At 34.9% G+C, this 57,671-nt stretch carries 55 protein-coding genes, 7 tRNA genes, 5 pseudogenes and 2 riboswitches (1 of these 69 running past the window's edge); of the genes and pseudogenes, 52 read left to right on the plus strand and 15 right to left on the minus strand.

Annotated features, from left to right (window positions below):
- Positions 1–791: 791 nt before the first annotated feature.
- From ACQKM9_RS11495 to ACQKM9_RS11585, 19 genes and pseudogenes are all read left to right on the plus strand, one after another.
- Positions 792–866, plus strand: a tRNA-Asn gene (locus ACQKM9_RS11495).
- Positions 867–879: 13 nt separating this feature from the next.
- Positions 880–952 (plus strand) — tRNA-Thr (locus ACQKM9_RS11500).
- A gap of 143 nt (positions 953–1,095) precedes the next feature.
- Positions 1,096–1,170: transfer RNA gene (locus tag ACQKM9_RS11505), tRNA-Glu, on the plus strand.
- Positions 1,171–1,197: 27 nt separating this feature from the next.
- Positions 1,198–1,273, plus strand: a tRNA-Val gene (locus ACQKM9_RS11510).
- 12 nt (positions 1,274–1,285) lie between these two features.
- Positions 1,286–1,369, plus strand: a tRNA-Tyr gene (locus tag ACQKM9_RS11515).
- Positions 1,370–1,399: 30 nt separating this feature from the next.
- Positions 1,400–1,474: transfer RNA gene (locus tag ACQKM9_RS11520), tRNA-Gln, on the plus strand.
- 13 nt (positions 1,475–1,487) lie between these two features.
- Positions 1,488–1,560 (plus strand) — tRNA-Lys (locus tag ACQKM9_RS11525).
- A gap of 251 nt (positions 1,561–1,811) precedes the next feature.
- Positions 1,812–2,717 (plus strand): arginase, encoded by a 906-nt coding sequence (gene rocF / locus ACQKM9_RS11530; protein ID WP_427734491.1) that lies wholly within the window; start codon positions 1,812–1,814, stop codon positions 2,715–2,717.
- Between the two features lie 256 nt (positions 2,718–2,973).
- On the plus strand, positions 2,974–3,537 hold the full coding sequence (sigW, locus tag ACQKM9_RS11535; protein WP_038186582.1) for an RNA polymerase sigma factor SigW: 564 nt from the start codon (positions 2,974–2,976) through the stop codon (positions 3,535–3,537).
- 13 nt (positions 3,538–3,550) lie between these two features.
- The gene (locus ACQKM9_RS11540) at positions 3,551–4,171 is read left to right on the plus strand and encodes a zf-HC2 domain-containing protein (protein ID WP_427734493.1); all 621 of its coding nucleotides are present in this window, start codon (positions 3,551–3,553) and stop codon (positions 4,169–4,171) included.
- Positions 4,172–4,287: 116 nt separating this feature from the next.
- A complete protein-coding gene (gene cdaA / locus ACQKM9_RS11545; RefSeq protein ID WP_427734494.1) occupies positions 4,288–5,130 on the plus strand; it encodes a diadenylate cyclase CdaA in 843 nt (280 codons plus the stop codon).
- Positions 5,127–6,428, plus strand: coding sequence for a CdaR family protein (locus tag ACQKM9_RS11550; protein ID WP_427734495.1), 1,302 nt, complete (start codon positions 5,127–5,129; stop codon positions 6,426–6,428). Before cdaA ends, ACQKM9_RS11550 begins: the two co-directional genes overlap by 4 nt.
- Before the next feature lie 47 nt (positions 6,429–6,475).
- Positions 6,476–7,828 carry a phosphoglucosamine mutase gene (gene glmM / locus ACQKM9_RS11555; RefSeq protein WP_427734497.1) on the plus strand — a complete coding sequence of 451 codons (1,353 nt, stop codon included), beginning with the start codon at positions 6,476–6,478 and terminating at the stop codon, positions 7,826–7,828.
- Positions 7,829–8,396: 568 nt separating this feature from the next.
- Complete coding sequence (glmS, locus tag ACQKM9_RS11560) at positions 8,397–10,199, plus strand: glutamine--fructose-6-phosphate transaminase (isomerizing) (protein WP_427734498.1); 1,803 nt, start codon at positions 8,397–8,399, stop codon at positions 10,197–10,199.
- Between the two features lie 416 nt (positions 10,200–10,615).
- Positions 10,616–10,837, plus strand: a complete 222-nt coding sequence (locus tag ACQKM9_RS11565) for a DUF3923 family protein (protein ID WP_427734499.1) — start codon at positions 10,616–10,618, stop codon at positions 10,835–10,837.
- 211 nt (positions 10,838–11,048) lie between these two features.
- Positions 11,049–11,384 (plus strand): annotated as a pseudogene (locus tag ACQKM9_RS11570) (cupin domain-containing protein).
- Positions 11,385–11,950: 566 nt separating this feature from the next.
- The gene (locus tag ACQKM9_RS11575; protein ID WP_427734500.1) at positions 11,951–13,069 is read left to right on the plus strand and encodes an ABC transporter; all 1,119 of its coding nucleotides are present in this window, start codon (positions 11,951–11,953) and stop codon (positions 13,067–13,069) included.
- An 11-nt stretch (positions 13,070–13,080) separates the two neighbouring features.
- Complete coding sequence (locus ACQKM9_RS11580) at positions 13,081–14,274, plus strand: ABC transporter permease (RefSeq protein WP_427734501.1); 1,194 nt, start codon at positions 13,081–13,083, stop codon at positions 14,272–14,274.
- A 23-nt stretch (positions 14,275–14,297) separates the two neighbouring features.
- Positions 14,298–15,203 (plus strand): ATP-binding cassette domain-containing protein, encoded by a 906-nt coding sequence (locus ACQKM9_RS11585; RefSeq protein WP_427734502.1) that lies wholly within the window; start codon positions 14,298–14,300, stop codon positions 15,201–15,203.
- 374 nt (positions 15,204–15,577) lie between these two features.
- Here the strand turns inward: ACQKM9_RS11585 and ACQKM9_RS11590 are convergent, their stop codons facing one another.
- The 5 genes from ACQKM9_RS11590 to guaD all read right to left on the minus strand — a co-directional run bounded on the left by ACQKM9_RS11590 (position 15,578) and on the right by guaD (position 21,978).
- Entirely contained in the window at positions 15,578–16,744 is a 1,167-nt protein-coding gene (locus ACQKM9_RS11590) for an MFS transporter (protein ID WP_427734503.1), read from the minus strand.
- 193 nt (positions 16,745–16,937) lie between these two features.
- Positions 16,938–17,037: riboswitch (purine riboswitch) on the minus strand.
- Positions 17,038–17,256: 219 nt separating this feature from the next.
- A complete protein-coding gene (locus ACQKM9_RS11595) occupies positions 17,257–18,432 on the minus strand; it encodes an MFS transporter (RefSeq protein ID WP_427734504.1) in 1,176 nt (391 codons plus the stop codon).
- Positions 18,433–18,511: 79 nt separating this feature from the next.
- Positions 18,512–18,823, minus strand: coding sequence for an ArsR/SmtB family transcription factor (locus ACQKM9_RS11600; protein ID WP_427734505.1), 312 nt, complete (start codon positions 18,821–18,823; stop codon positions 18,512–18,514).
- Between the two features lie 367 nt (positions 18,824–19,190).
- Positions 19,191–20,543 carry a uracil-xanthine permease family protein gene (locus ACQKM9_RS11605; protein ID WP_427734506.1) on the minus strand — a complete coding sequence of 451 codons (1,353 nt, stop codon included), beginning with the start codon at positions 20,541–20,543 and terminating at the stop codon, positions 19,191–19,193.
- Between the two features lie 64 nt (positions 20,544–20,607).
- Complete coding sequence (guaD, locus tag ACQKM9_RS11610) at positions 20,608–21,978, minus strand: guanine deaminase (RefSeq protein WP_427734507.1); 1,371 nt, start codon at positions 21,976–21,978, stop codon at positions 20,608–20,610.
- 531 nt (positions 21,979–22,509) lie between these two features.
- Here guaD and ACQKM9_RS11615 point away from each other — a divergent pair.
- Positions 22,510–22,983 carry a DinB family protein gene (locus ACQKM9_RS11615; RefSeq protein ID WP_427734508.1) on the plus strand — a complete coding sequence of 158 codons (474 nt, stop codon included), beginning with the start codon at positions 22,510–22,512 and terminating at the stop codon, positions 22,981–22,983.
- Positions 22,984–23,119: 136 nt separating this feature from the next.
- Here the strand turns inward: ACQKM9_RS11615 and ACQKM9_RS11620 are convergent, their stop codons facing one another.
- Positions 23,120–23,365 carry a hypothetical protein gene (locus ACQKM9_RS11620; protein WP_427734509.1) on the minus strand — a complete coding sequence of 82 codons (246 nt, stop codon included), beginning with the start codon at positions 23,363–23,365 and terminating at the stop codon, positions 23,120–23,122.
- A gap of 276 nt (positions 23,366–23,641) precedes the next feature.
- Between ACQKM9_RS11620 and ACQKM9_RS11625 the strand changes: the two genes are divergently transcribed.
- The 8 genes and pseudogenes from ACQKM9_RS11625 to ACQKM9_RS11660 all read left to right on the plus strand — a co-directional run bounded on the left by ACQKM9_RS11625 (position 23,642) and on the right by ACQKM9_RS11660 (position 30,112).
- Entirely contained in the window at positions 23,642–24,199 is a 558-nt protein-coding gene (locus ACQKM9_RS11625) for a cysteine hydrolase family protein (RefSeq protein ID WP_427734632.1), read from the plus strand.
- Between the two features lie 58 nt (positions 24,200–24,257).
- Positions 24,258–24,890, plus strand: a pseudogene (locus ACQKM9_RS11630) (LysE family translocator).
- Positions 24,891–25,093: 203 nt separating this feature from the next.
- Positions 25,094–25,666 carry a sigma-70 family RNA polymerase sigma factor gene (locus tag ACQKM9_RS11635; protein WP_427734510.1) on the plus strand — a complete coding sequence of 191 codons (573 nt, stop codon included), beginning with the start codon at positions 25,094–25,096 and terminating at the stop codon, positions 25,664–25,666.
- The gene (locus ACQKM9_RS11640) at positions 25,663–26,688 is read left to right on the plus strand and encodes a DUF4179 domain-containing protein (protein ID WP_427734511.1); all 1,026 of its coding nucleotides are present in this window, start codon (positions 25,663–25,665) and stop codon (positions 26,686–26,688) included. The genes ACQKM9_RS11635 and ACQKM9_RS11640 overlap by 4 nt, the downstream gene beginning before the upstream one ends.
- 178 nt (positions 26,689–26,866) lie before the next feature.
- Positions 26,867–27,571, plus strand: a complete 705-nt coding sequence (locus tag ACQKM9_RS11645; protein WP_427734633.1) for an MBL fold metallo-hydrolase — start codon at positions 26,867–26,869, stop codon at positions 27,569–27,571.
- Positions 27,568–28,197: a WHG domain-containing protein gene (locus ACQKM9_RS11650; protein WP_427734512.1), complete on the plus strand. Its 630-nt coding sequence runs from the start codon at positions 27,568–27,570 to the stop codon at positions 28,195–28,197. The genes ACQKM9_RS11645 and ACQKM9_RS11650 overlap by 4 nt, the downstream gene beginning before the upstream one ends.
- Positions 28,198–28,218: 21 nt before the next feature.
- Positions 28,219–28,720, plus strand: a pseudogene (locus tag ACQKM9_RS11655) (O-methyltransferase); the annotation flags it as partial.
- Between the two features lie 294 nt (positions 28,721–29,014).
- Positions 29,015–30,112: a DUF418 domain-containing protein gene (locus ACQKM9_RS11660; RefSeq protein ID WP_427734513.1), complete on the plus strand. Its 1,098-nt coding sequence runs from the start codon at positions 29,015–29,017 to the stop codon at positions 30,110–30,112.
- A 77-nt stretch (positions 30,113–30,189) separates the two neighbouring features.
- Here the strand turns inward: ACQKM9_RS11660 and ACQKM9_RS11665 are convergent, their stop codons facing one another.
- Positions 30,190–31,929 (minus strand): methyl-accepting chemotaxis protein, encoded by a 1,740-nt coding sequence (locus ACQKM9_RS11665; RefSeq protein ID WP_427734514.1) that lies wholly within the window; start codon positions 31,927–31,929, stop codon positions 30,190–30,192.
- A gap of 277 nt (positions 31,930–32,206) precedes the next feature.
- Here ACQKM9_RS11665 and ACQKM9_RS11670 point away from each other — a divergent pair, with 277 nt between their 5' ends.
- The 12 genes and pseudogenes from ACQKM9_RS11670 to ACQKM9_RS11725 all read left to right on the plus strand — a co-directional run bounded on the left by ACQKM9_RS11670 (position 32,207) and on the right by ACQKM9_RS11725 (position 41,055).
- The gene (locus ACQKM9_RS11670; RefSeq protein ID WP_427734515.1) at positions 32,207–32,722 is read left to right on the plus strand and encodes a YhcN/YlaJ family sporulation lipoprotein; all 516 of its coding nucleotides are present in this window, start codon (positions 32,207–32,209) and stop codon (positions 32,720–32,722) included.
- Between the two features lie 263 nt (positions 32,723–32,985).
- A complete protein-coding gene (locus tag ACQKM9_RS11675) occupies positions 32,986–33,420 on the plus strand; it encodes a MarR family winged helix-turn-helix transcriptional regulator (RefSeq protein ID WP_427734516.1) in 435 nt (144 codons plus the stop codon).
- Between the two features lie 75 nt (positions 33,421–33,495).
- Entirely contained in the window at positions 33,496–34,473 is a 978-nt protein-coding gene (locus ACQKM9_RS11680) for a ring-cleaving dioxygenase (RefSeq protein WP_427734517.1), read from the plus strand.
- Between the two features lie 36 nt (positions 34,474–34,509).
- On the plus strand, positions 34,510–35,118 hold the full coding sequence (locus ACQKM9_RS11685) for an NADPH-dependent FMN reductase (RefSeq protein ID WP_427734518.1): 609 nt from the start codon (positions 34,510–34,512) through the stop codon (positions 35,116–35,118).
- Positions 35,115–35,258 (plus strand): annotated as a pseudogene (locus tag ACQKM9_RS11690) (FMN reductase); the annotation flags it as partial. The gene ACQKM9_RS11685 and the pseudogene ACQKM9_RS11690, both read left to right, overlap by 4 nt.
- A gap of 336 nt (positions 35,259–35,594) precedes the next feature.
- Positions 35,595–36,758, plus strand: coding sequence for an iron-containing alcohol dehydrogenase (locus ACQKM9_RS11695; RefSeq protein WP_427734519.1), 1,164 nt, complete (start codon positions 35,595–35,597; stop codon positions 36,756–36,758).
- A gap of 226 nt (positions 36,759–36,984) precedes the next feature.
- Complete coding sequence (locus tag ACQKM9_RS11700) at positions 36,985–37,896, plus strand: DMT family transporter (protein WP_427734520.1); 912 nt, start codon at positions 36,985–36,987, stop codon at positions 37,894–37,896.
- Positions 37,897–38,063: 167 nt separating this feature from the next.
- Positions 38,064–38,489 (plus strand): DMT family transporter, encoded by a 426-nt coding sequence (locus tag ACQKM9_RS11705; protein ID WP_427734521.1) that lies wholly within the window; start codon positions 38,064–38,066, stop codon positions 38,487–38,489.
- 49 nt (positions 38,490–38,538) lie between these two features.
- Positions 38,539–39,237: a Crp/Fnr family transcriptional regulator gene (locus tag ACQKM9_RS11710; RefSeq protein WP_427734522.1), complete on the plus strand. Its 699-nt coding sequence runs from the start codon at positions 38,539–38,541 to the stop codon at positions 39,235–39,237.
- Between the two features lie 26 nt (positions 39,238–39,263).
- Positions 39,264–39,725, plus strand: coding sequence for a DMT family transporter (locus ACQKM9_RS11715; protein ID WP_427734523.1), 462 nt, complete (start codon positions 39,264–39,266; stop codon positions 39,723–39,725).
- The gene (locus ACQKM9_RS11720) at positions 39,722–40,414 is read left to right on the plus strand and encodes a YjjG family noncanonical pyrimidine nucleotidase (protein ID WP_427734524.1); all 693 of its coding nucleotides are present in this window, start codon (positions 39,722–39,724) and stop codon (positions 40,412–40,414) included. The genes ACQKM9_RS11715 and ACQKM9_RS11720 overlap by 4 nt, the downstream gene beginning before the upstream one ends.
- 305 nt (positions 40,415–40,719) lie before the next feature.
- Complete coding sequence (locus ACQKM9_RS11725; RefSeq protein ID WP_076034731.1) at positions 40,720–41,055, plus strand: zinc ribbon domain-containing protein YjdM; 336 nt, start codon at positions 40,720–40,722, stop codon at positions 41,053–41,055.
- A gap of 358 nt (positions 41,056–41,413) precedes the next feature.
- Here ACQKM9_RS11725 and ACQKM9_RS11730 read toward each other — a convergent pair whose 3' ends face one another.
- The 4 genes from ACQKM9_RS11730 to ACQKM9_RS11745 form a co-directional block, all read right to left on the minus strand.
- Positions 41,414–41,632, minus strand: coding sequence for a helix-turn-helix domain-containing protein (locus tag ACQKM9_RS11730; RefSeq protein ID WP_427734525.1), 219 nt, complete (start codon positions 41,630–41,632; stop codon positions 41,414–41,416).
- Positions 41,633–41,686: 54 nt separating this feature from the next.
- Positions 41,687–42,280 (minus strand): sigma factor-like helix-turn-helix DNA-binding protein, encoded by a 594-nt coding sequence (locus ACQKM9_RS11735; protein WP_427734526.1) that lies wholly within the window; start codon positions 42,278–42,280, stop codon positions 41,687–41,689.
- A gap of 450 nt (positions 42,281–42,730) precedes the next feature.
- Positions 42,731–42,889, minus strand: a complete 159-nt coding sequence (locus tag ACQKM9_RS11740; protein ID WP_038186458.1) for a YvrJ family protein — start codon at positions 42,887–42,889, stop codon at positions 42,731–42,733.
- Positions 42,890–42,900: 11 nt separating this feature from the next.
- Complete coding sequence (locus tag ACQKM9_RS11745) at positions 42,901–43,818, minus strand: S8 family peptidase (protein ID WP_427734527.1); 918 nt, start codon at positions 43,816–43,818, stop codon at positions 42,901–42,903.
- 442 nt (positions 43,819–44,260) lie between these two features.
- Here ACQKM9_RS11745 and ACQKM9_RS11750 point away from each other — a divergent pair, with 442 nt between their 5' ends.
- The 12 genes and pseudogenes from ACQKM9_RS11750 (at position 44,261) to ACQKM9_RS11805 (ending at position 53,995) form a co-directional block, all read left to right on the plus strand.
- Positions 44,261–44,878, plus strand: coding sequence for an NUDIX hydrolase (locus tag ACQKM9_RS11750; RefSeq protein ID WP_427734528.1), 618 nt, complete (start codon positions 44,261–44,263; stop codon positions 44,876–44,878).
- A gap of 94 nt (positions 44,879–44,972) precedes the next feature.
- A complete protein-coding gene (locus ACQKM9_RS11755) occupies positions 44,973–45,440 on the plus strand; it encodes a GNAT family N-acetyltransferase (protein WP_427734529.1) in 468 nt (155 codons plus the stop codon).
- A gap of 75 nt (positions 45,441–45,515) precedes the next feature.
- Positions 45,516–45,875 (plus strand): MmcQ/YjbR family DNA-binding protein, encoded by a 360-nt coding sequence (locus ACQKM9_RS11760; protein WP_427734530.1) that lies wholly within the window; start codon positions 45,516–45,518, stop codon positions 45,873–45,875.
- A 255-nt stretch (positions 45,876–46,130) separates the two neighbouring features.
- Positions 46,131–47,318 (plus strand): MFS transporter, encoded by a 1,188-nt coding sequence (locus ACQKM9_RS11765; protein WP_427734634.1) that lies wholly within the window; start codon positions 46,131–46,133, stop codon positions 47,316–47,318.
- Between the two features lie 215 nt (positions 47,319–47,533).
- A riboswitch (cyclic di-AMP (ydaO/yuaA leader) is annotated at positions 47,534–47,677 on the plus strand.
- 109 nt (positions 47,678–47,786) lie between these two features.
- Positions 47,787–49,613, plus strand: coding sequence for an APC family permease (locus ACQKM9_RS11770; protein ID WP_427734531.1), 1,827 nt, complete (start codon positions 47,787–47,789; stop codon positions 49,611–49,613).
- Positions 49,614–49,760: 147 nt separating this feature from the next.
- Positions 49,761–50,285 carry an AAA family ATPase gene (locus ACQKM9_RS11775; protein ID WP_427734532.1) on the plus strand — a complete coding sequence of 175 codons (525 nt, stop codon included), beginning with the start codon at positions 49,761–49,763 and terminating at the stop codon, positions 50,283–50,285.
- Between the two features lie 39 nt (positions 50,286–50,324).
- Positions 50,325–50,762 (plus strand): FosM family fosfomycin resistance protein, encoded by a 438-nt coding sequence (gene fosM, locus ACQKM9_RS11780; RefSeq protein WP_427734635.1) that lies wholly within the window; start codon positions 50,325–50,327, stop codon positions 50,760–50,762.
- A 17-nt stretch (positions 50,763–50,779) separates the two neighbouring features.
- Positions 50,780–51,331 (plus strand): histidine phosphatase family protein, encoded by a 552-nt coding sequence (locus ACQKM9_RS11785; protein ID WP_427734533.1) that lies wholly within the window; start codon positions 50,780–50,782, stop codon positions 51,329–51,331.
- A 39-nt stretch (positions 51,332–51,370) separates the two neighbouring features.
- Positions 51,371–51,511: a hypothetical protein gene (locus ACQKM9_RS11790; RefSeq protein ID WP_427734534.1), complete on the plus strand. Its 141-nt coding sequence runs from the start codon at positions 51,371–51,373 to the stop codon at positions 51,509–51,511.
- A 28-nt stretch (positions 51,512–51,539) separates the two neighbouring features.
- Positions 51,540–52,391, plus strand: a complete 852-nt coding sequence (locus ACQKM9_RS11795; RefSeq protein ID WP_427734535.1) for a DUF2785 domain-containing protein — start codon at positions 51,540–51,542, stop codon at positions 52,389–52,391.
- A gap of 216 nt (positions 52,392–52,607) precedes the next feature.
- Positions 52,608–53,045 (plus strand): annotated as a pseudogene (locus ACQKM9_RS11800) (YdhK family protein); the annotation flags it as partial.
- Positions 53,046–53,344: 299 nt separating this feature from the next.
- Positions 53,345–53,995: a hypothetical protein gene (locus tag ACQKM9_RS11805; RefSeq protein ID WP_427734536.1), complete on the plus strand. Its 651-nt coding sequence runs from the start codon at positions 53,345–53,347 to the stop codon at positions 53,993–53,995.
- A gap of 50 nt (positions 53,996–54,045) precedes the next feature.
- Here ACQKM9_RS11805 and ACQKM9_RS11810 read toward each other — a convergent pair whose 3' ends face one another.
- The 4 genes from ACQKM9_RS11810 to ACQKM9_RS11825 all read right to left on the minus strand — a co-directional run.
- Positions 54,046–54,723 carry an ABC transporter ATP-binding protein gene (locus ACQKM9_RS11810; RefSeq protein WP_427734636.1) on the minus strand — a complete coding sequence of 226 codons (678 nt, stop codon included), beginning with the start codon at positions 54,721–54,723 and terminating at the stop codon, positions 54,046–54,048.
- A gap of 8 nt (positions 54,724–54,731) precedes the next feature.
- On the minus strand, positions 54,732–55,823 hold the full coding sequence (locus tag ACQKM9_RS11815; RefSeq protein ID WP_427734537.1) for an ABC transporter permease: 1,092 nt from the start codon (positions 55,821–55,823) through the stop codon (positions 54,732–54,734).
- A 132-nt stretch (positions 55,824–55,955) separates the two neighbouring features.
- Positions 55,956–57,335: a HAMP domain-containing sensor histidine kinase gene (locus tag ACQKM9_RS11820; RefSeq protein ID WP_427734538.1), complete on the minus strand. Its 1,380-nt coding sequence runs from the start codon at positions 57,333–57,335 to the stop codon at positions 55,956–55,958.
- Positions 57,332–57,671: the end of a response regulator transcription factor gene (locus tag ACQKM9_RS11825; protein WP_427734539.1), read on the minus strand. The gene runs 341 nt beyond the window's last position; 340 of the gene's 681 nt are visible here — the last part of the coding sequence; its start codon lies beyond the right edge, outside the window; the stop codon is at positions 57,332–57,334. Before ACQKM9_RS11825 ends, ACQKM9_RS11820 begins: the two co-directional genes overlap by 4 nt.

Below are 57,671 nucleotides of genomic sequence, written 5' to 3' on the forward strand. Positions count from 1 at the left end.
TTTAGCGCCGATGGTAGTTGGGGGTTTCCCCCTGTGAGAGTAGGACGTTGCTAGGCACACTAAAGCACAGCTGATTTAATCAGTTGTGCTTTTTTATTGATTTTGAAAAATATAATACATCAAATATACTTTATACAATAGTCTTAGCGACCTTAGACTTTTATTAGAACTCGCCATTAGCTACCCTTGAACTGTATAAAATAGATATAGATAGGCATCTAGTTATTGAGTTTTATAATGTAGAGTATGTGAGCTTATTTTATTTACATAATAACTTGAGTGTGAAGCCATACTAAAATAATTCCAATGCAATTTTCTTACGCTCATTTTCAATGATTATCGACATTTTTGAAAAGGATATACGATAAGTATACTATCTCAATGACCAATATATTAAAGCACAATTTTCTTATACTAATGAAATGGTTTTAGCGGTTAATGGTAAAAATATAGTACTGAGAATATACAAAAAACGGCATTTGCGGATAAAGGTAAAATAATTCAAAGTAAATATGATATACAAAATGTTATGATATTATCATTGTATTAGCCTCTATGAGCATAAGCGATATGTATGGGTAATCTAACGGTAGATTCCCGCTTAAAACGCCTTAAAACGCTTAAATAGGGCTTTTATGATAGTTAGAATTACTGCAATAAAATATAGGTATATTTAAGTGTAAAATAATTGAAACTTTTTTCCTTAAATAGCTTGAAATGTTTTAATATGCTGTTATAATAATATTTGTGTTAGACAAATGTAACGTCTAAAGAAGCGATAATATTATTGTTCCGAAGTAGCTCAGTGGTAGAGCAATCGGCTGTTAACCGATCGGTCGTAGGTTCGAGTCCTACCTTCGGAGCCATTTTTTTGTCTATGCTTCCATAGCTCAGCAGGTAGAGTGCTTCCATGGTAAGGAAGAGGTCACCGGTTCGAGCCCGGTTGGAAGCTTTCAATTATTTATCAAGAAGTAGAAATATATTGAATTTTGTTTAGTAAGATGTAATTTTTAATATTTTTTAAATAAAGTATTGCATTTTTGTTAAAAGGATGTTAATATAATTCTTGTCCTGTTTAAGCAGTACAACATTAATGGCCCCTTGGTCAAGCGGTTAAGACACCGCCCTTTCACGGCGGTAACACGGGTTCGAATCCCGTAGGGGTCACCATTTTTAAAATTTTTTTTACATATCCATGGAGGATTAGCTCAGCTGGGAGAGCACCTGCCTTACAAGCAGGGGGTCGGCGGTTCGATCCCGTCATCCTCCACCATATTTTTTTGTCGGAGGGGTAGCGAAGAGGCTAAACGCGGCGGACTGTAAATCCGCTCCTTCGGGTTCGGCGGTTCGAATCCGTCCCCCTCCACCATTTTTATATAAAATATTCATTATTCATTGTTGGGGTATAGCCAAGCGGTAAGGCAACGGATTTTGATTCCGTCATGCCCTGGTTCGAATCCAGGTACCCCAGCCATTTTTAATTTTATGAGCCATTAGCTCAGTTGGTAGAGCATCTGACTTTTAATCAGAGGGTCGTAGGTTCGAATCCTACATGGCTCACTTTCATATAATATTTCAACCTCTTTCTACACTTTGTAGAAAGAGGTTTTTTTGTGATTATTAGAGTGCGTAACTTTGTACAACTACTGATAAATTCAATTTAAAGGATAGTGTAGTACTTACTTTAGTTGAAACTGGATTCTCTATTTAAGCGTTTAATTGTTTGTATAAATATTCAGAATTTTGTGGGGTTGAGTCAACAGGATTGTAGCATTTACAATATAGGTAATTCACAAAGGGGGAATAAAATAATGTATAAATTAAATATCTCATTAATAGGTGTACCAATGGATCTTGGTCAAACGCGCCGTGGGGTTGATATGGGACCAAGTGCGATTCGATATGCGGGCGCTGTAGAAAGATTAGAAGCAATAGGCTATGAAGTGATAGATGAGGGTGATATTCAGATTGGGGTATCTGAGCGTGAGGTGTCAGAGGATACAAACTTACGAAATTTATCAGCTGTAACTGATGCCAGTACAAAACTTGCAAATAAAGTTCATGATGTCGTTTCACAAAACCACTTTCCACTTGTACTAGGTGGGGATCATAGTATTGCAATAGGTACACTTGCAGGTTTATCAGATCATTATGAGAATCTAGGAGTTATTTGGTATGACGCGCATGCCGATTTGAATACAGGTGATACTTCACCGTCGGGTAATATTCATGGTATGCCACTAGCTGTAAGTATTGGACTTGGCCATGAAAAACTTATAAACATTCGTAATTATGCTCCAAAAGTGAAACCTGAGAATATTGTTATTATCGGTGCTCGTTCGGTGGATCCAGGGGAACGCGAATTAATAAAAGAAAAAGGTATCAAAGTGTACACAATGCATGAAATTGACAGAGAGGGTATGACTAAAGTTATTCAAGATGCAATTATTTACTTGAGAGAAAAAAATGTAGATGGATTGCATTTGTCACTGGATCTAGATGGAATCGACCCGCTTTATACGCCGGGTGTTGGGACGCCTGTTCCAGGAGGCATTACATATCGTGAGAGCCATTTAGCGATGGAGATGTTATATGAATCAGAAATGATTACTTCGGCTGAGTTTGTAGAAGTAAATCCAATCCTAGATGAAAAAAATAAAACAGCAGATGTAGCAGTTGCCTTAATGGGATCGTTATTCGGTGAAAAATTAATGTAATGTAAAAGGACGGGCATGCCCGTCCTTTTATAATTGCCGAAAAGTTGAGGTTTTTTGGAAATGGGAACTTATTGATAAGTAATTAAGTCATGAAAAGAGGAGTTTCTTATGAATTTGAATCATTTTTACTTACATATTTGTTATAATTATGGAAGAAAGTTTTTTTGTAGCTTAAAAAACTTTTTAAAAAAATGAAACTTACATTATAGGCGACTCGTATATAGAATAACAGCCGCATGGGCGGAGGGAAATCACAATGGACGCATTAATCAACAAGAGAATAAAACAAGTGCTGAAAGGCGATCAAAGTGCGTATTCTGATATTGTGAGCCTCTACCAGCAAAAGCTGTACCAAGTTTGTTATCGCATGCTTGGCAATCAACATGAAGCGGAAGATATAGCGCAGGAGGCATTTGTTCGTGCGTATATTAATCTTCACACTTTTGATTTGAATCGAAAATTTTCGACTTGGCTGTACCGTATAGCGACAAATTTATGTATAGACCGTATAAGGAAGAAGAAACCGGACTATTACTTAGATGCGCAAGTTGCTGGAACGGACGGTCTAGATATGTATTCTCAAATTTCCTCATCAGATAGGCTGCCTGAGGAAGAAGTAGAAAGAATGGAGCTGCAGGAGCGAATTCAGTATGAAATTAGCCAGTTGCCAGATAAATATCGAACAGTCATTGTCTTAAAGTATATAGAGGAATTGCCATTGCAGGAGATTAGTGAGATTTTGGATATGCCACTTGGGACAGTCAAAACTCGAATTCACAGAGGTCGTGAAGCTCTGAGAAAGCAATTAGGCAATCTGTAGGAGGGATTTCACTATGAATGCGTGTCCAAAACATATTGGTGAATACATGCATGAATATTTAGATGGTGATATTAGTCGTGAACACGAAATCGAGCTAAAAGCACATTTGCAAAGCTGTGATAACTGTCGACAACATATGCAGGAGCTAAATAGCACAATTGCCTTTGTCAAAAGTGCTGCCGTCGTTTCAGTACCTCTGGATTTCAAGCAAAACGTTATGATTCGTTTACCTAAAGGAAAATCAGGAGTCGGTGTCCAAAGATGGCTACGTCGTCATCCTATATTCGTTGCAGCAGCAATGTTTTGTATTTTAATGAGCACCTCACTTCTTACGGGCTTTAATGATAATAAGGAATTTTCAGTGACCAAACAGCCAAACTTAGTTGTAGATGGGCAAACAGTCATCGTACCTGCAGGGAAGACTGTGACAGGTGATATCGTAGTGAAGAATGGAGATATCCTTGTAGAAGGTTCGGTAGATGGTAATATCACAGTGATTAATGGTCAATATATGGCTTCAACAGCAAATGTCACAGGTCAAATAGATGAGATTAACCAAGCATTTGAATGGCTTTGGTATAAAATTAAAAATGGCGGAAAAGAAATACTTTCATTTTTAGGGAAAAACGAATAAAACAAATGAAAAAGTCTACTGTTTGAGGTAGACTTTTCTGTTTCATCTAAGCAAGTAAAGTAAGAGTTGTGCTATACTGAACACATATGCACTCGCTAGAAAAGTGGGGGATCCACATGTCTTTTATTAATGAAATTACACAATTTACCGACAATGTATGGATTAGGATGTTGATGAACATTCTTGACATTCTTTTTGTATGGTTTGTTATTTATAAAATTTTAACCTTAATAAGAGGAACAAAAGCTGTCCAATTATTAAAGGGAATATTCGTCATCATTATTATTCGTATTATTACTGTATATGCAGGCCTTAATACACTGGGATGGATGATGCAACAGGTTATCAATTTTGGTTTCCTCGCAATTATCATCATATTCCAACCAGAGTTACGTCGAGCACTTGAACAACTTGGTCGTGGTAAGCTATTTGCCCGTAGTAATTTACAAGAGGATGAAGAGCGTACACGCTTAGTAAGCGCGATGTCAAAATCTGTTAGTTATATGGCGAAGCGACGTATTGGAGCGCTTGTTTCAATCGAACGCGAAACAGGCTTGAATGATTATATAGAAACAGGGATTCCGATGTTCTCTGAAATTTCGTCTGAATTACTGATTAATATCTTCATACCTAATACACCATTACATGATGGAGCAGTAATCGTTCAAAAGAACAAAATTGCTGCAGCAGCTTGTTATTTACCATTATCAGAAAGTCCGTTTATCTCGAAAGAATTAGGTACACGACATAGGGCCGCTATCGGTATCAGTGAAGTGACTGATGCAATCACAATTATTGTATCAGAAGAAACAGGAGCAATTAGTTTAACGGTTAATGGAGATTTACACCGTGACCTTTCAATCGAAGAATTTGAAGCACGTTTACGTAAAGCGTGGTTTGGTCCCGAGCAAGAAGCAACAAATACCTCTAAGTGGAGCTGGAGGGGGATTAAAAAATGATGGATAAATGGATTGACAGCCCATGGTTTTTAAGAATTACAGCCCTGATATTAGCGATTCTCCTATTCTTTACGGTTCAGCCAAAAGAAAAAGATAGTTCTGATGGCTTCTCATCAGGGACACAGGTAGATGTGCTTCATAATGTACCCGTACAGGTTTACTATGATGATGAGAGTTTAATCGTTACAGGAGTTCCAAAAACCGTAGATGTTACGATTAAGGGTCCAATGGCCATCGTCTTACAAACGAAAGCAGTGAGCGATTATACTGTATTCGTAGATTTACGTAAACAAACAATTGGGGAACATAAAGTAACGATTCAACATGAAAATTTTTCTGATAAACTATCGGTACAAATGGACCCATCAACAATTGATATTTCAATTGAAGAAAGAGTAACAAGGACATTTAAAATCGATCCGGAAATTAATGAAAGACTACTGGCAGAAGACTATTACGTGAAAAGTATGACAGCGAATCCTAATACGGTATCAGTTACTGGCGCTAAAAGTGTAGTAGATAGCATAAGCTATGTAAAAGCGACAGTTACTGGTGAGCAAGGACTAAGGAATTCCTTTGAACAAGAAGCGAATGTCAAAATACTAGATCGTGATATGAACAAATTAAATGTCCAAGTGAAGCCAGAAAAGATTAAAGTGAATGTTGACATTGGAGAGTATACTAAGGAAGTACCTGTCGTCTTAAATCAAAAAGGGACGCCAGGTAAAGATATCACGATAAAGTCATTGACGCCTATAACGAGCAAGATGACTTTATTCGGATCAAAAGCTGCTCTTGAAAATACAAAAGAACTTAATGTGGATGTGGATGTATCTAAAATCAAAAACTCTGGTATCTTTAAAATAGATATTGATAAGCCAGAGGGCATTTCACGGTTGTCCGAAGACAGCATTAAAGTCCAAGTTGTAGTTGAGAAAAACGAATCAAATACTAATGAAGAAGTAATTAAAGACGAAGAACAAGAGACTGATCAAGAAGAGACTTCATCAATTGTAAGTTCAAAGGAATTTAAGAATGTAGCTGTTGACGTTCGAAACCTAGATGAGGGCTATAGAAGTAATTTTATTACACCAAAGAACGGTTTAGTTACATTAACCGTTAAAGGTGATGAAAAAGAGTTAGCAAATCTAGATATCAATGATTTCGATTTATATATTGAAGCAGCAGATAAGCACGATGGAAATCATAAGCTACCTATTCAAGTTGATGGACCAAGAAAGTTAAACTGGTCACTTTCTAATAACATCGCCAATCTTCGAATAGAACAAATATCTTAAACGAAATTGATTGAAGGATCGTAGATAGTTTTGAAGGAGAGAACAAAATGGGTAAATATTTCGGTACAGACGGCGTCCGCGGAGTCGCCAATAGTGAGCTGACGCCTGAGTTAGCATTTAAACTTGGTCGCTTCGGTGGATACGTTTTAACGAAAAAAGCCACAGGACGTCCAAAAGTATTAATTGGTAGTGATACACGTATATCTGGACAAATGCTTGAAGGAGCGCTTGTAGCCGGCTTGCTGTCAGTAGGAGCAGAAGTAATGCGCCTTGGTGTCATTAGTACACCTGGAGTGGCTTATTTAACACGTGTTATGAGTGGTCAAGCAGGTGTAATGATATCAGCATCTCATAACCCAGTCGCAGATAATGGTATTAAATTCTTCGGTCCCGATGGTTTTAAGCTTTCTGACGAACAAGAAGCAGAAATTGAAGCTTTATTAGACCAAGAACAAGATGATCTACCACGCCCAACAGGTGGTGACTTAGGAGCATTAAGTGACTATTTAGAAGGCGGTCAAAAGTACATTCAATACTTGAAACAGACAGTAGAGGAAGAGTTTACAGGTATTCATATTGCATTAGATTGTGCACATGGTGCAACATCTTCACTTGCAGCACACCTTTTTGCAGACTTAGAAGCAGATTTATCAACGATGGGAGCTTCACCAAACGGCTTAAACATTAACGATGGAGTAGGTTCTACACATCCAGAAGAACTAGCTAAAATGGTTGTTGAAAAAGGCGCAGATGTTGGACTTGCATTTGATGGTGATGGTGACAGACTAATTGCTGTCGATGAAAAGGGTAATATCGTTGACGGAGATCAAATCATGTATATTTGTGCTAAACACTTCCAAGAAAAAGGACGTTTAAACAAAGATACAGTTGTATCTACGGTTATGAGTAACATGGGCTTCTATAAAGGTTTAGAAGAACATGGTATGCAAAGTATCCAAACTGCAGTAGGTGACCGTTATGTTGTAGAAGCTATGCGCGAAGGGGATTATAACTTGGGCGGAGAGCAATCAGGGCATATCGTTTTCCTTGATTACAACACAACGGGTGATGGCTTACTAACAGGGTTACAACTTGTTAATGCGATGAAATCAACAGGTAAAACCTTATCTGAGCTAGCAGCAGAGATGACGATTTTCCCTCAAAAGTTAATTAATATTCGTGTAACAGATAAATATGCTGTTACAGAAAATGAAAAAGTGGCAGCAGTAATTGCTGAAGTAGAGCAAGAAATGAATGGTAATGGCCGTATTCTTGTTAGACCATCGGGAACTGAGCCATTAGTTCGAGTAATGGTTGAAGCATCAACAACCGAGAATTGTGCAGCTTATGCAGAACGAATTGCAGCAGTTGTAAAAGAAGAAATGGGACTAACTGAATAATAGAAGATAAGGGCAAGCATATTTCAAGATGCTTGCCTTTTTTGTATTTTAAATCATATTCAATTTACTAACTTCTTAACCTCTCAATAGAGAATTATTAAAATGTGGAACAAAATGTGCAATTTTAACGTATAATATAGTGGGAAATATTATTTTTCCTTGTAAACCTTTTCAAAACATGTTTCTGATTGACTATGAATAGCGATTTAAGTATGATGAAGGTGCTGCTGTATAGAGAGTTAATCTTTATACTACGATAGTAGCTGCGCAGAAGGAGGAATCAAAAGTAGCGCATAAAACAAAGGAAAACAATTATAGCGCCAGCGCTGAAGAAATTGGACGACAGAAATCTTCAGCAGACGAGGTGGAGGAGTATCGAAAGTTTCGGCGGATGCCTCCCGATCGCCATTGCCCGATCGAAATTTTGTTTATAAAACGTTTGAGTAATCGAACGGACAAAGAAACAAAATGGCAAAGACACAGCAGCATAAGAAAGTATCCCCGACTTCTTAGGAAGACGAGGTATACTTTCTTGCGGCTAATTTTGCAAACTTCGGAGGAATTTAATATGTGTGGAATTGTTGGATATATCGGTTTTTTGGATGCGAAAGAAATCCTTTTAAAAGGCCTTGAAAAATTAGAGTACCGTGGATACGACTCTTCAGGTATCGCACTTCGTAATGAAGCAGGGATTACAGTCTTTAAAGAAAAAGGACGTATCGCTGACTTACGCGCAGTAGTAGAAGAAGACGTTTTAGCTAACACAGGAATTGGTCATACACGTTGGGCAACTCATGGCGTGCCAAACCAACTTAATGCGCATCCACATCAAAGTGCATCAGGTAGATTTACACTTGTGCATAATGGTGTTATTGAAAATTATCATTTATTACAAGAAGAATTTTTACAAGGCGTGGATATGAAATCCGATACAGATACAGAGGTTATTGTGCAGTTAGTTGAAAAGTTTGTGATTGATGGAATGACTACAGAAGAAGCATTCCGTTATACATTAGCTTTACTACACGGTTCATATGCTATTGCTTTACTTGATGCAGCGGAAGAAGAAACAATCTTCGTCGCTAAAAACAAAAGTCCGTTACTAGTAGGTATGGGTGAAGGTTTTAACGTCGTGGCATCTGATGCTATGGCAATGCTACAAGTAACAGATCAATTTGTAGAACTGCATGACAAAGAAATCGTTATCGTACGAAAAGAAGCGATGACGATTAAAAACCTAGATGGCACAGTAGTAGAACGTTCGCCATATACAGCTGAGTTGGATATGAGTGACATTGAAAAAGGCACATATCCTCACTACATGTTGAAAGAAATCGATGAACAACCAAGTGTTGTCCGTAAAATCATTCAAGCTTATGAAAATGAACAAGGTGAACTGGCTATCGACCCTGCAATTGCAGAAGCATTGCACGAAGCAGATCGCCTATATATTATTGCAGCAGGCACAAGTTATCATGCTGGTTTAGTAGGGAAAGAATACTTCGAGAAAATCGCACGTATTCCAGTTGAAGTGCATATCTCAAGCGAATTTGGCTACAATATGCCACTACTGTCTGAAAAGCCACTCTTCATTTTTATCACACAATCTGGTGAAACAGCAGATAGCCGCCAAGTATTAGTTAAAATTAAAGAGCTAGGTTATTCAACGTTAACAATTACAAACGTACCTGGTTCAACACTGTCACGCGAAGCAGATTACACAATGCTTTTACATGCTGGTCCAGAAATCGCTGTAGCCTCTACTAAAGCATATGTAGCCCAAGTGGCGGTACTAGCAATTGCGGCATATGTAGAAGCAAAATCTCAAGGAATTGCAGTAAACTTCGATCTGAAAAAAGAGTTAGCTATCGTAGCAAATGCAATTCAGTCAATCGTCGATTCAAAAGAAGTCTTTGAAATAGCATCTAAAGAATATTTATCAACAACACGTAATGCATTCTTCATCGGTCGTAATATCGATTATTGCGTAAGTGTAGAAGGTGCATTGAAATTAAAAGAGATCTCTTACATCCAGGCTGAAGGTTTTGCTGGAGGAGAACTAAAACATGGCACAATTGCTTTAATTGAAGAAGGCACGCCAGTAATTGCACTTGTTACGCAAAAATCAGTTAGCCTAAATATACGAGGTAATGTTAAAGAAGTAACAGCACGTGGTGCAAACCCATGTATTATCTCTATGGAAGGCATGGAACAAGATGGCGACGCTATCGTCCTGCCACAAGTACACCCATTACTAACACCACTTATGTCAGTAGTGCCGTTACAGCTTATAAGCTACTATGCAGCACTTTATCGCGGTTGTGATGTAGATAAACCACGTAACTTGGCTAAATCAGTTACGGTTGAATAGGAAATTGTTATTATAAGGATGAATTGTTGAATGACAACAAAGTCGGGTACTGACATTCAACGGTATATATGAAATCAACTAAAAAACTTGATCCATTAGCCATGGATCGAGTTTTTTAGTATAAATTTATTTAAGTCTGTTTTCTCCGGGATTTTTGTTCTTCAACTTGAATTCTAGATTTAGAATTCAAGTTGATAATTTATAACAAAATTCGATTATTTTAAATAAAGTTTGATCAATCTTTATAAATAGCTTATGCAAATAATCGCTCAAATAAAAAAACATCAGAACACTGATGTAACAATGTTCTTGAGTTTTTTGATTCAATAAAAATAATTTATTCATATTAATGCAAGTTTTTTTGATAAAATATACAGTATGATATATTTTTAGTAAATAAAGGGAGTTTTAGTGTGATGAAATTGTGGTGGATAACTAGTCTATTTTGGTTAGTGTTATTTGTTGCTACAGCAATATTTATTGGGGTTAGAAAAGTAGATGGTTCTGGCTTAGAACAAACACCAGAATTAAGAATAGTAGCATTTATTGTATTGGGATTTGTTTTCGTTTTTATTTTATTATTTCAATTACTTTTTCTATACTTTGCCCGAAAAAGCAAAAAAGTATCTATCCAATAATAAAAAAGCACCCAAACTCATCTAAAGCTACAGAACTTATAGCTCTTAAATAAAGTTGCAATGTTTTTGCCTTAGATTATTTTCTAAGGTTTTTTTATTTAACTAAACCAGATAATAGCTTATGAATAAATATACTTAAACAGACGGTGCGGGTTAGTTCCATAAGGAATGTGTAAGATTGTATTATAAACACAAGGGGGATATAGAAGTGATGCGAAAAAGTAAACATAATGCTGAATATTACATATAGGGAGATAATTGTGATGGATGGCATCTATTGAAAAATCAAGATTTAAGTATTATTCATGAACGTATGTCTGCTAATACATCTGAAGTTAAATATTATCACCAAAGACACGCCAATTTTTCCTCGTCTTATCAGGAATAGCAATCATTGTGGTAGATGGTAAAGAGATTACTATAAATCCGCAAGAGGGAGTGGAAATTCCTCTTTTAGTGTCACACCAAATATTTAATAGGTAATGAAGTTGAGTTTTTGGTGACTTCTCAACCGACAAGTAAAGGTGATAGGATTTTAGTGGAATAAGGAGCATCAAAATAATTAATCTTTTTTATAAAAAACAAAGGAAAGCTATCGTTTTGATCAATCTTTATTCAAAACGATAGCTTTTTATATGCAATTGAATCAAATCAAGAGTTTATAGAATGAAAAAAGTTATTTATATTCTCAATTTCAAAAATTTAGGAGGATTTTAGCGAAAAGAATAGAATAGAATAGAATAGATACAGCGAAGAATAGCGTAGTTTAGCTTTTCAACTACTTCTTCGTCCTGAATGCGCCAAGAGGATGGGGTGTTTAGTTCTAATAGTATATTTGAGTGGTTTTAAAAATGGGTGATGCTATCGAATATTCAAAATAATCATCATTACATACCGATAGTATCGCGTTGTTAATTTACCATGTCTAGTTCACACACAGTAAAACTGTAGGTATATTTCGTACCTACAATTTTGGTATGTTGATTGACTTTTGAAGAATATAATATTTCGATACTACTAAATATAAAAGTCTTAGTACTAATTATTATATTCGTATTTAATACAGAGATTAAAATAAATTGTTTTTTAAATAATTTATTTGGGGGGATGCTTATGTGGAAGATGTTAAGGACTTTTTTTATCCTAGAGAAATCAAATAAAAAAAATATTTTTGCTTGTATTATCGTTGCATTATTTGTTTTTGGCTTAGTTTTATTTGTGAAAACCGAGGATTTAGGAAACTCAGTCATAGAAAAATCGGGTGAATATCAATCGCTTTCTTCAGCTTTGAATAGATTTCAAAATGTAGATGCTACTGATAGCGGGAATGGCAGCGACTTATATAAGAATTTAGTACGTCAGCAACAATTTGTAGCTAAGCAACGTATGGCACTAACAATGGATCGACCGGACTTGTTTTTGGATACAGCGATAGACCTTGCAAATTTAAGAGCTCAGTCATTTGATATGGAGGGGTTTGATGATGTTGCGATTTATCTACCTTCGAAAGTAGAAAATCAATTGGATAGTGTATTTTATCAATATATGAAGAAAACAGGGATTTTACTAACTATTGATTCATTATCTTTCTTTCAATTTCTCGCTTACCTATTTGGTGTGTTAGGTTCGGTTTGGTTTATTTTCATGTGTATTTATTCATGTGGAATCATGATAGAAGAATTCCAACATACATCTCTGATTAAGGGTTATCCTATAGCTTTTGATAAATACGTTGTAGCTAAATGTACGTCATCGATGCTCATAGTAGGTGTATTTCTTCTAGAGTTATTTGTTTGTAGCCTGCCATTGGTTTATTTTAAGGGATTAGGAAATCCTTCTTATCCTATTGCCATCTTTAATGGTATTTTTGAAGCTTATCCAATATACAAATACATAAGTTTATCTATACTTTATATGATTAGTATTGCCATTTTTGCAATTCTATTATCAGTAATTTTAAATGTTTTATTGAAGAATATGTATTTGACGCTATTTTTAGAATTGTTATTGTTTATTTTCCCTATGTTATTTCCAAACATGATGAATCTTGTTCCATTTAACCCATTTAACTATTTGGATTTTTCTAACATATTGAATGGGCGGACGCTCGATCTTGAAAACCCAGTCGCTTTAAATAGCACACATGGACTTCTTTATATCTGGATGAGTATTGCCATAATGGTAATCGCTGTAAAGCTATTCTTGACTACTGGAAAACTAAAAAGGGTATAGGGGATGAGATCATGTGGGCGTATTTTAAGTTTGAATTTTTACAATTTATTAGCAATAGAAAAAATATTGCAATTTATGTCATTCTACTTTTCTTCTCGTGTGATTTTGCACTAAAAATAGCTCCAACATATAACCCAATTGAAAAAGTAGATGTAAGTGAAATTGAGGCACGGTATTTAACGAGGGAAGCATTTCTAAATAATGTTGTGATTGGTGAAGGGACGCACCATTTATCGAGTTATGCAGTCTCAATATTTCAAGAATGGAATGAATATGAAGGAGAAAGATTAGACGCTATCAAACAGCACAACCTGCAAGAGTATGCTGAAGCTACATCTAAGTGGTATACGTACTCTGATAAGCTGACTTTTCCCAATGCAATGGGTGTCCTATACTACAATCCGGGTTACTATACATTTGGAAATAATTATGCAACGATGGACGGACACTATGCGTATTTATATTCTGCAAGTCGTTACAAAGGATATGCTGAAGGGAAATCCAATTTATCTGTAAATGTTTTCGAAGAAAGGACTGCGTTACAAACATTGCAACGCCTGCTAAACTCTTACCTGCCGCTAATTCTTATTGTTAGCTGTATACTCCTCACTGTGGATATCGTGTTGAAGGATCGACGGAATCCTACATTGTTACAAGGTTTGCCACTTTCAGATTGGAGAAAGTTAATTGTTAAAGGATTAGTTTCCTTATTAGGAAGTCTCATAGCGATAATCCCACTTTCTGTAGGTCTATTGATAATAGGTGGTCGAAATGGGTTTGGTGATTTTGATTTACCTGTTCCAATTTATTCTGCTGGTAAGGATGTATTTTCAAATATATTGATGGGGGAATATCTAGTTCAAAACATGCTATTCATTGTTTTGTGGTTTTTGTTCATCATTTCATTGTTACTACTTGTAAGTGTGTTGTTAAAAAACGAGTTTGCAAATTTAGTGGTAGGTTTCATGTTTGTTATTGCTGAATTTATTTACTTTGAAAGAGGGCTTGGTGCTGTTTGGAATGTTCAATGGTATCCAACGAGCTATGTTCAAGTAGGACAAATAATTTCAGGGTATCGGAACTTTCTCTATGGCTCTGAAACACTCACTTTTGGTAATGGAATCTTGGTAATGGGATTGTGTTCGTTTATTTTTCTGATCTTGACTTTCTTGATCAGTAATCAAAGAAAATTTAAGCTACTTTAGTTTAACAGAGATGGAGGGAAGGTATGATTGAATTAAAAAATATTGCTGTTCAGTTTTCGGGGAGAGACATTTTAAAAGACATCTCTGTAATGTTCAATTCAGGCGAAATTATTGGTTTGGTAGCTCCCAATGGAACGGGGAAGTCAACGCTTATGAATGTCATCATGAATTACATTAATCCAAATAGTGGAAAAGTCATTTTAAATGATGAATTAGAATATACAAATAAAAAGAATGAAGTGAAAATGCATCAATTAGTATCCATGATGCCTGATCAAAGTGACTTATATAATCAGATTTCCGGAAAAGAGCATCTAAAAATTTACTCCACAATGTGGAATAGTAATCCAAAATTGATTGACAATACGATACAAGAACTAGGAATGGCATCATATATACATAAGCGTACAGGGACGTATTCTCTGGGAATGCGCCAAAGGCTTTGTTTTGCGATGCAAATTGTATCAGATACCCAAGTCATGTTAATGGACGAAGTGATGAATGGATTGGATCCTACTCATGTCGAACTTATTTCGCAAATACTAGTTAAAAAGAAGTCCGAAGGGAAAACGATTATTGTAGCTTCCCATTTATTAGAGAATTTAGAGAAATATGCGGATCGTATTTTCTTTATAAAAAATGGCGAGTTAATACTTGTTAATACCATATCTCCAGGGTTTGAAGAAAGAGAAATCACAACAGTTCGAATATCAGAAATGACCGATAAGTTAAAAGAAGAGATTTCAAAAGAGTTTCCAGAAACAAAAGTACGATCATTGTCAAATGGCGCTACTTTACTAGATGTCCGCGGATATGATTCGAGTGAATTAGGAAATATTTTAGCATTTCTTAAAGACAATCAAATAACAGAGTTTAGTTTTGGGAAAGTAACATTAAATGATTTGTATTCTATGTATTATCAAGAATGATGAGGTTATATAAATTTTAGATGCTATAAATAGTTTAACCATTTTACTCCTTTGGATAGAATTATCTAAGGGGGTATTTTTATATTAAATAGAAAAAGAACATATGCATTCAAAAATGAATGAAGCAAAGAACGGTTCAGGCATTAAAGTAGATTATAGGGGTTAGCTAAAAATTCAAGATGTTCCTTACTAGGTAAGTCCATGACGCTAAAAGTTATTCCAAAATTACAAGACGATCTAGTATCACTACAGTAAGCCTTAATGCTGAGTGAAATAAAGGGTGCTGACAAGTATTGTGGCTCATCAACAACCTTCTTTTAATGTTTGTTTAAGTTAATTTTAAGATATATTGCCTGACTTGTACTTTCATTTATTCACTTAGCTTCGTTCACTGTTAAAGCAGGTCTCGTTAGAGAGAATATCGCACATAGTAAAGCTATAATTACAATTGCTCCTCCAACAGGTGCTGTACTTGTGACTCTACCCGTTTGTTGTAGTACGATACCACCGATTGCAGATCCTAAAGAAATCCCAATTTGTAAAGCAGAATTGTTAAAGCTTTGCTGTATATCAGAAGTATTAGGGTCAGTTTGAATAAGATAATTTTGTTGAGGTGGAGCAAGACTCCAACTTAGTGCGCCCCATATCATCATGACCACTAGGAATAGGAAAAGCGAAATAGTTGAGTAAGGGAGCAAAAATAATACTAAGGCGAAGGAGCCAATAACTAGTAAAATACTTTTAGGTGCCCCTAGCCAATCTCCAAGTGCGCCCCCAAATGCCCCGCCAAATACTGCTGAAATACCAAACAGTAAATAACATATGCTAATCCAATATTGGTTAAGATTTAGAGTAGATTCTAAGAAAGGAGTGAAATAAGCATAAATTGTGTAATGCCCTGCTAAAGTGAACATTGTTGCAAGATGTGCACTAGCAATTTTAAAACTTCCAAGTGCCTTTAGTTGTACAGATAGCGGCTTAACATCTCCTTCTGTAGGTATCGGTTCTAAAAATGTGTGAATGAGAATCATAGATCCGATTGATAAGAAACCAATCCCAAGAAATATTACTCGCCATCCAAAAGCATTGCTAATCAAAATACCAAGAGGTACTCCTAAAACAAGTGAAGAACTAATCCCCATATAAATAACGCCTATAGCTTTAGATCTATGAGCAGGCGAAACAATCTTCGCTGTAATCGTTAGCGATAGTACAATAATTAGTGCAGTACTCATTGCAGTTATAACTCTTGAAACCATTATTAAAGAAAAGTTAGGACTAAAATATGTCATCAAATTCCCAATGAAAAATATAAAAAGTGCAATAAGATACAAACGTTTCCTTTCAATTCTTGCGGTTAGTGTAAGAAGTATAGGCCCAGAAATAGCGAACACAAGTGCAAATACGCTAATAAGCTGCCCTGCGGTACCAAGAGTCACATTTAAATCATCAGCGATAATTGGTAATATTCCACCTACAATTAATTCAACGAGTCCTACTGCGACAGTAGAAGCTGCGAGTATAAAAACTTTAAAATTCATTATAAAATTCTCCTTTTCCTACTAAATTGATAAAATAGAATACTTAGCTATTGACGGTAAAAGTAAATGAAAAACTTTCCAACTTTACTCATCAATCATAAATTGTCATTATATTCACCTACGAATTGCTCTTCACAAATTATAAATTGGTTATTACCTAATATTGGAAAACAAAAAAACTCCTGACTACAAAAAATGAAAAGACATTTTCTGTAATCAGGAGTTTACGGTTCCTGGTAGAGACCCTCAAGCCGTATTATTGAGGTTATACATATAATTTCAATTAATTTCTAAGAAAATTTATCTGTTTTTCAGATTATCACACCATTCGTTATTACTCAAGCATAAATTTCACATCATTCGACACGACTATTGATAATAACATTAGAAAATTACGATAAATAAGAATGGTTCCATTCCAAAACTGATAAGCTAGTCCCGAGCTTTATGTTCATAAAAAATAAAACAATCTATTACTGAGTGCATTTATCGAACTAACGATTCCAGTTAGTTTAACGCATGTTTACTTCCGATGCACTCGGTTTGGAAATTTGTATTTTTAACATGATTAGTATGAAAGCAAGTAGTGAAAATGCAATTCCGACCCAGATTAAATTATGTATTCCAAAGTGAGAGATAAACCAACCACTGATAGTAGTTCCAATGGCAATACCAAGATTGGAAAATGAGACAAACAAGCTATTTCCGAATTCAGGAGCTTCTCTTGCCTCAGTCGTTAACCATGCTTGACTGACAATAAGCCCCCCAGAATGCACAGCCCCCCAAATGAATACGATCACAACCATCGGAATGGAATAAGAACCGAGGTAATAAGTAAATAAGTATACTACTACAAATAGTAGAGGGAAAATGATAACGGTCTTTATAATGCTTTTGTGTAAAAAACCTCCAAATAAAAAATTCCCGAAAATCATAATTGTACCAAAAGCCATCAACATGATACTAATCCACGACCCGTTCATATGAGTCACTTGGCTTAGATATTCAGCAAAATAGCTGTACACAGAAAACATAGCTGCAAAGATGAAAATAACTGTTACGATATTTAGCCACAATTGGGGCTTGCGTAATATCCCAAGCTGCTTACCGTAAGACAATTTATCCTTAACAGGCATGGAGGGAAGCCAAGATAGTATTCCTATGAATGCAATTATACTAACAACAGCTCCAAATAGAAAACCTGCTTCTAATGAAATCTTTTCCGCAAGATAAGAAGTCAAAGGCACGCCAAATGCAAACCCGACCGTTATTCCGGAGAAAACTTTTGTAACTGCTTTGCTACTTTTTTCCGGAGAGACAAGATTAGCTGCTGTCACGAGGGCAACTGAAAAAAAGACAGGATGAAAAATAGCAGGGATGATACGGAAAACTAACATCACATCGAACTTAGTTGTGTAGGCATAAACAATATTTGAAATCGCAAAAATAAAAACAGCAGTTAATAGAATGACTTTACGGTTAATACCAGAAGCAAGTAACGTCAGGAATGGACCTGAAATGGCAACGACTAAAGAAAATATACTTACAAGCAATCCGGCCTGTGAAGTCGAGATATTAAATTTTTCAGTAACCTGGGGTAGGACACCTATAATACCCATTTCAGTAGTAATAATGCCGAATACGCCTAAAGCTAGAATAATGATTAGCAACGGGTTAATTTTTTTCATTTTAAATGTAATCCTCCATTCATATATACATATCTATAATTGTAGATATGTTTAAGCAAAAAAAAGAACTCCACTCCTTTTATAGTTTCTTTTTGATGTACTCGGAAAATTCTTGTATAGTTTTTTCGTTCCGGCGATAGTACGTCCATTTTCCAATTCGCTCAGATTCCAACAAGCCAGCTTTTTGCATAGTTAATAAATAACTAGAAATAACAGATTGTGCAAGTCCTGCTCTAGCTTGAATATCTCCTACGCATACACCAATTTGGAAATTGAGGTTTTGTTCTAAATAAGGTCTTTCATCAAAGAATTCCTCGGGATTTTTTAACCACAACATAATTTGACTACGAGTTTCATTAGATAAAGCTTTATAAATTAATAAAGGTTCCATGTATTTCATTATATCTAATTTTATAGATTTGTAAATATAAAAAGAAATTGGGAAAGAAGTAGTAAATCGAATAAGACCTCATCTTATGTACGTGAAAACTTGGAACCATATTGACGTATTCTATGAAGCAATAGAACAGCATGAATTTTTTTGAAAATGTAGTGATAGGAATTCGATAAAAAAACGATTGCTCAAGAGCAAATATAGTGTTTTCGTATATGTTCTTCATCGATTGACTTGCTCCAGTACAAACATAAAATAAAAACCTCCGCTCAATTAAATGTTAAGCAGAGGTTTAGTATATCTTTTTATCGCATTAGAGAAGGGAGAGTATTTCTGAAATCCACCAACCTTCAATCTAGTCATTTTATTTAATACTAGGTAATAACTTATTCAACACTATCGCTACGATTGCTGCTGTTGCAACAGGTGAGCCGAATAAATATTGTACTGTAGTTGGTAAAGAGTATAAGAAATCGTCAGGAAGAAGCGTTAACGCTAATGTTAAAATCATTGGTACAGCGATCACGTACATTTCTTTTTCACCAATTCGCTCATTTTTCATCACTTGTAAACCGCTAATTGCAATAATGCCACAAACGATAACGAATACACCACCGATTACCGCTGATGGAATCGCAGAGATTAAAGCGGCTAATTTACCTGAAAATCCGAACAATACAAACCAAGCGCCGGCAGCCACAAAGACACGACGGCTTGCAATACCTGTGATAGAAATGACACCTGCATTCGTTGAGTATCCAGTTACAGGAGTTGAGCCTAATAATGAAGCGATGAAACAGCCAATTCCTTCCCCAATAACCCCACGATTAATTTGTTTATCAGTTAATGGTTTGTCGATTACATTACTTACAGCAAACCAAGTACCTGTTGTTTCAGCCATTAAAACAATATAAATAATAACCATTGTAATAATTGCAGAAATATTAAATGTGAAACCGAAATCTGCAAAAGGGATTTGAGGCATGCTAAACCATTTTGCTTGTGAAACTGCCGATAAATCTAATACACCCATAAATTTAGCAGCAACACTACCTGCGATTAATGCAATAATTACAGAAGTGATTCGGAAAATGCGACCTTTCTTACGGAAGAAAGAACCTAGCATAACGCAAATGATCAGTACAACAGCGGATATAAGAGCTAAATAGATGTTTTGGTTGATCGTAGCACCTGCACCGTTATAGATATTATTACTTAAACCAACAGGCATTAACGAAAGACCAACGACGAAGATAATTGTACCTCCGACAACTGGTGGAATGAAAGTTTTCACAATCTTATTGAAAACTCCAGTAAAGCCTAAAATGATTACTAAAATAGCGCCGATTAAACTTGCTCCTAACACTGAGCTCCAACCTAGATCACCACCGCCACTAGCGGCATAAATACCAACAATTGCACCAAGTGGAACATAAGATGGGCCTTGGGCAATAGGTAGTTTCATACAGAAATAAGTTTGGACAATCGTTGCAATCCCTGCTGCTATAAAAGTAGATTGAATCAATGCTGTTGACTGACCTGATTGTAGACCGATTAACATGGCAATCAGGAAAGGTACTACATAGACGTCCATAGCCATTACATGTTGTAAACCTAGTAGGGCTGATTGACCGAATGATACTTTTTCATCGGGTAAAACAGTTAAATGGGGGGGATTGATATTATCTTTAGCTAGCTTATTATTTTGCGTTTCCACTAAGATGCACACCTCAAAATTTTAAGTTTGTCTAATGCTTTCATTCCACAAATGATATTTCAGGTTACTTTGTTCTTTCGTGCACTTTGTTTCCTTGAACCCAGACTTCACTAATGTTTTCTGGTCGAACAAGATACATAATCTTTTGGAAGATATCGTTGAGATCTTCATTCTTATCAAAAATCGGTAATTTTGCAGATGATATTTTTGTATCGATGATTTGTGCATCCCAAGTATAGTTTTCTTCTAAGCGACCAATAGGTAAGCTTAAACTTTCTCCACCACCAGCAGTTGCTAAATAGAATGCTTCATTAATTGTGATACGTGAATTTGGTACACCGCGCTTTTCAGCTGCAAGCGATGTATCGACACCATCTTCTAACATTCTAGATGACATGACAGCTTGTCTAGCGTTATCGAATAGACTTGGTGAAAAACCACCAGAAACATCAGAACCTAAACCGATATCAACACCTTTTGAATGTAAGTGAGCGATTGGAATGACGCCGTTAGCGAAATAAGCATTGGAGATTGGACAATGACCTACGGCAGTTCCTGTCTCAGCAAATAACTCTACATCTTCATCATTTAAGAAATTACTATGTGCCATTACGGATTTATCGCCTAATAGACCGAAATCATGTAAGGCAAAAGCATCATTCTTCTTGAAGCGATCTTGTACGTAACCATGTTCCCAATCACTTTCACTGCAGTGAGACTGGACATGTGTATCATACTTAGCAGCTAATTCCCCTAAACCTTTTAAAGCATCATCCGTACAGCTTGGTATAAAGCGTGGCGTCACAACTGGGTAAACACCTTGTTTTGTTGATTTTGCTAACTCTTTAACAGCTAAGATAAATTCTTCTGTGTCTGCTAAAGCTGTTTGAGTATTTGCGTCACGATAAAAATCGGGATTTTGTTCAGGATCATCCATGACAACTTTACCAACTAGACCGCGTTGCCCTTTTTTAGCACAAATTTCAGCTAGTAATAAGCTCGCTTCTTTATGAACAGTTGCAAAATATAGTGATGTAGTTGTGCCATTAGCAAGTAGGGTGCTGACTAAATCTTCATAAACCTCTTTTGCAAAATCTAAATCTGAAAACTTAGATTCGATTGGGAAGGTATATTTGTTCAACCAGTCATATAGAGGAATGTCTAATGCAGTTCCAGATTGAGCCCATTGCGGAGCATGAACGTGTAGATCGATAAATCCAGGTAAGAAATACTGACCATCATTTAATTGATGAAAGTTTGCTTTATCTTGATATGTATCTAGTAAATTTTGATAGTCGATATGTTCTGGTGCAACGACTTTTTCAATCATGCCGTCGGTGTTAATGAAAAATAGATAATCTTTTAATATTTGTATTTCTTTTGGAGACGTACTAGAAAAAGCCGTCCCTTTGAAAATTTGCGTATATTTAGTCATAAAAATCACCTTAATGTTCGTATTTTATGTATTATATCGATTATTATAGGGTATTTAGAACGTTAAGTCTATAAAAAAACGAATATATTGATAAGTGTATCTGTGAAATTCAGATGATAAATTGCTCTGTTTTAGTTAATAAATACTTTTTTGTAAATGGATTTAAAATTCGCCACTCAAATTATGGCGTTCTAGATTTTTATTGCGACCATTTATTTCTAATAAGAATGAATATTTAATAGGAGTGACAGCGGATAAAACAATTAAGTTGAAATCAGATAAATCAGTTTTAAGTATGGATTTGGTGATGAAATTAAATTGAATTGAATGAAGAAGGTTATGTTCGATTATTTAAGGCAATTTTGATGAAATTGAAAATAAATATTTGTGAGCTAATATAACTTATTTTGCTAAGTTATTAAAAGATTATAGACAAAAGAATGTATCTCTTAAATCCTTAAAATTGCATATCTCATGTTCATTTCGTTATGATAAACTTGTAGAACGTAATTTAGCATAGGAGTGAAGAATATGTATCGTAAAGTAGAAGATTTTCTAGAAGATTGGTCTGCATCTTCAGCAAATACGTTGAGTGTATTAAAAGTGTTGACGAATGACACGCTAGGTCAAAGTATTGTAGAAGGACATAGTACACTTGGATGGTTAGCTTGGCATTTAGTTGGTGCGGGAGCAGCATTTGGCCATTTTGCAGGACTTCAGATACCAGGACCTGGCCGGGATCAAGAAGCACCTACAGAAGTAACTGAAATAGTTGATGCTTACGAGCAAGTAATAGAGGCTTATAAAGTAGAAGCAGCAAAATTAACAGATGAAGCATTACTTGAAGAAGTTAATGGTTTCGGAGGACCGATTGCACGCGGTAAACTATTACGTGCAGTAATTGACCATCAAATACATCATCTTGGTCAAATGACAGTACTATTGCGCCAAGCCGGATTAACAGTGCCAGGTGTAATGGGACCAACAAAAGAAATGCAAGCATAAAATCAATTTTTTTGATGCAAAAGCTCACCTGTTTTTGGGGGGCTTTTTTTGTGATTTTTATGAATATGATATCTTTTGAGAATGAGGCTGTAAAAAACCATCTTTCAGTAGATAGTAATGTTGCCTTACTAATAGTTTAACTATCTCTAAAAATCATCGAAGTCCCTAAATCACCTTTTAGTACAGCAGAACCCCAACTTAAACCTGTAAGTGAAATTATGGGTGAACGATTTTTAAATTCCCTCGCTCTTATGCTAGCAGCTTGGCTGTTTTCAGGTGCTATTGGCAGGATTTCCAAAAGGGGCCAGAGCATATCGCGCTGAACGTTTAGGTTTGTATAATGAAATTGGGAGTATTCTTTAAATAAGAACGGTTTCTTCATAAAAGCGTATAAAAAAATCTTTGAATAAAATAGATAGTTGTTACAAACTGTGAGATCAATACTCGCAGTTTTTTTACATATGAGCACCAAGTTGAAGGACAGTAGTATTGTTAAAGAGGATTATGGTGATTTAATAACGAAATATAAAATGAAACATAATTTAACTCATATAGTGCTTCTAACCTTACAAAAGAGAAGAGGTAATTATGAATCATAACAGAGGGAAATTGTTTGATGAGGTAGATATTTAAATTAGAATGAGAAGAGGTTTTGCTATTGAAACAAGCATTATTAGTAATTGATGCGCAACAAGAATTAATTGATGGTAACGAAAAAGAGCAATGTGTTTTGAATAAAGAGAACCTATTGGATAGTATTAATTCAGTTATAGATAAGGCGATAGATTCGAATGCATTGGTTGTCTTTATAAGAGATCAAGATGTGGCTGAAGGTGAAGGTAAAGGATTTCAAATCCATAAGGAAATTAAAGTCCCTGTTACTTCAAAGGTATTTGATAAGAAGGCAACAAATTCGTTTTATGGAACGCCATTACTGGCATTTATAAAAGATCATGAAATAGAGCACATTGTTATTATGGGATGTAAAACAGAACATTGTATTGATACTGCTGTTAGAACAGCAACAATAAATGATTTCGATGTTACTTTAGTAGAAGATGGTCATTCAACAACAGATTCTTCAACCTTATCTGCTGAAAAGATAATAAACCACCATAATGAAATACTTCATGGTCATTACAATGTAGATAATTTTTCTGTTGTTAGAAAAAGTAATGAGGATCTGTTTCAACCAACCCATAACAATTATAGATAAAAACTTAAGTTCGTTTTCTCCACATTTGGAATAAAGAGAAAATGATGAAGGTGTCATAATGTATGGAGTAATTAATATTGAGGTGTTTTTGATTACAGGCATTTTATTGAATTTAATTCCTGGCGCAGACACTATGTATATAGCGGGGAGAAGTATTGCTCAAGGGAGAAATGCAGGCGTGTATTCTGTATTAGGTATTTGTAGTGTAGTATTAATCCATACGTTGTTAGTTGCTTTTGGGTTATCAATCATACTTACAAAATCACTTATTCTATTTAATATTATTTAAATAGTTGGTGTGATTTATGTAGTCTATCTCGGCATTAAAATATTACTTGATAAAACAAATTTAAGCTTGGATTCTTCAAAGTCTAATAAACAAAACGAAAGGAAAATACATATACAAGGGCTTTTGACGAGTCTTAAAAACCCTAAAGTTGCTTTATTTTTCATCGCGTTTCTTCCGCGATTTATTGATACAAAGGCTGCTGGTCCTGTACCATTTATGATTTTAGGGCTCACATTTACAATCACTGGTTTAGTAGGGTGTTTATTTATTGCTTATTTTTCCGCATTTATTTCCCGGAAAATTGGAGATAGCGAAAGAATGGGAATGTATTTGAACAAGATTACAGGCATAAAATTTATCGGGATGGGTTTGAAATTGCTTCAGACAAAGGCCCCTCAATAAAGATATTGTAGATTATAGTTAATGTTTTAAAAATCAAGCATCCATTTCAAAATGGATGCTTTTTTAGTGTTTAGAGTAAATTGGGTTTAAGACGGGGGAATTTGTATGTTTTCGTATTTTTTTTAAAAAATATGAGAATATCAATAAGTTGAGTTCGTTGTATATAGTGAAAAAGCTTTTTCAATTCAAAAGGAGATCATGCCATGAGAGTTTCAGAGGAAAATTTCGTTAAACGATTAAAGAGGCAAGATGAAGCGGCACTTGAATATGTTATCGATACTTATATGCCTTTTATAAAAGCAATTGTTTATAAAATTCTACACCCCCTTGGAAAAGTGGATTTAGTCGAAGAGTGTGTGAGCGATGTTTTTTTATCAATATGGCAAAATACGAAGCAATTTAAGGGTGATGCAATCGAATTCAAAAAATGGATTGGCATGATTGCAAAGTATAAAGCCATTGACCAATACCGAGTATTAGAGAGGCGACAAGCGAGAGAGCAGGTGCTTGATGGGACAGATAATCTTACTTCAGGAAATTTAATCCAAGATCAGGTTTTGCAGCGTGAAGAGAGAAATGAATTGCTGTTTGAGCTAAGTAAATTGGAACCAGTAGACAGAGATATATTCACAATGAAGTATTTCCTAGAGATGGCGAACGGCGAAATTGCAGACGCTCTTTTTATATCAAAAGCAGCAGTAGATAACCGCTTATACCGTGGGAAGAGAAAGTTAGCGTATTCCTTAACAAAGAGGTTGGAGGAGCGATGGACATGACAGAACAATATAAAAAGTGGGCAAATTTAAATGTGGAAGATATTGAACCAATGGATGTAACGGATATTGAAAAGACTCGTATGAAGCAGCGTATTATTAATAAAAAAATGCCGAAAATTAAACGTCCAGTTTGGCGTATTGCAGTAGTAGCGTTAATGATATTAGTTGGAAGTGCAACTACAGTTAGTTTTGCGATACCGAGTGTAGCATCACAATTCCCATTTATAAAAGGTATCGTCAATTATTTTACTTCTGACAATGATAAGCTTTATGAACAATATTCAGACTACGCAACGGATATTGAACAATTAGACATAAGTAATGGCATTACAATGATGATTGAAAATGCTGTATATGATGGTAATACAATTACAATTACTTACGCATTAGAAACAGAACATGATTTAGGAGTAAATCCAAGAGTTGGACAGTTCATAGACGTTGAAGGTAGTGTTGCAATTGGTGGAGGAGATTCGCTTCAACAAATTAGTCCAACGAAATATGTAGGTTTAGCACGTGTAACCCCAACTTTCAAAAAAGATCTAGAAAAAGTTCAAGTACAGTGGTCTCCTAAAAGTTTTACAAATAATACAACGAATGAAACGGTTAATGGAGATTGGAAGTTTAATTTTGAACTAGAGAAAGTCAAAGATGAAATTCAGTTAGTAAATCAATCTATAACAGATGCAGGCATGACATTAATTATTAATGAGATTCGTAAAACGGATGTTTCAACGGTTATTAAGATGAAACAAATCACTGAATCGAGAGTATTAAAAAAATGGCATTTGGCAAGTCCTACACTTGTTATTCGTGATGATGTCGGCAATGTATATCACGTTGTAGATAATGGAGGTTCAAGTATGGATAATGGTGTAACTACTGAATGGAGTCAATCAATAGGAGTCATTGATAAAAGGGCTACAAAACTTTACATTGAACCGACAATGATTTTGAGTTTAGGGGAAGCAAAAGGTAGCGAGAAATATAAAATGAAAACAATTGAGATTCCCCTTGATTAAATAATTTTATAATCGTTCCAAAGTAAGAATCCACTTCGATTAATTTTGAAGTGGATTTATTTTTATTTATTGCCTAATAATTTCTATCCCTAAAACATAAATTATAATATTGCAAAAACTAATCTTATTAGTTATTATGATAATTAAGTTAGTTTTTTCGGAAGGAGTTTGATAAATGATGAGAATTACGAAAATTGGTACAGTATTTCAGTTGTCTTTTATGCCAAGGATTTTTCCGGTAAATTGCTATTTAGTGGAGGAGGAAAATGAACTTACATTGATTGATGCTGCACTACCTTTCAGTACAAAGGGAATAATAGATGCTGCCAAGAGTATAGGAAAACCGATTACTAGAATTGTCCTTACCCATGCACACAATGATCATATAGGTGCACTAGATGCGCTAAAAGAATTGTTGCCTAATGCTCAAGTAAGCATTTCTTCTAGGGATGCCCTATTATTGGACGGAAACTCCACCTTGTTACCAAATGAAAAAAAAACACCAATTCGTGGTGGGGTTCCAAAGAACATTAAAACCAAACCGGATTTATTATTAGAGAATGGAGATCGTATAGGTTCATTAGAAGTGATCGCCACTCCAGGACATACACCAGGTTCCATAACTCTTTTTGATTCACGTAATCGTAGTCTAATTGCAGGTGATGCCCTCATTACTAGAGGCAAAGTAGTAGTATCAGGTTTAATGAATCCTTTATTTCCTTTCCCAGCTTTAGCTACATGGGATAAACATATAGCTCTTGAAAGTGCAAAGAAATTAATTGGTTATAAACCTAGTCTACTTGCTGTTGGGCATGGTAATATGCTGGAACAACCAAGAACTAAAATGGAGCAAGCAATAGCTGAAGCAGAAATGAAATTTTGATAAACCAAATAGGAAGTGATATTGAAATGACTCGACGTATGAAATTAGATTTATCAATTATTTTAGAGAAAACAACAGAACTAGTTGACGAGAATGGGGTAGACCAACTTTCACTAGGCTTGTTAGCAGAGAAATTGGGGGTACGACCACCTTCTTTGTATAATCATTTTGAAGGATTAAATGGATTGAAGCAGAAGTTGGCTATTCATGGAATTGAAAAACTACATGAATATATGCTGCAAGCAGCAGTCGGAAAAGCAGGTGATGATGCAGTGCGTGCAGTAAGTGAGTCATATATTCATTTTGTCAGAACTCACCCTGGGCTGTATGAAGCTAGTAATCGTTTCGTGGATGCTAACGATAAAGAATTACAGCGTGTCCAGGAGTCAGTCGTACAGCTAGTTGTTCAAGTGTTACAAGCCTACAATTTGAACGATGAAACGGCGATTCATATGGTTAGAGGGTTGCGAAGTATTTTACATGGATTTTCATCAATTGAACAAATGGGTGGCTTTGGAATGCCACTTGATATTGATAAAAGCTTTTCAGTTCTCATCAATACTTTTATAGAAGGAATTCATTCCGTTATAAGTAACGGGGATAAAGATCCTCAAAATAACATGTAGCATGGATAGGGTTTGCTACATTTAGCTAAGATTAAAGGGGCAAAGAATATATTAGAAATTGGTACACTTGGCGGATACAGCACTATATGGCTTGCACGATCATTACCTGAAGAGGGAAAAGTATATACATTAGAGGCAGAGGGCGAACATGAAAAAATAGCGGAACGGAATATTCCGCAAGCAGGGTGTCAGGATAAAGTAGCAGTAATTGTAGGTAAGGCACTTGCTACATTGCGAAAAAGGAATAGCCCCATTTGACTTAATTTTCATTGATGCAGATAAACCCAATAATCCTCATTACTTAAAATGGGCATTAGAACTGGCTATGCCAGGGGCAATTATTATTGCAGACAATGTAGTACGTGATGGAGAGCTAATTAACGAGACAAGCGAAGATGAACGAGTACAAGGCATACGCCAAATTATAAGCTTATTAGAAAGCGAACCTAGCATCGAGTCTACGGCTCTTCAAACAGTAGGATCTAAAGGGTATGAAGGATATGTGGTTAGTGTTGTAAAATGAGCGTTAATTTTTAGAATGATTAAGAAAGGGATCGCTTGTGCAAATTGAAAGTGTTAACATATACGAAATTCATTTTTAAATATTTAAATTCAAACTCGTAACAATCTATATATCCTAAGGATCCTAAATGCTATCAGAAGTTGATAGCATTTAGGATTATTTTTTTGCTTAAGACTTTATGTTGAAAAACGGACATCATTCAATCATAATTTACCTAACGATAGGTAAAAAACAAACGAAGAGTTTTAGTTTCTTAATTGTTATGAGAAAGATGTTGATATCACCATTTAGGAGATGGGTTATGTGAGTAAAACTATAAGGCGTATTACAGGCCTCGATTTCGCTCGTTCTTTGGCAATGTTCGGTATGTTCATTGTGAATTTTACTGTTATTACTGGAGCAGGGACGAATGGACCTGATTGGTTAGTTCATTTGACTGCACTTTTTGAAGGGCGAGCGTCGGCACTTTTTGTATTGCTGGCGGGTATCGGAATCGCGCTAATGACTCGTAAGGCAAGAGAAGGAAACAATGATCAATTGATCGGGGACATGCGAATCGTCATTTGGAAACGAGCATTATTTCTATTTATAGTAGGTTTGGGATTGTATTTAGTAGGGTGGACAGGTGATATTCTCCATTATTACGGTGTCTATTTATTTTTCATCGCATTCTTAATTAGTTTCCAACAAAAAATACTCCTATACATTGTGCTCGCAGTTGTTACGATTGCACAAATGTTACAGTTAACATTTGATGTGTTTGTAGGGTGGAATCCTTATGCATTGTACATGGATTATATGGATTTTTGGACGATTAATGGATTTTTGCGTAATCTATTCTTTAATGGGTACCATCCAATTTTCCCATGGTTTGCATTTATATTAGTTGGGTTAGTCATTGGCAGCTTTGATCTGCGAAGTAATCGTATACGTCGCAAATTATTAATGGTAGGCGTGATAATTCTTGTGTTCTCAGAATCTCTGTCGAAGATATTGATTTCACAAACTGCCTCCATTTTAACAACTGAAGTAGCGGAGTTTTTATTTAATACAGGTCCTATATTGCCAAGCATTCTTTATATTATCTCTGCAAGTGGCTCAGCCTTTATCATTTTAATCATCTCCTTATATATCACTGAGCGATTTTCAAAAAATAAACTTGTTACATCAATCATTGCTTCTGGGCAAATGACGTTAACACACTACATCGCACATATTCTAATTGGTGTAAGTTTTTTAGAATGGATTGGTCGAGCTGAGCATCAATCACTATTCTTTATTTATAGTTTTTGTATTGTATTTTATTCATTATGTATTTTATTTAGTGGACTTTGGAAGCGAAAATACTCAAGGGGTCCGGTAGAGTGGTTAATGAGATATTTAACTAAATAAAAATAGAACATAATTAAAGGCGACATTTCTTCATGTTGAACGAAATGTCGCCTTTAGAGTTGTAATTATCATCAATCTTACATTTTAAATTTGTTAACCAAATCCTGCAATTCAACTGCAAGATTAGACAACGATTTTGTAGAAGATGTGACTTCTTGCATCGCTGCTAATTGTTCTTCGGTTGTTGCAGCAACTCTTTGAGAATGCTCAGACGCTTCTTTTGTAGCATGTGAATTATTGACGACGGTAGCAGCAACTTCTTGTGCACTAGCGGACATTTCCTCTACAGTAGCAGCCATATCTGTTACTTTTTCTTTCATGTTTTCTAGCTCACCGACGATTTCCTTAAAGCTTGTATCGGTTTTGCTGACAATATTTAGTCCATCTTGTACTTCAACTTTAACATGGTTCATGGACTCTGTTGAGCGAGACATGTTAAGTTGGATATCTTTTATTAAATTTGAAATTTGCTTAGAAGATCTTTGAGATTGTTCCGCAAGTTTCCGAACTTCCTCTGCAACTACAGCAAATCCTTTACCATGTTCGCCAGCGCGTGCGGCTTCGATAGCAGCGTTTAAAGCAAGTAAATTTGTTTGATCGGCGATATCAGTAATTACATTAGAAATTTTGCCAATCTCATTTGAGCTTGAATCAAGTAATCGTAGTACATCTCCGCTTTCATTAACTTTTTGATTGATTGAGTTAATTTGTTTTACTGTTTGTTCAACGTAAAGATTACCTTGTTGCGCTTGGGTCATAATCATTGCACCGACCTCAGAAACATCTGCAGCATTTTCGGCTATATTTTGAATGGCTAAAGTTACTTCTTCCAGAGATTGTGAACTCTCTAGTAGACTGTTAGTGCTTTCTTCTGAGCCATTTGCAATAAGCTGAATTGAATTTGTTATTTCTTCTGTTGCTTTGCTTGTTTCATCTGCGATAGCCGTTAATTGTTCTGATGAGGATGCCACGTGTTCTGTTGATTGATTGATTTGGCTAAGAAGGTCTTTCATAGTGGATTTCATAGTATTGAAATCATGCGTCAGTAGACCAATTTCATCATTTGTAGTAACTTTCACATTGTCCCCAGAGAAATCGCCGGAAGCTGTTCGATTTAGCTCGTGACTGATTTGAATAACTGGCATCGTTAATCTTCTAGAGAAAAAGTAGGCGATGATAATTCCTAGAACTATTGATACTCCCCCAATAATGCCAGTTGTGATCGCAACTTTTGAGGCACCGTTATTAAACTCTTTTTCAAACGATTTGGCGGCAACTGTCCAGCCCCAATTAGGCTCTTTCTCGGCATAGACTATATTCCCTTCAATTTTATTGGTTTTTGCATTCATCCATTTGTAAGTAAAATAACCGCCTTTTTCTCCAGTATCTAAAAGTTCTTTCCCGATGAATACACCATCTTCTGTTTCAGTATTCATGAGTTCGGCACCTTCGTTTCGAGGATCCATCACGTTTACAGCATTTTCGTCGACGGCATAAACAAAACCGTTATCTCTAATTGTATATTCATCTTTAATTGGTCGTAAATTGTCGGCATCTTTTTTTCCGAATAATTCAACCCTTAATTTTTCTTGAGCCTCTTCTAGTGTTAGATTTCCTGCTTCAACTTCCTGATTTAATACGGAAATCATAGCAATAACCATATGTGTACTTTGCTGTAGTTCCTCTTTGCCAGAAGCAGTTAGTTCCTTTTTTGAAGTAGAGTATGTACTGATTCCAATGATTGTTGTAGGAATAATCAATAGAAGCATGCAAAGTATTATTAATTTTCTTTTAAGTGATATTTTGATTTTTTTCATGATTCATCTCCGTGAATATTTTTAATACCTATATTGAGTTAATTCTTCCTATAGTATGCGCAATATAGGTATCATCTGTATCGACATTTTTTCTTAATTGTTAATTAATTTTGCGGGTTTATAAATATGAAAAGAATGGAAAGGGATAATTGATTTCAGCAATTGTCTAAACAGAGCAATGTTTCAATAAAATTTTCGTAAGTCTGCAAAAGCAAGGAATAATCAATTAAAAATAGCGCAAACTAACCTTACTGACATATAAAAAGGAGGATTTTAATTGAGTAAAATTTTACAACTATCTATGGTGGTACTGCTTATGGGATCTTTAGCTGCATGTGGAACGAGCAAGACTTCAAATGAAACGGCCACAAATGAAACAGTCAAAGAGAAAACGACGAACAATGCAAATGGAACGGTTAAGGAAGAGGGAACAACAACAGAAAAAACACCGACTAAAAATGAACATAAATTAGAATTGGCGGATGACGTTGCAGATAAAATTGCTGAAATGAAGGAAGTAGAAAAAGCAAATGTTATTGTAACGGATAAAAATGCTTATGTAGCGGTTACGCTAAAAAAGGGCGTAAATGGAGACAAAACGGTTGAGGATAAGATTGCAGACCAAGCAAGAGCTGCAAATGCTGATTTCAAAAATGTATATGTGTCATTGAATCCTGATTTTGTTAAAGAAATGAATCAATATGGGGAAAAAATCAGAGCGAATGAGCCGGTTGAAGGATTTTTTGAAGAATTTTCGAATACAGTAAAAAGAGTATTCCCTGATGCTCATTAAGTATAACTGTAAGGGAGTAATTTAACAGACAACAAGTACTTAGAGCTTGTTTTGATGCTTTTATTCAAAACAGGCTTTTTCTTTTTGCAAAAAGATTGAAGTAAAAATTAACAAACTTTAATTACAGTGGTTGTTATTAAAGTTTAGTACATGGCAATAATCTATAAACCAATCTGTTGACAATGTAAAAAATCTCTGTTAAATTTATCTTAAATTCAAGATAAATGAATTCGAGATAAATGTATTTTTGAAAGGAAAAAAATATGATGCAAATAAATAATAATCTTAAAGCACTGACAGTATTGCTTCGAGCATCACAGTCTGTTCAAGATGTTGTTAGAAAAGACATGCAACAGTATGGTTTAAATCAAACCGAATTTGCAGTCTTGGAATTGCTTTATCATAAGGGTGAACAGCCTATACAACATATTGGTAAGAAAATTTTAATTGCAAGTAGTAGTATTACTTATGTTGTAGATAAATTAGAGAAAAAAGAGTTAGTACGTCGAAGAGCTTGCCCTGATGATCGGCGAGTAACTTATGCAACAATTACTGAATTAGGAAAAGTCTTTATGGATAATACGTTCCCTAAGCATGAGGAGAAAGTCAATGCTATCTTTGAAGAACTATCTAACCAGGAATTAGAAATTTTTATTGATCTTCTTAAGAAAGTTGGCCTTCACGCAAAGGATATATAAAATTTTTTAATCATATATCTCGGAATCGAGATATATTTAGAAGATAAACTAAATATAATAATGGAGGAATATAATATGAACCATTTAAAAGGAATTCACCACGTAACAGCTATCACAAGTAGTGCAGAAAAAAACTACGAATTTTTCACAAATGTTTTAGGAATGCGTTTAGTGAAAAAAACAGTTAACCAAGACGATATTCAAACGTACCATTTATTTTTTGCGGATGATAAAGGGAGTGCAGGAACGGATATGACATTCTTTGATTTCCCTGGCATTCCTAAAGGGGTACACGGTACAAATGAAATCTCAAAAACATCATTCCGTGTTCCAAATGATACAGCATTAGATTTTTGGGTAAAACGCTTTAATCGATTAGAAGTAGCACATACTGGTATTATTGAACAGTTTGGCAAAAAGACTCTTTCTTTTGTGGATTTTGACGATCAGCGCTACCAACTAATTTCGGATGAGAACAATGAGGGAGTAGCTAGTGGTACACCATGGCAAGATGGGCCAGTTCCTTTAGAATATGCAATTACAGGATTAGGACCGGTCTTTATCCGAATTGCTAATTTTGATTACTTTAAAGAAATGATGGAAAAAGCATTGGCGTTTAAAGAAATTGCTCAAGAAGGATCATTCCATTTGTTTGAAGTTGGTGAGGGAGGTAACGGTGCACAAGTTGTCGTAGAGTTCAATGCTATTCTTCCTCAAGCGCAGCAAGGCTATGGATCAGTTCATCACACTGCATTCCGAGTAGAAGACCGTTCTGTTCTAGAAGAATGGATTCATCGTATGGAAGGTTTCGGATTTAATACGTCAGGCTACGTTAATCGTCATTTCTTTGAGTCCTTATATGTAAGAGTTGCACAAGGGATTTTATTTGAATTTGCAACAGATGGCCCTGGCTTTATGGGAGATGAGCCGTATGAAACACTTGGAGAAAAGTTATCGTTACCTCCATTTTTAGAACCAAAACGTGAGCAAATCGAAAAACTAGTTCGTCCAATTGATACAGTAAGAAGCACAAAAGAATTTATTAAAGAGTAAGAGAGCGGCAAGTATTTATTTTATGAGGTGAAAGAATTGGGTTTTATTGATAAGTTATTTGGAAAAGCTACTAAACATACAGAAGAAAATTTAGGAGGAAATGATATGTTGAAAATAGGTATTGTTTTAGGAAGTACACGTGAAGGTCGAGTAAGTCCACAGGTTGGAGATTGGGTGAAAGGTCTTGCTGATCAACGTGGAGATGCAGAATATGAAATCATTGATATCGCAGACTTTAAATTACCGTTTTTAGGAGACCCAAATGGTGATACTCAAGGGATTAGTGGTTGGTCTGAGAAAATTAATGGCTGTGATGGATTCGTATTCATTGTTCAAGAATACAATCATAGTATTACAGGCGCATTAAAAAATGCATTGGATTTACTACGTGTTGAATGGAACAATAAAGCGGCAGGTATCGTAAGTTATGGTTCAGTAGGCGGGGCGCGTGCGGCAGAACATTTACGTGGAATTCTTGGAGAATTATTAGTTGCAGATGTTCGTGTACATCCTGCATTATCTTTATTTACTGACTTTGAAAACGGCACTGTTTTCAAACCAGCCGATGTTCAAGCAGCATCTGTTAACGATATGCTAGACCAAGTCGTTGCTTGGAGTGGCGCTTTAAAATCTTTACGTAAATAGAAGAAAAAGATTTCCACAGAAAAGAAATTGTGAATGATGATGTTCTTTTCCGTATAGAGCGTTTAGTAGATGATACAGTACAGCTTGTGGATGCATATGCAGAAATTCGTAAAGCAAAAGATGCAGAATACGATTTTTAATAAAATTAATTGTATTTTAAACTAAAGTACTTAAAATAAAATAATAAATTTTCTAAAATTCCCTATATAACATTAAGTGTTTTATAGGGATTTCTTATTTTGAAAGAGAATAGTTATTTGTAATGTAAAAAGATCCGCCTCCATAAAGTTTATTGATATCCGATGGAACTGAGCGGGCACATGTAGCCATTAACTACTTTGATGAAGATAGTGATGCAAAGGAGACAAAGAAACTTGTAGAAGCAAGAAGGGCGCTGTCTCTTACTTGCAGTCAAATGATTGTTAGTTTTTAGAAATAAAATATATAATGAAAGGAGAATAAGGAGGTTTTTTATTTTGCAAAATTTCACTTTTTGGAATCCTACGAAACTTATTTTTGGACAAGGACAGTTAGAGCAGTTGAAAACTGAGGTGCCAAAATTCGGTAAAAAGGTATTAGTTGTTTATGGCGGCGGAAGTATTAAGCGTAATGGCCTATATGACAATGTAATGAATATGTTAAATGAAATTGGCACAGAGGTTTTTGAGCTATCTGGGGTAGAACCAAACCCTCGACTTTCAACAGCTAGAAAGGGAATTGAGATTTGTAAAGCTGAGAACATTGACTTTATTTTAGCAGTTGGTGGCGGAAGTGTAATTGATTGTACGAAGCTTGTTGCTGCAGGTGCAAAATATGACGGTGATGCATGGGATTTAGTAGTTAATAAAGCATTTGCAACAGAAGCACTTCCATTCGGAACAGTTTTAACTCTTGCTGCAACAGGATCTGAAATGAACGCTGGTTCTGTTATAACGAATTGGGAAACAAACGAAAAATATGGTTGGGGAAGTGCTGTGACATTCCCGCAATTTTCAATTTTAGATCCTGTTAATACGTATACTGTTCCGAAAGATCAAACGATCTACGGAATGGTAGATATGATGTCACATGTGTTAGAACATTATTTCCATCTTGAAGAAAACACCCTTTTCCAAGATCGTATGTGTGAATCATTACTGTTAACTGTTATCGAGACTGCACCAAAGCTGTTAAATGACCTTGAAAATTATGAGTATCGTTCTACGATTTTATATAACGGTACTATGGCGTTAAACGGTATTTTAAATATGGGCTATCGTGGAGACTGGGCTTCTCATAATCTTGAGCATGCTGTTTCTGCAGTTTATGATATTCCTCATGGCGGTGGACTTGCGATTCTATTCCCTCATTGGATGGAACACAATTTAAAAGTCAAACCAGCTCGCTTTAAACAATTAGCTGTAAGAGTATTTGGTGTTGATCCTGAAGGGAAAACTGATGAAGAAGCAGGATTAGAAGGTATTCAAAAACTTCGCGAATTCTGGAACAGCATTGGTGCCCCGTCACGACTAGTTGATTATGATATTGATGATAGCAAGCTAGAGGTTATGGCAGACAAAGCGATGATTTATGGTGAATTCGGTAATTTTACAAAACTGAATAAAGAAGATGTAATGGATATTTATCGCGCATCATTGTAATGATAGAAAATTAGATTATATTTATTGAGCCATTGAGGGGATTATCTCTCAATGGCTCTTTTTAATTTCTCCCCATAATAGATGAATATGTAAAACATTTTTAACCTTACTTACGAAGAATACTATCTTAAGATATAATAATGGATACCAAAATAATAGATAGATGATTCTAAAAAATCAGGTAAATCATTTTGGAACATTGTCAAAAGTAAAAGGAGATATAGGGATGCAGAGAGAATCACGTGCAAAAACCGCATTATTAATTACATTTGTGGTCATCGCTTGGGGAATGTGTTGGCCGATATATAAAATGGCTCTTAATTATACGCCGCCTTTGTTATATGCAGGAATGCGTACATTATTTGGTGGTATTCTATTAGCTGGAATATTATTACCACAATGGCGCAAAATCGAATGGAAAAAGAATTGGAAAGTTTATGTGATTGTTGGCTTGTTGAATACCGTTATATTTAATGGAGTTCAAACAGTTGGTCTACAATATTTACCATCAGGTCTATATTCCGTTATTGTTTATTTACAACCAGTGTTAGTGCCAATTTTAGCTTGGATGTGGCTAAACGAATCATTATCTGCCATTAAAGTAGTGGGGCTTGTTATAGGTTTCTTAGGAGTAGCTGCAGTGTCGTTGGATGGTTTTACAGGTAATGTATCATTATTCGGTATAATGTTAGCACTTATTACCGGTATAGGCTGGGCAGTTGGCGTTGTTTATGTGAAAAAAACAAGTTCACAAGTACATGGGTTATGGCTTGTTGCAATCCAAAGTATAGTTGGTGGAACAATTTTAAGTATGGGTGGTATAGCAACAGAACATATTTCAGATATAACATGGAATATTAGTTATATTAGTTGTTTATTATTTGGAGCGGTTATCGCAGTCCCAGGTGCTACGGCTGCATATTTCTATTTAATGAGTTCTGGTGAATCAAGCAAAGTAGCCTCTTTTACATTCTTAGTACCATTAATTGCAGTTGTCATTGGTACGCTGTTCTTAAATGAACCATTTACATATTCTTTATTGTTAGGATTAGTATTGATATTAATCAGTATTTATTTAATTAATCGTCCAGAAGCAGGTTTTTCCTTTGTTCGGCGTGTAGAGCATAAGCATCTATAAAGCAAGTTGTTAATTAATATAGCAAAAATAGCCTCAAAATGCGGATGCTCAATAATCCCTTTTTGGGGTTTTTATATGTAGTTAAATACAATAGGGACATATGTCCTTTTCAAGATAAGCGTATGTGCTTTTTAATAGAGAGAACAGTTTGGATGGGGGAGAGGAATGTGCGGGGAATTATTTTTGCGTTTTTAGGTGGAGCCTTTATTACGCTACAAGGGGTAGCTAATGCACGGATTAGTCAAGATATTGGTACTTGGCAAACTGCGACAATAACACAATTAATAGGATTTGTAACAGCTTCACTAATATTCCTTTTTGTCAGAGATGGCAACTTGCAAATGTTCAAAAAAGTAAAACCATACTATTTGGTTGGTGGGGCATTTGCCGCCATAATTATTTTCAGTAATATTTCGGCGATTCATCAGATTGGTGTTACGCTAACTATATCAGCAGTTCTCATTGCCCAGCTCGGTTTAACTTTTGTTATTGATATTAAAGGTTGGTTTGGTGTGGCAAAACAACAGATGAAGTTACCACAGTTTATTGGTATTGGAATGATGGTAGCTGGAGTTATTATTTTAGGTTTATAAGAAAATTTTAGAATGATTAAGACGAAAGTATAGGAGGTGTAGATGGTTCATGAAGAAAATAGAGAATCGTGAGCAACTCAATCATTATTTAAAAGCTTATCAATTAGAATCTATTTTCAATGAATCTTTAATTGAGCATTTATCGCTTTATAGCTTCGACCAAGGTGAAGATATTTGTTCGCAGGGAGATTCGTCGCATTATCTTTATATACTTGTGAAGGGGAAAATCAAAGTGTTTACTACCTCCTTGGAAGGTAGAAAATTAATCCTCTCTTTTAAGAATCCACTTTATCTCATTGGAGATATTGAATACGTTCAAGATATAGATATCATAAATACAGTTGAAGCCGTTTCGCCTGTTATTATGATCGGTATTCAATATCAATGGCTAAAAAAGTATGGGAGCGATTATACGCCATTATTGCAATTCTTACTCGAAACCATTTCAAGGAAATTTCATATAAAATCAAACTTTTTTAGCTTTAATTTGCTATATCCAGTAGAAGTACGATTAGCTAGTTATTTGTTGTCCATTTCTTTTGATGAATCCGACGCACAATATGATGGAGGACTAAGTACAAATAGTTTAAGGGATGTAGCGGATTTAATTGGAACGAGTTACAGACATCTCAATCGAGTTATTCAGCAATTATGCACCGAAGGATTAATTGAACGTACAAAAGACTCAATCAATGTAACAAATCGTGAGGCATTGAGCACGCTTGCCAATCACAATATTTATGAATGAAATAAACGTAGTGAGGAGTAACAATGATGATTGTAGGGTTAATATTAGCGCTTGTAGCAGGTTCATTAGTCGGTTTGCAAAATATTTTTAATAGCAAAGTAAATGAACATACAGGTTCTTGGGCTTCAACAACATTGGTGTTAGGACTGGGGTTTTTAGCATCACTGATGGTGGGGTTAATTGTTGAGGGTGGAAACTTATTTAATTTACAAAATATGCAACCATGGTATTGGTTCAGCGGGTTAATCGGTGTTGGTGTCGTTACCTGCATTTTGAATGGTATTAAATTGCTTGGTCCGACATATGCCATTTCAATTGTACTGACATCACAACTTTGTTTCGCATTATTATGGGATTCACTAGGGTGGTTTGGTTTAGAGCAAGTTCCTTTTACATTCCGGCAGTTACTAGGTGTACTAGTCATAGCTGGTGGTATAATTGTCTATAAATTTGGTGGTAGAACAGCAGAAGTGGGGGAGCAAATTTGAAAAAATATCAGACATTATTATTTGATGTAGATGATACGTTATTAGACTTCGGAGCAGCGGAGAAAGAGGCATTATACTTACTTTTTAAAGATCAAAAATTACCTTTAACGAAAGAGATAGAAGAGCGTTATAAGGAAATTAATCAAGGTCTTTGGAGTGCTTTTGAAAAGGGTGAAATTGGTCATGATGAGGTAGTAAATACGCGCTTTTCTCTTCTATTTAAAGAATATGGTAAAGAAGTGGATGGAGCCTTATTAGAAAGAAATTATCGAATTCATTTAGAAGAAGGACATCAGCTTATAGAGGGTGCTTTGGAATTAATCATAAGCCTACAAGACAAATATAATTTATATATAGTGACAAATGGTGTTTCCAAAACACAGGACAAACGTCTACGAGCTTCAGGGTTACATACGCTATTTAAAGCTATTTTCGTTTCAGAAGATACAGGTTTTCAAAAGCCGATGAAGGAATACTTTGATTACGCCTTCGCAAGAATTCCTAACTTCATGGCAGAAGATACTTTAATTATCGGAGATTCCCTCAGTTCGGATATTAAAGGTGGGCAGCTAGCAAACATTGATACATGTTGGTTTAATCCACATATGAAGTCAAATAACACTGAAATTATGCCAATGTATCAGATTCAAAAGCTTGATGAGTTATATCAAATACTAAATACTAAATAGCAATAAAATTATTGTTATTAATGCGTTCGAAAATGCAGCCTTAAAGCTGGGGAATCGGGCGTTTTTTATTTGCATAAAAATGGGGTGTAAAAGAATTATAGAGGAGAGAATAAATGATAATTCATTTTGGTGAAAACGGGAATTGAAGGAAGGCTTGTAAATCTGAAAGGACTATGACAGTATATAAGCATGCAAGAAACAACTTATATAATTTTAGTATGTCCAGCTCGTAATAGCTATTTATACGGAGCACTATAAATCTATTTAGGGGAAAATGGACCAAAACGAACGGAGGAAAAAACACGATGTTAGATTTACCAAATTGTCCGAAATGTAATTCAGAATACACTTACGAGGATGGGAGTCTTTTTGTCTGCCCAGAATGTGCGCATGAATGGACTTTAGAATCTGAAGAAAGTGAAGATACAAAAGTCATCAAGGATGCTAATGGAAATGTATTAAACGATGGTGATTCGGTTACTGTTATTAAAGACCTTAAAGTAAAAGGTAGCTCTTCTGTATTGAAAATCGGGACAAAAGTAAAGAGCATTCGTTTAGTTGAAGGCGATCATAATATTGATTGTAAAATTGATGGTTTTGGAGCAATGAAATTAAAATCGGAATTCGTTAAAAAGATTTAATATCTGGTTGCTTATAGGAGAATTCATTTTGAGTAGTAATTTATCAAAATGAGTTCTTTTTCATTTCATTAAGTAAACTAATTATAAAAGACAACAAATTCAGGCATAGTTATGGTAAGGGCCCACTACTTTTTAGCACCAGCATAACTCGTCCTTTATTCGTTGCCTTTTTCTGAGATTATCCATCTTTAATTCAATTGTAGGAAGACTTATCAGCAATATGGACACGTTCCCTCTTATTTTTGAATTTTGGGCTTACCAAAGTGATCTTGCGGATTCTTTACTAGAACCAAATCATGAGCATTTCGTAAAGAGGGACGCTTATGATTATGAAACTATAGAATCAGCTCATATTAAATTAATCTACATGATATTCGATAAACTCAAAAAAATCTGGTGTTCTTATTTCTTGCAAATAACTTAATTTCTCTAGAATTTTCATACTAATCTCTTGTTCCAAATCTTCTCGCTCTTGCATGCGAGTGTTAATCAAACTTTTCTTAATAGCAGGTCTAAAGAGTTCTAGTAAGCGCTCTAGGTCTTTGTTTTCTACTTCATGCAAGATTTGATTTTCCATCATGTTCCCCCGTTTCTTTCTAACAAACGTGAATTGAATAAGTAATTCCCCATTTTATTTTTCCTGTTTGCATGCATTTCTTAATTTCTTTAAAGCAGCTTGATGGTTATACGAAATAGTTTGTTCTGATTCGTTTAATATTTTTGCGATTTGTTTGTTATTAATATTATGAATGTAGATTAATTCCAAAATGCGTAATTGCTTATTTGATAGCAACTTCATTTTAGAATTTAGATGAGCATTGGCAATATAGTCACTAATGTTTTTTTGTTTTCGTTGGAAATTGATAAAAGTCGTATCCTCATCGGTCGACATTAGAAGATCCATTAATAGATGTTTTTCCTGAGCGATGGATTCTTCAGTTACACCGGGAATAGGAAGGTTTTTTTTATAATAATTACGTAATTTTTTATCAAATTCAATCGCAGAAAAGTGGATAGTTTTTGAGATATAAGAAATTAAAATAATGTTTTTATAGTATCTGCGAAAGGATGCATTTAGTTGTTCGATACTTTCTTTGTCCATGTCATTGATTGCCTTATTAAAAATACGTTGATTATCACCACTTTTTAAGAATTCTTTCATAATAGGCTGTTTCATCATAGCATCATATTTCTTGAAAAATTCTTCTTCTCTAACTGTCATCATCTACACTCCTCCTTTCATGTGAAAGAGAAATATAAAGCAAATTAATCGAGAAATAGTATTATGAAATTTAGAATTTTTTGGGAGTAAAAGTGGTGTTTGAATTATTATTTATGCTACTAGTTTATGGGTTAATTTAGTGATTATGTTAATTTTAACGATAACACACATGTTTGAAATGAAAATGTATCTTTTTTATCATTTTTATTGGAAAACGCATATCATTATTAAAAATGAATAAAGATTTTTGGTGATGGGACTTCCAGCTTTTTATAAGAAAGATATTGGGTGGTGAATTTTAACTACTACATTACATTGAAAGGGTCATAATTTGTCTATATTGCTCTTCTACATTATGAATTGTCTAGTAATCGTCGATGTTGTTTTCATATATTATGACCCTTCCCATAATCATGGTCTGATAAGTTAAGACAAGAGATTCTATTGTTTAATTCACCCTTTTTTTTTCTGAACAATTACTTCACGGAGATAGTCTAATCCAACTGTTAATCGTTCTAGTTTTTTTTCAAAACGTATCAAAAGGTATATTGTCATTACAATTGGAAATCCAAAATTTGAGATTAAATAAACCCAATCCGCATCGGTTCCCATAATAACCCCTCCTAGTTTAATTGGATAAAGCCATTGCCTACTTGACTGATAGGGAAATCCATTTTTCTTGAATGACTACTAAAATATCTTTCAACTTGTGATGGGAGTAGCATTTGATCATATTTTTGTATGAGATTTAAAACTAGTGCAACTGCTCCAGAAGCGTGTGGAGCTGCCATTGAAGTACCGGTTAGTTTTACGTATTGCCCATTTAAATGAGTAGATAAAATATCTTCACCAGGTGCCATGAATTTTAGGTTTAGATTAGTATGAGAAAAGACAGAAGGAACTAAATCATTATTTACAGATCCTATTGAAAGCGTTTCTTCATAAAACGCCGGATATGAAATTTCGTATGTTTCAGAATCGCCATCACCGCCATTCCCAGCTGCAGCAACAATAATAATACCTGCATCATATACATTTTTTATCGTTTTATATAATTCATTTGTATGTGTAGGACCGCCTAACGACATATTAATCACGCTTACTTTCTCACCATTAGGACCTGTCCATTTCATTGCATAATCCAAAGCTTCAACTAATTGATCATAAGAACCGGCCCCTCTTTTATCTAATACTTTTAGAATAAGTAAGTTACATTTAGGTGCTACACCTATAACACCCACGCCATTATTTCTAGCTCCTATAATTCCAGCAACGTGTGTACCATGGCCATTATGATCTTCAAAAATGCTGGGCTCACCATTATCATCATCTGTGAAATTATATCCACCGATAATGGCATCTGTTAAATCAGGGTGATGTGTGGCAATACCCGTATCCAAAATGGCTATAACGACTCCACTACCTTCGGAAGCCTCTGTCCAAATTTCTCTTGCTTTGATGAGATCTACTCCAGGAGGAACAACCTCTAAATCATTATAAAATGATAAAATTTTGTATTTACCTAATTCGATTTTCGGCATATTATCCATCCTTTTCATATTAGTTTTTTGTATAAAAGAATTTCACTCGACGCTTGGCAAATCATAATGAATAAAGTAATGTCTCGGCCAATATTTCCTAGACAATGTTTAATTTATCCCTTTGAATTCCTCCTTTATAATCCGTTATATTCTATAAAGAGATATTTAGAATAAATTATCAAAATAGTTAATCAATTTAGTTCTATTATCACTATAGCAAAAGAGAAATTGAATGCTTACATAGAATGTCCAGGAAATTTAGGGGGGATAGAAGAAAGTAAGGTGCGGCGATCTTCGCTTTATTTGTGATAAATGTAGAAAATCCATTTCAATTAAATACCTTCCAAATAAATTCTTTTATTGAATAATATACAAATTTTCAGGTATTTTATATAATTGAATGTAATTATATGACATTAGTTAGGATGGATGGTGATGATCAATGGAACCTAAATGGCTTGAATGGGCGAAACAGCTTCAATCTATCGCACAGGCGGGGTTAACTTATTCAAAAGATGTCTACGACTTGGAAAGGTTTGAGTTAATAAAGGAAATTAGCGTGGAAATGCTGTCGTATCAAACAGGAATAGATAAGGTAAGAATAAAGGATCTATTTGCGAATGAAACTGGTTACGCCACTCCGAAAGTAGATATTAGGGCAGTCATTTTTCAAGATAATAAATTATTAATGGTTAGAGAAAATACTGATGGTGATTGGGCGCTACCAGGAGGATGGGCTGATATTGGGCTGACGCCAAGTGAAGTAGCAGTAAAAGAAGTAAAAGAAGAATCAGGGTTTGAAGTAAAGGCAGTTAAGTTATTAGGCGTACTAGATAAGAAGTGCCATCCACATCCCCCATCTCTTTATCACGTTTATAAAATGTTTATAAAATGTGAAATAATTGGTGGAGAACCAATGAAGGGCATTGAAACCAATGCGGTGGCGTTTTTCTCTGAAAATGAATTGCCAACCATATCAAAAGCTCGGAATACACAATCTCAAATTAATTGGGTATTTACAAATCTAAATAATCCACAGGCACCCGTTTATTTAGATTAATTTATTTCTGTAATAGTAATTTTATAATTAATCGAGTGGATTAAAAATAACTAGTAAATAAGAATGTTTTATAGCAATTGGAAGAGGTGATTCGATGCAGCAATTATTTGTTGGTAAAATGAATATCGATCTTGCAAAGGAAATTTTAAGTTGGAGATATGAAGCCCCATATGATTTTTATAACAATGATTTAGATACAGATTCATTAAATGAAATGCTAGAAAATCCATATTATTCAGTAGCAGATGCTAATGGAGAATTGGTCGGCTTTTATTGTATTGGACAGTCAGCGCAAGTACCAATTGGTTCTCTATTTGGTGCCTATGTAGAGGAACGAGTTGATATTGGTATAGGAATGAAGCCTGGATTAACTGGTAAAGGGAATGGTTATACCTTCTTTGCATTCATACTTAACCATATTCAAAATGAAAATTTTTTACCAATACGTTTAACTGTTGCTAAATTTAATCATAGGGCTATTCATTTGTATGAAAAACTTGGCTTTGTTAAGATGATGGAATTTAGTAATGACTCAACAGAATTTATCGTAATGAATAAATAGGAGAATTTATAATAGTTTAGAAACTTTATATTGGTTCTTTACAAAACTGCCGATTTTATAAAAGGAGTAATATTAATGGATAAAGAAAAATTACAGGAACTTTGTGAACTTTTACCGGGTATAACGCATGATTATCAAGAGGATTGGCAAGCGGAACGTTATCATATAGGTGGTAAGATGTTTGCAATGTTAGGTGGAGATGCTGAAAGAAAGCCCATCATAACTTTAAAATGTGAGCCTAATCGAGCTGTAGAGTTGCGTGAGACTTATAAGAGCATTGTTCCAGGGTATTATATGAACAAAACACACTGGAATTCATTATATTTGGAATCGGATTTGTCTGTTGATATTTTCGAAAATTTAATTGTACATTCATATAATTTAGTTTTTGAAAAATTAACTAAAAAGGTACAAAAAGAAATTGTTGCAAAATGACCTATAAAATAAATCACATGTAGTATATGTGGAAGTGATAGGAAAAGGAAATAGGTCAGTGTTTTCTTTTGAAAAATTGTTGTACTTTTTTTATGGAAAATAGATCTAAAGGGTACTTTGACTTCCATACTTTCAAACCGTAAAATAAATTATTACGGGAACCGAAAAATATTGGAAGTTAGAGGGTAGAGTAATTTGAGAGAGAGTCAGTCGAGAAAGGCACAGCGCAATTTGTATACCTTTCTAGTGAGTAAGATGGTGACGTCACTTGGTTTTGGCGTGTTTAACTTTGGAATGAGTTTATACATATTATCTGTAACAGGTTCAGCACTTAGCTTTGCTACGAATATTCTATTTAATGTACTACCACGTGCTCTAGCAGCGCCAGTTGCAGGGTATGTGGCGGATCGCTTTCCAAAAAAGCGTGTTGTTGTGACAAGTATGATTGGCATTAGTTTGTCAGTTGGTGTTTTGATTGTTTATACGGTGATGTACGGAATATCAGTGCCTGCTATATATACAATTACGGCTATTTTTTCTACATTCGGAGCATTTAATGGGATTGCTTTTTCAAGCTCTATACCGAATTTAGTCGGTAAGGAACGTTTACAGAAGGCGGTTTCTTTTAATCAGGTGTCACATTCTATTGGCGCAATTGGTGGTCCATCTATTGGAGGCATGTTATTTGGTTTTGTCTCAATGGAAGTGTTCCTAATGACGATGTTTATAGCTTATGTAATTGCACTATGTATGGAAGCAACAATGGACTTTACATTGTTTGAAGTACCTGTGAAGAAGAGAAAAGAATCGATGGTAGCGAGCATGAAGGAAGGATTCCAATATTTACGTACAAAGCCCCTTGTGCAAACGTTATTGATGACCACACTATGGATGAACTTTTTCTTTTCTGCCGTTAGTGTGGGGCTCGTATTTATCTTAGTTGAAAAGTTAAGTATTCCGTCAACTCAAGTAGGTATTATTCAAGGGGCAGGAGCGATTGGTATGCTTGTCGTTTCTATTTATTTATCTACTCGTAGCGACTTGAAATCACCTTTGCATTTTGTTAAGCGTGCTGCGTTTATGATGTGTGCAGTCGTTGCTAGTATTACAATTCCTTTATTTATGAATTTTAATGATATTAGTACCTTCATTTTTTATATGGTGTTAATGATCTTGTTTTCAGCAATGGGCGTTTGTGCGAATACGCCGATTGGTATAGTGCTTCAACGATCAATTGATGATGAGTACCGTGGACGGGTATTTGGTATTATAGAAACGTTATCGGTTGGAACAGGTCCTATTGGCGCATTAATTTTTGGTGCGTTATTTGATTATGTCGATGCTAAAGTAATCTTACTTTGTGTGAGTATAGCATTGGCGCTATGTATTACATATCTAATGAGAAAATCTAATATTGGTGTTCCGGGGGATGAACTAGTTTAGTATTGATTAATTGAAAAGTTAGAGATATGTCTATTGTTCATTAGATACGAATAATTTTTTATCAATATTTAATAAGCCCACCAAAATAGGCGAGTAAACTAGAATAGTATGTCTTCAGTTTGAAGTGACTTCTCATTGAGAAAAGTCACTTTTTATTTGTAAAAAAAATTTATTTACTTTTTTATAACTTGGGAGTAATATTACATAAGTTTCAAATTTCTAAATCGCTTAAGTGAAATACACGGGGGACCCATTTACGGATTGTAATGTAATCCTAGGGGTGAATCCTTTGAAAAAGGTAGGGCTACTCAAGGCCCGAATCCGACAGCTAACCCCGTAAGCGTTATATGAGAAGGAAGATGGAGCTTGTTAGACAGGAACCCTAATGTCTACAGGTCTATTTGTTGATGACCTGTAGGCTTTTTTTGTTCTCTAAAAGTAAAAAATCCTCTAGATTGGGTGAGAAAAATGAAAGCCTCATTGAAAAGAATGTTGATTGGTAGACCATTGAAATCGACTGAATTAGGTGAACAAAGATTAAATAAAACGAAAGCATTGGCTATCCTTTCATCAGATGCTCTATCGTCTGTAGCATATGGTCCTGAGCAGATATTGATCGTATTAGTTACAGTTGGAACAGCAGCGCTATGGTATTCAATACCTATTGCAATTGGCGTCATCATTCTTTTAACAGCACTTATACTGTCATATCGCCAAATTATTTATGCTTATCCTCATGGGGGAGGGGCTTATGTTGTATCTAGGGAAAATCTCGGGGTTAATCCAGGTCTTGTTGCCGGTGGTTCCTTATTAGTCGATTATATTTTGACGGTGGCTGTTAGTGTGTCTGCTGGAACAGATGCTATAACATCAGCGCTTCCAAGTCTCCATGATTATAATGTGGAGATTGGGATTGTATTTGTTATCTTACTAACGATTTTGAATTTAAGAGGCGTGACGGAATCAGCTTCTGTTTTAGCTTATCCAGTGTACTTATTTGTGTTAGCGTTATTAATCTTGATTGGAGTAGGAATCTTTAATGTTTTGACAGGTAATGTTCCAGCGGATTTGCATACTTCAATTGGTACCCCTGTCGCAGGGCTTAGCTTGTTTATTTTTTTAAAAGCTTTTGCTTCAGGTAGTTCTGCTTTAACTGGTGTCGAAGCCATTTCGAATGCTATTCCAAATTTTAAAGAACCTGCACCTGTAAATGCAGCGAAAACTTTAATGGCAATGGGCGGTTTGCTTGCGATTTTATTTTCAGGCATTGTTTTCCTAGCTTATTATTACGGTATTACACCGAGTGCGACATCAACTGTTGTATCCCAAATCGCTGAAGCAAGCTTCGGGCGTAATATGGTTTATTACTTCATTCAAGGAACAACAGCGTTGATATTAGTGCTCGCTGCAAATACAGGGTATTCTGCGTTCCCATTACTAGCTGTGAATCTATCAAAAGATAAATTTATTCCTAGAATGTTTCAAATAAGAGGAGATCGTTTAGGGTATTCTAATGGCATTATTTTATTGAGTTTGGCAGCAATTCTATTGATCATCGTATTTAATGGTACTACTGAGAAATTAATTCCTTTGTATGCTGTTGGGGTTTTTATACCTTTTACATTATCTCAAACGGGAATGATTGTGAAATGGATAAGAGAAAAACCTCAAGGCTGGGTAACAAAACTAATCATCAACTCAGTTGGAGCGACGATATCATTTGTTGTAACAATTGTGTTTTTCGTGACAAAATTGCCTGCAGTATGGCCAGTGTTTATTTTCTTACCAATCATTATCTTTGTTTTCCATCGTATAAAAAAACATTACGATTCGGTGGGGCCACAGCTCAGATTAATAGCTGATGAAGAAGTTCCACCAATCGAAGGTAATGTTATTATTGTTCCTGTCGCAGGCATTACGAAGGTTGTAAGAAATTCACTAAATTACGCCCAATCGTTGAATGCTGATCAAATTATTGCAGTATATATTGCATTTGAAAGAGAGGATACGAGAAAGTTTGAGGAACAGTGGAAGAAGTGGCAACCCGATGTGAAGTTGGTGACATTGTACTCTCCTTATCGCAGTATTGTGCAACCACTAACGAAATTCATAGACAAAGCTGAAAGACTAGCGAGTAAGTCAAACTATCAAGTCTCTGTCATCATTCCACAATTTTTGCCTAAGAAAGGTTGGCAAAATATTCTCCACAATCAGTCGAGTCTGTTAATACACACCTCTTTGCTGTATCGGAGAAATGTAGTCCTCATCACAGTTCCATTTCATTTGCAAAAATAATAGAGGATTTTTTAAAGTTTTATTGAATATATAATACAAAGAAAATCCTTATCCTTATAGCTTAAATGAATTAAAGTCCTGTATTTAATTACAGGGCTTTAATTTTATTTGTAAATAAAAAAGTCTAAAGATAAAAAAGGAGAAACTATGATTATTTTAATCAATGGCGCCTTTGGTGTTGGGAAAACAAGCGTTACTGAATTATTGCATGCGAATTTAGAAGAGAGTATTATTTTTGACCCGGAAGTAGTGGGATTTATGCTCAGACATATGTTACCAAATGATATAAAAGAAAAAGAGGCTCCTAGTGGAGATTTTCAGGATTTTATTTTATGGAGAAAGTTATTTGTGGAAACAGCTAGATGTCTTCATGAGCAGTATGGGCAGACATTGATTGTCCCAATGACTATTAGGAACTTTGAATACTTCACTGAAATCATGGATGGCTTATATCAAGTAGATAATGAAGTGTATCATTTCTGCTTAACAGCCACTAAAGAGACAATTCATAAACGTTTGTTAGAGAGAGGAGAAGTTATGGGGGATTGGTGTTTTCAGCAGACAGATAAATGTTTAGCAGCATACGAAAACAATGACTTTTCGTATTATATTAATACGGAGAACAAAGATTTAACTGAAATAATTGAGCACATTGTTGAGAAAATAAATTAATGTTTATATATGAAAATGAATTGGCAAAGGGCGGTTTTCATGAATATTCAAGGTATAAATCATCTCTTATTTTCGGTTTCAAATTTAGAAAAATCAATTGAATTTTATCAAAATGTATTTGATGCAAAGTTATTAGTAAAAGGGCGCTCTACAGCATATTTTGATGTCGGTGGTATATGGCTAGCATTAAACGTAGAAGAAGGCATATCCCGCAATGAAATACACCAGTCCTATACTCACATAGCATTCACAATAAAAGATTCGGATATCAATGCCATGTATGAAAGACTTAGAAATTTAAATGTAAATATATTATCTGGTAGACAAAGAGATCAAAGGGATAAGAAATCTATCTATTTTACAGATTTAGATGGTCACAAGTTCGAATTTCATACAGGTACATTACAAGATAGAATGGATTATTACATACAGGATAAAAAACATATGGAATTTTTTTATGACAGTAAACCAGAATAGTGAGGAAAGATGTCGAGATGACAACAAATATTTACTTTGTAAGGCATGCGCATTCAGTGTATACACCGGATGAATTAACACGGCCATTATCCGAAAAAGGACTAAGAGATGCCAAGCCCATTTTAGAAAAGCTTAAATTGGAGAAAATTGATACATTTATATCTAGCCCATATAGAAGAGCGGTTCAAACAATTGAGCCTCTAGCAAAATACAATAAAGCTGAAATTAAATTGAATGAGACTTTTCAAGAACGTAGACTAGCTCAAGGAGAAGTAAAGGATTTTACTGCAGCAATAACAAAAGTTTGGCAAGAACCAGATTTCGCATTTGATGAAGGAGAATCCAATTATAGAGCTCAATCCAGAGGTATAGAAGGTTTGATGGAAGTTTTGCATACTTATCAAGATCGAAATATTGTGATTGGAACACATGGGAATCTGATGGTGTTGATCATGAATTACTTTGATGCAAAATATGATTTTGCATTTTGGAAAGAGCTACAAATGCCAGATATCTATAAGTTGTCATTTGGTGGTGTGAATTTAATGAAGATAGAACATATTTATTAGAGGGAGATTAGTAGATGAGAATAATCGATACGGGAAGAGATGACTTTAAACAAATGGCTGAGAAATGGTTATATGAATTATAAAGAGTTAATTGTAGCAATATCTAAGTCACCTATCAATGTTCGAATGGTAGGTGGCTTTTTTATTTCTAATGCAGCTGTTTCGATGTTCATGGCATAATGTACACAGTGACAAATGAGGGGAATTAATGGAGGATGTTATGGATTTAAAGCAGATTTTAATTGAATGGGTATCGATGCCTATATTAGAACGTAAAACTCTGATTGCTGAGCAGGGAGACGAGTTGTTATCCAATATGCTACAGGAAATAGGTGCTGTCGATGCAGAATTACGTGATCAACTGATTTATAGAACATTTATGGAGATGCTTGGGGAGCAGTTACTATCATACGAGCAAATGCAATATTTGTATAAAGAGATTGTATCGGAACATTATTTATTTTTCCAAATGGGTGATGAACAGACTGATACAGTGTTAACGCGATCTTTTTCAGCGTTGTTGTTGACTGGTATTTTAACAACAGATGCAGAATTAAGATTCTTGCCTAATGCGGCATTGACTACATATTTAGAAAAAAGCGGTCATTATTTACAAAAAGAACGTGATGTTCGAGGGTTTTTAGATGGTAAGGGATGGGCACACAGTATTGCGCATGGAGCTGATTTGGCTGCCGCAACGGTTCGTCATCCAGCCTTTGAACTGCGTATGGCACCACCGATATTGCAAGCAATTAAAGCTTGCTTATGGAAAAATGCTGTTTATATAGATGATGAAGAAGAGCGTTTAATCATAGTAATAGAAGAAATGATGAAAAAAGGTGTATCAGAAGAAGTATTCGTTGAATGGGCTGAGCAAATTTTTGATAAGCTAGATCATCATCTATATAGCATAGGGTATGATCCAGCGTATTTTAAAGCAAGGACTTGTACACTTCATTTTATGAAAACATTATATTTTGCATTGAAAATTAATAAGAGTATGCCGAAATTAGAAGGCGTTGTGTATATGCAAATCGCTAAACATTTTAAATTAGGTTAAATAGGAAGGATTATTTAACTATGATAGCTTTAGGGAGTTCAGGCTAGACAATGATTTTAAGCTTTTATAAATGGTGTTAGAAAGTTTGAAATTTGCTATATAGGGAACGGTACATTCTAGTTGAGAAAAATATTAACAACTTTTTTTCAACTAGGAGGATGTAGAGTAATATGAAAAGTAGAAAAAGTAGATACGAAGGTAAATGATAAAGAAATGAAGATGGACCATTCTGTATCTGCGGAGCTACCAGCTGATTTAAAAGAAGAAGAAAATCCAAAATATAAAGTTGGAAGTAAAGTGATGATCGAAACAAGTCATACGGACGGTATGAAGGGTGCAGAAGCCATAATAGTAGGAGCTTTTAATACAAATGCCTATGCTATTTCATATACACCTACAAATGGTGAGGAAAAAGTGAAGAATCATAAGTGGGTTATTCAACAAGAGATTGTTGATGCGGGTGATAATTTACTGAAACCTGGTACTGAAGTTAAGATAATGGCTTCACATATGAAAGGTATGTATGGTGTTGCTGCCAAAATTGACTCTGCAGAACCAACTACAGTATATATGGTTAATTACAAACCAAATACGGGTGGTAAAGCAGTAGAAAATCATAAGTGGTTAACAGAGAACGAAATAAAAGCTAAATAAAAAATACCCTTTAGATTGCTAAATCTAGAGGGTATTTTTTATTTAGGTAGAATAATAATTCTAAGACTTACAAATTAGAGGAAGTGAAAATTATAATATGTATTTACTACTTTCGATTTTTTGCACCTCTATAGATTGTTTAAGTTAAACTCAAAATAAAGGGGAAATTTTATATAGAGTATTAGAATCTAAATGATTCTGAAGAAAATATTATAGAACTTGGGACTTCCAATGAAATTCGAATCGCTATTTGAGTGTTGAGATGCAAGTCATGCATCTTATAGAAGGACGGGGGATGAATGAGCGCATTAAAAAGAGGAGCAGCATTAATAGGCTGTATATTGTTACTTTGTGCTTGTAGTATTGAAGAAAAAGCTATAGATAAACCGATAGAACAGAAAGTTATGTTTACAGAAAAAAATATGATGAAATACCCTAAGTTAACCACAAGGGAAGAAACTATATTAGATAGAACTACGGAACAGTATCTTATTTATGAATACCAAATAGATAAATCGTACAATCACTTAAGATTATGGGTTGAGGCATATGAAAAGGGGAGGCTAGCCGATTCAGAAGTTTTACTCCTTAACTCTGAAGTAAAAGGTAGTGGTACCATCATTATGAATACAATTAAAAAAGCCGAATCCAATTCAGAAAATATATTAAGTTTGAGTGTAACCTCTGGTAATGGAAGTAACTCAAGTAGTATAAGAACTCAGCTTCCAAAAATGGCATCCGATCCGACTTTTACAGTATGGAAAAGCACAATTGCAGATGAGAAAAATATTGAGTCTGAAATGATTTTAGGTTATATGATTCATGGATATTCTAATGAAACAGAACCTCACAATTATGAGGAACTTAACGAGAATCCTCAAAAACTGATTAAAGAACTATCAGATAATAAAGAGGTATATATATTAAAAAGTAAATTTATAAAAAATTAGAATGAAAGTCAATTGAAAAGGAGACACGGTAATGAACCGTGTCTCCTTATTTAAGTTGTTCTTAATGTTAACTGGCCATTTTTCATTTCATAAATCTTATCGCAATAAGATAAGATGCTTTCATCGTGCGTTACCATCACAGCTGCTTTATTTTTTTCCTTTACCTCTTTTGCAATGAGTGCAACGATTTCGCTACTACGCTCAGAATCAAGGCTAGCAGTTGGTTCATCAGCAAGAATAATATCAGGGTTGTTCATTAATGAACGTGCAATTGCGACACGTTGTTTTTCACCACCAGATAGATGCTGTACAAAGTGATTTGCACGATGATCAAGACCAACTGATTTTAACAGTTCATCTGCTCTCTGTTGTGTTTCTTTATTCCAAGAGCCTGCAAGATCAGCTACTAATTTAAGCTGATCTTTTACTTTTAAATAAGGAACTAGATTAGAAGCTTGGAATATATAGCCGATTGAACGTAAGCGTACTTCTGCTTTTTGTTTGTCATTATGGTTTGCTATATTTTCACCGTTAACAATCATTTCACCGCCATCTGGGCTTAAAAGTGCGCCTGCAATAGATAATACTGTACTTTTACCTGAACCTGATGGACCGAGTATAGCAACAAGCTCACCTTTAATTGCTTGGAAATTGAGGTCGCTTAAAATCTCAACTTCTTGTTCACCATCTTGAAATACTTTACGAATATTTTTTAATTCTAATGGAATTTTAGTCATTATTCTGCCCTCCCCATAGCTTGTAAAGGATCCGCTTTTACAATGCTAGCACTTGAAAGTAACGAACCGAAAATCGACACGATAAATAAAACACCAGAGTATATAAGGATTAAACCAAAGTCAAAGACAAATGGAATACCCTTTGGCATAATAGCTTGCAAGATTGCTGCAAAACCGATTGCTGCACCAATACTTACAATGGATAGGATAATTACTTGGATAATTGTAGAACCAATGAGGAAATTGTTTTTTGCACCAATTGCTTTTAAAACACCAAATTGGTTAACTTTTTGAATTGTCATAATATAGAAGAAGGCTGTTAAAACGAATACAGCTATTACGATTAGAAATGCCAACATCATTAATAATGATTTTTGTTCAGCATCGTAACCAGGTATACCTTTAATAACATCGCCTTTTTCTACCCAAACCCCATTGTTTATAGTAGATGAAACATCTTCTTGTAATTCTTTATTAGCATCCTTTATAACAATCGTGTTATAAGATACTTTTTGTGTTGAAGCAAAAAGGTTTTCCCAGCTTTCTTTGCTTACAAAAGCTACTGGTGTATGACTGAACGTTTGTTTCTCGGTAAAACCAACTACTGTATAAGTAATATCTGAGTTTTCTTCGTATAACTTATCGCCGATTTCAATTCCTTGTTTTTTTAATGATTCATCGGCAACAATTGTTGGTCCTTTAGATGATTTAATAGTTGAGCCTTCAGTTACTTTAGGCATTAAGAAGCTGTTTGGGTCAATTCCCATCATGCTTACGTCGACTTTTTTATCTGAGTTTACTTCCTTTAAAGAAAGCATTTGTAGACCGACTGTTTGTAGATTTTTATTGTCTTTTATATCCGATAATACTTTTTCATCAAAGCGAGAGCGATCGAGGCGATTGTCTGCATCTTTGTCTAAGTAAAATGCATGTGCATTCATGTTCTGAATAGAAGATGCATTATCTGATGACAAACCGTTTGCCAATCCACTAATGATAAACACCAACGCTGCAACGAAAAACATTATAAAACCGATCAATAAATATCTAAGTTTGAAAAACCTAATTTCTTTTAATGAAAGAGAAAACATATCTACTTCATCCTCCTGTTCTTGGTTACATCCATAATGTACATCTTGAATATGAACGGAAGATGAATAAGAAATTACAAAAAAAGTCAGTTATTATTTATGGAGAAGTCCACAAGATAATAACTGACAATATTATTGAATGGGTAATGTCACAGAAAAGATCGTACCTTTATTTTCTTCACTTATAACATCAATTTTCCCATTATGCAATTTGATGATGGATGAAACGATGGATAAACCAAGTCCAGAGCCTTCAACAGAATGGGCTCTTGAAGTATCTACACGGTAGAACCGATCGAATATCCTATCAATTTCATTCTCAGATAAACCTATCCCTTTATCTTGGAAAGTGACGATAATGGAGGAGTCTTTTTTGGCTATTGCTATATCAATGCTTCCATTTTCTTTATTGTATTTTATCGCATTCGTTAAGAGGTTGTCCCATACGGTGTTAAGTAGTAAAGGGTCGCCTACTATTTCGAAATCTGGTAGAGAATAACTAAGCATAATTCCTTTTTCTCCAACAGCCCATTGATACTGGCGGACAAGTTCTTTAAGTTGCTCTGCTAAATTGAATGGTTTTTTCTTCATAATATCCTCATTCTGATCTAAAGATGAGAGGAGTAGTAGTTGCTTGGTTAGAGTGGAGAGTCTTTCAATTTCCCCATTTATAACTGCAATATATTTTTCTTTATCTTCTGAGGGTAGTTCATCTTTTCCCAATAAGTTTGTATATCCTTTAATATTCGAAAGTGGAGACTGGATATCATGGGAAATGTTTGAGATGAATTCTTTTCGAATATCATCGAATTGTTCTAATTGGTTTGCCATATGAGAGAAGCTATTTGCTAGCTTTCCTAATTCATCACTACGATTTATATCGAGTTCGACATTAAATTTCCCTTCGGCTAACGAGTTCGTCGCTTTTGTTAATTTAGTAATAGGATTTACTAAATATTTTGTACTGATGATTACCATTAAAATACTTAGTATTATTGTTGACGCAAATAGCCAACCAAATAAAATATGCATCTCATTGAAAAGTAATTTTATGTCTGGTCTAAGGAAGAGTGCATATTTTTTGTTATCATGTGTTAATGGTACTCCAATCGTATTTCTCAATTCATTTGCAAAAAAACCAGTGACAAATGTTTTTTGTGGGAAATGAAGAAGTCCGTGGTAAACCTCATTATTTAATACTTGATCGATTGTAGACTTTGGTAGTTCCTTCACACGAAAATCTGCCCCAAAATAAGTGCCTTTCCGCGATGTATCAACCAAGTACAGTTGATAACCGATGAACGACAGATTTTCGAGATAATCCTTCAAGTCAGTGGTAGGATGTTTTTCTGCAAACTCCGCAATATCTAATGCAATTTGTGTATTCTTTGCATCGTTAAATGGTTTTAGCTTTTGTTGATAATACGTATTGGATATAAAGAATGATAGCACGCCACTTAGGAGCATAATACCAATCGTCAACATAATGAATTTAAAGTAGAGGGATTTCATATACTTTTGTCCTCCAATAAGTAGCCGATCCCGCGTACAGTTTTAATATGAATAGTATCTGTTAGATCTGAAAAGCGCTCACGTAAACGCTTAATATGAACATCGACCGTACGATCATCACCTGCAAAGTCTAATCCCCAAACTTGTTCAATTAAATGTTCTCTAGAAAAAACTTGTTTAGGATGAGACATTAAAAAATACATCAATTCAAATTCCTTCAATGGTAAAAATATTGTGCGATTACCAATATGCACTTCATAATTTGATTTGTTTATTGAGATGTCACCTAAACGAACGATAGAATCAACAACTTGTTTATCGTAACGGCGTAATAAT

The sequence above is a fragment of the Viridibacillus sp. NPDC093762 genome, assembly GCF_050279675.1.
Classification (GTDB): Bacteria; Bacillota; Bacilli; order Bacillales_A; family Planococcaceae; genus Viridibacillus.

Coding starts and splice junctions, on each gene's coding strand:
- rocF (WP_427734491.1), top strand. CDS start 1,812: ATGTATAAATTAAATATCTCATTAATAGGTGTACCAATGGATCTTGGT.
- sigW (WP_038186582.1), top strand. CDS start 2,974: ATGGACGCATTAATCAACAAGAGAATAAAACAAGTGCTGAAAGGCGAT.
- ACQKM9_RS11540 (WP_427734493.1), top strand. CDS start 3,551: ATGAATGCGTGTCCAAAACATATTGGTGAATACATGCATGAATATTTA.
- cdaA (WP_427734494.1), top strand. CDS start 4,288: ATGTCTTTTATTAATGAAATTACACAATTTACCGACAATGTATGGATT.
- ACQKM9_RS11550 (WP_427734495.1), top strand. CDS start 5,127: ATGATGGATAAATGGATTGACAGCCCATGGTTTTTAAGAATTACAGCC.
- glmM (WP_427734497.1), top strand. CDS start 6,476: ATGGGTAAATATTTCGGTACAGACGGCGTCCGCGGAGTCGCCAATAGT.
- glmS (WP_427734498.1), top strand. CDS start 8,397: ATGTGTGGAATTGTTGGATATATCGGTTTTTTGGATGCGAAAGAAATC.
- ACQKM9_RS11565 (WP_427734499.1), top strand. CDS start 10,616: ATGAAATTGTGGTGGATAACTAGTCTATTTTGGTTAGTGTTATTTGTT.
- ACQKM9_RS11575 (WP_427734500.1), top strand. CDS start 11,951: ATGTGGAAGATGTTAAGGACTTTTTTTATCCTAGAGAAATCAAATAAA.
- ACQKM9_RS11580 (WP_427734501.1), top strand. CDS start 13,081: ATGTGGGCGTATTTTAAGTTTGAATTTTTACAATTTATTAGCAATAGA.
- ACQKM9_RS11585 (WP_427734502.1), top strand. CDS start 14,298: ATGATTGAATTAAAAAATATTGCTGTTCAGTTTTCGGGGAGAGACATT.
- ACQKM9_RS11590 (WP_427734503.1), bottom strand. CDS start 16,744: ATGAATTTTAAAGTTTTTATACTCGCAGCTTCTACTGTCGCAGTAGGA.
- ACQKM9_RS11595 (WP_427734504.1), bottom strand. CDS start 18,432: ATGAAAAAAATTAACCCGTTGCTAATCATTATTCTAGCTTTAGGCGTA.
- ACQKM9_RS11600 (WP_427734505.1), bottom strand. CDS start 18,823: ATGGAACCTTTATTAATTTATAAAGCTTTATCTAATGAAACTCGTAGT.
- guaD (WP_427734507.1), bottom strand. CDS start 21,978: ATGACTAAATATACGCAAATTTTCAAAGGGACGGCTTTTTCTAGTACG.
- ACQKM9_RS11615 (WP_427734508.1), top strand. CDS start 22,510: ATGTATCGTAAAGTAGAAGATTTTCTAGAAGATTGGTCTGCATCTTCA.
- ACQKM9_RS11620 (WP_427734509.1), bottom strand. CDS start 23,365: ATGAAGAAACCGTTCTTATTTAAAGAATACTCCCAATTTCATTATACA.
- ACQKM9_RS11635 (WP_427734510.1), top strand. CDS start 25,094: ATGAGAGTTTCAGAGGAAAATTTCGTTAAACGATTAAAGAGGCAAGAT.
- ACQKM9_RS11640 (WP_427734511.1), top strand. CDS start 25,663: ATGACAGAACAATATAAAAAGTGGGCAAATTTAAATGTGGAAGATATT.
- ACQKM9_RS11645 (WP_427734633.1), top strand. CDS start 26,867: ATGAGAATTACGAAAATTGGTACAGTATTTCAGTTGTCTTTTATGCCA.
- ACQKM9_RS11660 (WP_427734513.1), top strand. CDS start 29,015: ATGGGTTATGTGAGTAAAACTATAAGGCGTATTACAGGCCTCGATTTC.
- ACQKM9_RS11665 (WP_427734514.1), bottom strand. CDS start 31,929: ATGAAAAAAATCAAAATATCACTTAAAAGAAAATTAATAATACTTTGC.
- ACQKM9_RS11675 (WP_427734516.1), top strand. CDS start 32,986: ATGATGCAAATAAATAATAATCTTAAAGCACTGACAGTATTGCTTCGA.
- ACQKM9_RS11680 (WP_427734517.1), top strand. CDS start 33,496: ATGAACCATTTAAAAGGAATTCACCACGTAACAGCTATCACAAGTAGT.
- ACQKM9_RS11700 (WP_427734520.1), top strand. CDS start 36,985: ATGCAGAGAGAATCACGTGCAAAAACCGCATTATTAATTACATTTGTG.
- ACQKM9_RS11710 (WP_427734522.1), top strand. CDS start 38,539: ATGAAGAAAATAGAGAATCGTGAGCAACTCAATCATTATTTAAAAGCT.
- ACQKM9_RS11715 (WP_427734523.1), top strand. CDS start 39,264: ATGATTGTAGGGTTAATATTAGCGCTTGTAGCAGGTTCATTAGTCGGT.
- ACQKM9_RS11725 (WP_076034731.1), top strand. CDS start 40,720: ATGTTAGATTTACCAAATTGTCCGAAATGTAATTCAGAATACACTTAC.
- ACQKM9_RS11730 (WP_427734525.1), bottom strand. CDS start 41,632: ATGGAAAATCAAATCTTGCATGAAGTAGAAAACAAAGACCTAGAGCGC.
- ACQKM9_RS11735 (WP_427734526.1), bottom strand. CDS start 42,280: ATGATGACAGTTAGAGAAGAAGAATTTTTCAAGAAATATGATGCTATG.
- ACQKM9_RS11740 (WP_038186458.1), bottom strand. CDS start 42,889: ATGGGAACCGATGCGGATTGGGTTTATTTAATCTCAAATTTTGGATTT.
- ACQKM9_RS11745 (WP_427734527.1), bottom strand. CDS start 43,818: ATGCCGAAAATCGAATTAGGTAAATACAAAATTTTATCATTTTATAAT.
- ACQKM9_RS11750 (WP_427734528.1), top strand. CDS start 44,261: ATGGAACCTAAATGGCTTGAATGGGCGAAACAGCTTCAATCTATCGCA.
- ACQKM9_RS11755 (WP_427734529.1), top strand. CDS start 44,973: ATGCAGCAATTATTTGTTGGTAAAATGAATATCGATCTTGCAAAGGAA.
- ACQKM9_RS11760 (WP_427734530.1), top strand. CDS start 45,516: ATGGATAAAGAAAAATTACAGGAACTTTGTGAACTTTTACCGGGTATA.
- ACQKM9_RS11765 (WP_427734634.1), top strand. CDS start 46,131: ATGGTGACGTCACTTGGTTTTGGCGTGTTTAACTTTGGAATGAGTTTA.
- ACQKM9_RS11770 (WP_427734531.1), top strand. CDS start 47,787: ATGAAAGCCTCATTGAAAAGAATGTTGATTGGTAGACCATTGAAATCG.
- ACQKM9_RS11775 (WP_427734532.1), top strand. CDS start 49,761: ATGATTATTTTAATCAATGGCGCCTTTGGTGTTGGGAAAACAAGCGTT.
- fosM (WP_427734635.1), top strand. CDS start 50,325: ATGAATATTCAAGGTATAAATCATCTCTTATTTTCGGTTTCAAATTTA.
- ACQKM9_RS11785 (WP_427734533.1), top strand. CDS start 50,780: ATGACAACAAATATTTACTTTGTAAGGCATGCGCATTCAGTGTATACA.
- ACQKM9_RS11790 (WP_427734534.1), top strand. CDS start 51,371: ATGACTTTAAACAAATGGCTGAGAAATGGTTATATGAATTATAAAGAG.
- ACQKM9_RS11795 (WP_427734535.1), top strand. CDS start 51,540: ATGGAGGATGTTATGGATTTAAAGCAGATTTTAATTGAATGGGTATCG.
- ACQKM9_RS11805 (WP_427734536.1), top strand. CDS start 53,345: ATGAGCGCATTAAAAAGAGGAGCAGCATTAATAGGCTGTATATTGTTA.
- ACQKM9_RS11815 (WP_427734537.1), bottom strand. CDS start 55,823: ATGTTTTCTCTTTCATTAAAAGAAATTAGGTTTTTCAAACTTAGATAT.
- ACQKM9_RS11820 (WP_427734538.1), bottom strand. CDS start 57,335: ATGAAATCCCTCTACTTTAAATTCATTATGTTGACGATTGGTATTATG.